The 56,012-nt window shown below is 63.7% G+C and carries 60 protein-coding genes (2 of these 60 cut by a window edge); 36 read left to right on the top strand and 24 right to left on the bottom strand.

Annotated elements, in window-relative coordinates:
- Positions 1–12,295, top strand: the 3' portion of a protein-coding gene (locus AC5WEY_RS10610; RefSeq protein WP_495645887.1) for a non-ribosomal peptide synthetase. Its footprint begins 1,424 nt before the window's first position; only the last 12,295 of its 13,719 coding nucleotides appear in the window; its start codon lies off the left edge, out of view; it ends in the stop codon at positions 12,293–12,295.
- Between the two features lie 87 nt (positions 12,296–12,382).
- On the opposite strand, the gene AC5WEY_RS10615 is transcribed toward AC5WEY_RS10610, so the two are convergent.
- The 8 genes from AC5WEY_RS10615 to AC5WEY_RS10650 form a co-directional block, all read right to left on the bottom strand.
- Positions 12,383–13,294: an esterase/lipase family protein gene (locus AC5WEY_RS10615; RefSeq protein WP_495645888.1), complete on the bottom strand. Its 912-nt coding sequence runs from the start codon at positions 13,292–13,294 to the stop codon at positions 12,383–12,385.
- A 171-nt stretch (positions 13,295–13,465) separates the two neighbouring features.
- Positions 13,466–14,350, bottom strand: a complete 885-nt coding sequence (locus AC5WEY_RS10620; protein WP_495645889.1) for a glycosyltransferase family 2 protein — start codon at positions 14,348–14,350, stop codon at positions 13,466–13,468.
- 72 nt (positions 14,351–14,422) lie between these two features.
- Positions 14,423–15,277, bottom strand: a complete 855-nt coding sequence (locus tag AC5WEY_RS10625) for an ABC transporter permease (RefSeq protein WP_495645890.1) — start codon at positions 15,275–15,277, stop codon at positions 14,423–14,425.
- Between the two features lie 10 nt (positions 15,278–15,287).
- Entirely contained in the window at positions 15,288–16,145 is an 858-nt protein-coding gene (locus AC5WEY_RS10630) for an ABC transporter permease (protein WP_495645891.1), read from the bottom strand.
- On the bottom strand, positions 16,145–17,113 hold the full coding sequence (locus AC5WEY_RS10635; protein WP_057475681.1) for a daunorubicin/doxorubicin resistance ABC transporter ATP-binding protein DrrA: 969 nt from the start codon (positions 17,111–17,113) through the stop codon (positions 16,145–16,147). The genes AC5WEY_RS10630 and AC5WEY_RS10635 overlap by 1 nt, the downstream gene beginning before the upstream one ends.
- 121 nt (positions 17,114–17,234) lie before the next feature.
- Positions 17,235–18,188, bottom strand: coding sequence for an AurF N-oxygenase family protein (locus AC5WEY_RS10640; protein WP_057475680.1), 954 nt, complete (start codon positions 18,186–18,188; stop codon positions 17,235–17,237).
- Positions 18,189–18,220: 32 nt separating this feature from the next.
- Positions 18,221–19,126 carry a prephenate dehydrogenase dimerization domain-containing protein gene (locus tag AC5WEY_RS10645; protein WP_495645892.1) on the bottom strand — a complete coding sequence of 302 codons (906 nt, stop codon included), beginning with the start codon at positions 19,124–19,126 and terminating at the stop codon, positions 18,221–18,223.
- Between the two features lie 12 nt (positions 19,127–19,138).
- Complete coding sequence (locus AC5WEY_RS10650) at positions 19,139–19,633, bottom strand: hotdog fold domain-containing protein (protein WP_495645893.1); 495 nt, start codon at positions 19,631–19,633, stop codon at positions 19,139–19,141.
- Positions 19,634–20,123: 490 nt separating this feature from the next.
- Between AC5WEY_RS10650 and rpsJ the strand changes: the two genes are divergently transcribed.
- The 12 genes from rpsJ to AC5WEY_RS10710 all read left to right on the top strand — a co-directional run bounded on the left by rpsJ (position 20,124) and on the right by AC5WEY_RS10710 (position 26,397).
- Entirely contained in the window at positions 20,124–20,429 is a 306-nt protein-coding gene (rpsJ, locus tag AC5WEY_RS10655; protein WP_003938093.1) for a 30S ribosomal protein S10, read from the top strand.
- A gap of 14 nt (positions 20,430–20,443) precedes the next feature.
- Positions 20,444–21,109: a 50S ribosomal protein L3 gene (rplC, locus tag AC5WEY_RS10660; RefSeq protein WP_027496309.1), complete on the top strand. Its 666-nt coding sequence runs from the start codon at positions 20,444–20,446 to the stop codon at positions 21,107–21,109.
- Positions 21,106–21,783 (top strand): 50S ribosomal protein L4, encoded by a 678-nt coding sequence (gene rplD / locus AC5WEY_RS10665; RefSeq protein ID WP_032404662.1) that lies wholly within the window; start codon positions 21,106–21,108, stop codon positions 21,781–21,783. Before rplC ends, rplD begins: the two co-directional genes overlap by 4 nt.
- Positions 21,780–22,085: a 50S ribosomal protein L23 gene (gene rplW / locus AC5WEY_RS10670; protein ID WP_027496310.1), complete on the top strand. Its 306-nt coding sequence runs from the start codon at positions 21,780–21,782 to the stop codon at positions 22,083–22,085. Before rplD ends, rplW begins: the two co-directional genes overlap by 4 nt.
- Positions 22,086–22,124: 39 nt before the next feature.
- Positions 22,125–22,961 (top strand): 50S ribosomal protein L2, encoded by an 837-nt coding sequence (gene rplB / locus AC5WEY_RS10675; protein WP_008718311.1) that lies wholly within the window; start codon positions 22,125–22,127, stop codon positions 22,959–22,961.
- Positions 22,962–22,974: 13 nt separating this feature from the next.
- The gene (gene rpsS / locus AC5WEY_RS10680; protein WP_008718309.1) at positions 22,975–23,256 is read left to right on the top strand and encodes a 30S ribosomal protein S19; all 282 of its coding nucleotides are present in this window, start codon (positions 22,975–22,977) and stop codon (positions 23,254–23,256) included.
- Positions 23,253–23,675 carry a 50S ribosomal protein L22 gene (rplV, locus tag AC5WEY_RS10685; protein ID WP_027496311.1) on the top strand — a complete coding sequence of 141 codons (423 nt, stop codon included), beginning with the start codon at positions 23,253–23,255 and terminating at the stop codon, positions 23,673–23,675. Before rpsS ends, rplV begins: the two co-directional genes overlap by 4 nt.
- Positions 23,675–24,484, top strand: a complete 810-nt coding sequence (rpsC, locus tag AC5WEY_RS10690; RefSeq protein ID WP_027496312.1) for a 30S ribosomal protein S3 — start codon at positions 23,675–23,677, stop codon at positions 24,482–24,484. Before rplV ends, rpsC begins: the two co-directional genes overlap by 1 nt.
- Positions 24,485–24,487: 3 nt before the next feature.
- The gene (gene rplP / locus AC5WEY_RS10695) at positions 24,488–24,904 is read left to right on the top strand and encodes a 50S ribosomal protein L16 (protein WP_027496313.1); all 417 of its coding nucleotides are present in this window, start codon (positions 24,488–24,490) and stop codon (positions 24,902–24,904) included.
- Entirely contained in the window at positions 24,904–25,149 is a 246-nt protein-coding gene (gene rpmC / locus AC5WEY_RS10700; protein WP_032376634.1) for a 50S ribosomal protein L29, read from the top strand. Before rplP ends, rpmC begins: the two co-directional genes overlap by 1 nt.
- A complete protein-coding gene (gene rpsQ, locus AC5WEY_RS10705; RefSeq protein ID WP_032397542.1) occupies positions 25,146–25,424 on the top strand; it encodes a 30S ribosomal protein S17 in 279 nt (92 codons plus the stop codon). Before rpmC ends, rpsQ begins: the two co-directional genes overlap by 4 nt.
- Positions 25,425–25,509: 85 nt before the next feature.
- Positions 25,510–26,397, top strand: coding sequence for a glycosyltransferase family 2 protein (locus AC5WEY_RS10710; protein ID WP_057475676.1), 888 nt, complete (start codon positions 25,510–25,512; stop codon positions 26,395–26,397).
- Between the two features lie 7 nt (positions 26,398–26,404).
- On the opposite strand, the gene AC5WEY_RS10715 is transcribed toward AC5WEY_RS10710, so the two are convergent.
- From AC5WEY_RS10715 to AC5WEY_RS10730, 4 genes are read right to left on the bottom strand one after another with little or no spacing between them, the layout of a single operon-like run.
- Positions 26,405–27,730, bottom strand: a complete 1,326-nt coding sequence (locus AC5WEY_RS10715) for an AIM24 family protein (protein WP_495645894.1) — start codon at positions 27,728–27,730, stop codon at positions 26,405–26,407.
- Positions 27,731–27,763: 33 nt separating this feature from the next.
- Positions 27,764–30,886, bottom strand: coding sequence for an ATP-binding protein (locus tag AC5WEY_RS10720; protein WP_495645895.1), 3,123 nt, complete (start codon positions 30,884–30,886; stop codon positions 27,764–27,766).
- A 17-nt stretch (positions 30,887–30,903) separates the two neighbouring features.
- Positions 30,904–31,557 (bottom strand): hypothetical protein, encoded by a 654-nt coding sequence (locus AC5WEY_RS10725; protein WP_495645896.1) that lies wholly within the window; start codon positions 31,555–31,557, stop codon positions 30,904–30,906.
- Positions 31,554–32,591: an endonuclease domain-containing protein gene (locus AC5WEY_RS10730; RefSeq protein WP_495645897.1), complete on the bottom strand. Its 1,038-nt coding sequence runs from the start codon at positions 32,589–32,591 to the stop codon at positions 31,554–31,556. Before AC5WEY_RS10730 ends, AC5WEY_RS10725 begins: the two co-directional genes overlap by 4 nt.
- 238 nt (positions 32,592–32,829) lie before the next feature.
- On the opposite strand from AC5WEY_RS10730, the gene rplN reads away from it, so the two are divergent.
- From rplN to AC5WEY_RS10750, 4 genes are read left to right on the top strand one after another with little or no spacing between them, the layout of a single operon-like run.
- Positions 32,830–33,198, top strand: a complete 369-nt coding sequence (gene rplN, locus AC5WEY_RS10735; RefSeq protein ID WP_008718280.1) for a 50S ribosomal protein L14 — start codon at positions 32,830–32,832, stop codon at positions 33,196–33,198.
- Positions 33,199–33,516 carry a 50S ribosomal protein L24 gene (gene rplX, locus AC5WEY_RS10740; protein ID WP_008718278.1) on the top strand — a complete coding sequence of 106 codons (318 nt, stop codon included), beginning with the start codon at positions 33,199–33,201 and terminating at the stop codon, positions 33,514–33,516.
- A 1-nt stretch (position 33,517) separates the two neighbouring features.
- Complete coding sequence (gene rplE, locus AC5WEY_RS10745) at positions 33,518–34,090, top strand: 50S ribosomal protein L5 (RefSeq protein ID WP_008718275.1); 573 nt, start codon at positions 33,518–33,520, stop codon at positions 34,088–34,090.
- A gap of 4 nt (positions 34,091–34,094) precedes the next feature.
- Positions 34,095–34,280 (top strand): type Z 30S ribosomal protein S14, encoded by a 186-nt coding sequence (locus AC5WEY_RS10750; RefSeq protein WP_008718273.1) that lies wholly within the window; start codon positions 34,095–34,097, stop codon positions 34,278–34,280.
- 91 nt (positions 34,281–34,371) lie between these two features.
- Here AC5WEY_RS10750 and AC5WEY_RS10755 read toward each other — a convergent pair whose 3' ends face one another.
- The 10 genes from AC5WEY_RS10755 to AC5WEY_RS10800 form a co-directional block, all read right to left on the bottom strand.
- Positions 34,372–35,070, bottom strand: a complete 699-nt coding sequence (locus AC5WEY_RS10755; protein WP_495645898.1) for a DUF6885 family protein — start codon at positions 35,068–35,070, stop codon at positions 34,372–34,374.
- A gap of 1 nt (position 35,071) precedes the next feature.
- Positions 35,072–36,439 (bottom strand): type I glutamate--ammonia ligase, encoded by a 1,368-nt coding sequence (locus AC5WEY_RS10760; RefSeq protein ID WP_495645899.1) that lies wholly within the window; start codon positions 36,437–36,439, stop codon positions 35,072–35,074.
- A gap of 257 nt (positions 36,440–36,696) precedes the next feature.
- A complete protein-coding gene (locus tag AC5WEY_RS10765) occupies positions 36,697–36,936 on the bottom strand; it encodes a DUF7683 domain-containing protein (protein WP_495645900.1) in 240 nt (79 codons plus the stop codon).
- Between the two features lie 270 nt (positions 36,937–37,206).
- Positions 37,207–37,452, bottom strand: coding sequence for a DUF7683 domain-containing protein (locus AC5WEY_RS10770; RefSeq protein ID WP_495645901.1), 246 nt, complete (start codon positions 37,450–37,452; stop codon positions 37,207–37,209).
- Positions 37,453–37,585: 133 nt separating this feature from the next.
- Positions 37,586–37,897: a DUF7683 domain-containing protein gene (locus tag AC5WEY_RS10775; RefSeq protein ID WP_495645902.1), complete on the bottom strand. Its 312-nt coding sequence runs from the start codon at positions 37,895–37,897 to the stop codon at positions 37,586–37,588.
- 19 nt (positions 37,898–37,916) lie between these two features.
- The gene (locus tag AC5WEY_RS10780; protein WP_495645903.1) at positions 37,917–38,237 is read right to left on the bottom strand and encodes a DUF7683 domain-containing protein; all 321 of its coding nucleotides are present in this window, start codon (positions 38,235–38,237) and stop codon (positions 37,917–37,919) included.
- A gap of 37 nt (positions 38,238–38,274) precedes the next feature.
- Positions 38,275–38,898 (bottom strand): colicin E3/pyocin S6 family cytotoxin, encoded by a 624-nt coding sequence (locus tag AC5WEY_RS10785; RefSeq protein WP_495645904.1) that lies wholly within the window; start codon positions 38,896–38,898, stop codon positions 38,275–38,277.
- Positions 38,899–38,964: 66 nt separating this feature from the next.
- Positions 38,965–39,477: a WXG100 family type VII secretion target gene (locus tag AC5WEY_RS10790; protein ID WP_495645905.1), complete on the bottom strand. Its 513-nt coding sequence runs from the start codon at positions 39,475–39,477 to the stop codon at positions 38,965–38,967.
- Positions 39,477–39,764: a WXG100 family type VII secretion target gene (locus tag AC5WEY_RS10795; protein ID WP_495645906.1), complete on the bottom strand. Its 288-nt coding sequence runs from the start codon at positions 39,762–39,764 to the stop codon at positions 39,477–39,479. The genes AC5WEY_RS10790 and AC5WEY_RS10795 overlap by 1 nt, the downstream gene beginning before the upstream one ends.
- Positions 39,764–40,069: a WXG100 family type VII secretion target gene (locus AC5WEY_RS10800; protein ID WP_156399369.1), complete on the bottom strand. Its 306-nt coding sequence runs from the start codon at positions 40,067–40,069 to the stop codon at positions 39,764–39,766. The genes AC5WEY_RS10795 and AC5WEY_RS10800 overlap by 1 nt, the downstream gene beginning before the upstream one ends.
- Positions 40,070–40,566: 497 nt before the next feature.
- Here AC5WEY_RS10800 and rpsH point away from each other — a divergent pair, with 497 nt between their 5' ends.
- The 9 genes from rpsH (at position 40,567) to map (ending at position 46,252) form a co-directional block, all read left to right on the top strand.
- The gene (gene rpsH, locus AC5WEY_RS10805) at positions 40,567–40,965 is read left to right on the top strand and encodes a 30S ribosomal protein S8 (protein ID WP_008718266.1); all 399 of its coding nucleotides are present in this window, start codon (positions 40,567–40,569) and stop codon (positions 40,963–40,965) included.
- Positions 40,966–40,979: 14 nt separating this feature from the next.
- Complete coding sequence (rplF, locus tag AC5WEY_RS10810; RefSeq protein ID WP_032376650.1) at positions 40,980–41,519, top strand: 50S ribosomal protein L6; 540 nt, start codon at positions 40,980–40,982, stop codon at positions 41,517–41,519.
- Position 41,520: 1 nt separating this feature from the next.
- Positions 41,521–41,937, top strand: coding sequence for a 50S ribosomal protein L18 (gene rplR, locus AC5WEY_RS10815; protein WP_032365631.1), 417 nt, complete (start codon positions 41,521–41,523; stop codon positions 41,935–41,937).
- Between the two features lie 34 nt (positions 41,938–41,971).
- A complete protein-coding gene (rpsE, locus tag AC5WEY_RS10820) occupies positions 41,972–42,646 on the top strand; it encodes a 30S ribosomal protein S5 (protein ID WP_032365630.1) in 675 nt (224 codons plus the stop codon).
- On the top strand, positions 42,646–42,825 hold the full coding sequence (gene rpmD / locus AC5WEY_RS10825) for a 50S ribosomal protein L30 (RefSeq protein WP_008718256.1): 180 nt from the start codon (positions 42,646–42,648) through the stop codon (positions 42,823–42,825). The genes rpsE and rpmD overlap by 1 nt, the downstream gene beginning before the upstream one ends.
- A gap of 2 nt (positions 42,826–42,827) precedes the next feature.
- The gene (rplO, locus tag AC5WEY_RS10830; protein ID WP_027496326.1) at positions 42,828–43,271 is read left to right on the top strand and encodes a 50S ribosomal protein L15; all 444 of its coding nucleotides are present in this window, start codon (positions 42,828–42,830) and stop codon (positions 43,269–43,271) included.
- A gap of 313 nt (positions 43,272–43,584) precedes the next feature.
- Positions 43,585–44,904 (top strand): preprotein translocase subunit SecY, encoded by a 1,320-nt coding sequence (gene secY / locus AC5WEY_RS10835; protein ID WP_057475664.1) that lies wholly within the window; start codon positions 43,585–43,587, stop codon positions 44,902–44,904.
- Positions 44,901–45,455 (top strand): adenylate kinase, encoded by a 555-nt coding sequence (locus tag AC5WEY_RS10840; RefSeq protein ID WP_057475663.1) that lies wholly within the window; start codon positions 44,901–44,903, stop codon positions 45,453–45,455. Before secY ends, AC5WEY_RS10840 begins: the two co-directional genes overlap by 4 nt.
- Complete coding sequence (map, locus tag AC5WEY_RS10845; protein ID WP_495645907.1) at positions 45,455–46,252, top strand: type I methionyl aminopeptidase; 798 nt, start codon at positions 45,455–45,457, stop codon at positions 46,250–46,252. The genes AC5WEY_RS10840 and map overlap by 1 nt, the downstream gene beginning before the upstream one ends.
- A gap of 2 nt (positions 46,253–46,254) precedes the next feature.
- On the opposite strand, the gene AC5WEY_RS10850 is transcribed toward map, so the two are convergent.
- Positions 46,255–47,148, bottom strand: coding sequence for a glycosyltransferase family 2 protein (locus tag AC5WEY_RS10850; protein ID WP_495645908.1), 894 nt, complete (start codon positions 47,146–47,148; stop codon positions 46,255–46,257).
- A 298-nt stretch (positions 47,149–47,446) separates the two neighbouring features.
- Here AC5WEY_RS10850 and infA point away from each other — a divergent pair, with 298 nt between their 5' ends.
- The 9 genes from infA to AC5WEY_RS10895 all read left to right on the top strand — a co-directional run bounded on the left by infA (position 47,447) and on the right by AC5WEY_RS10895 (position 52,781).
- Positions 47,447–47,668 (top strand): translation initiation factor IF-1, encoded by a 222-nt coding sequence (infA, locus tag AC5WEY_RS10855; protein ID WP_005140011.1) that lies wholly within the window; start codon positions 47,447–47,449, stop codon positions 47,666–47,668.
- Between the two features lie 89 nt (positions 47,669–47,757).
- Positions 47,758–47,871, top strand: coding sequence for a 50S ribosomal protein L36 (gene rpmJ, locus AC5WEY_RS10860; protein ID WP_025347279.1), 114 nt, complete (start codon positions 47,758–47,760; stop codon positions 47,869–47,871).
- 204 nt (positions 47,872–48,075) lie between these two features.
- Positions 48,076–48,450, top strand: a complete 375-nt coding sequence (gene rpsM / locus AC5WEY_RS10865; RefSeq protein WP_057475660.1) for a 30S ribosomal protein S13 — start codon at positions 48,076–48,078, stop codon at positions 48,448–48,450.
- A complete protein-coding gene (rpsK, locus tag AC5WEY_RS10870) occupies positions 48,450–48,863 on the top strand; it encodes a 30S ribosomal protein S11 (protein ID WP_027496331.1) in 414 nt (137 codons plus the stop codon). Before rpsM ends, rpsK begins: the two co-directional genes overlap by 1 nt.
- A gap of 21 nt (positions 48,864–48,884) precedes the next feature.
- Entirely contained in the window at positions 48,885–49,490 is a 606-nt protein-coding gene (gene rpsD / locus AC5WEY_RS10875; protein WP_008718223.1) for a 30S ribosomal protein S4, read from the top strand.
- 99 nt (positions 49,491–49,589) lie between these two features.
- Positions 49,590–50,654: a DNA-directed RNA polymerase subunit alpha gene (locus AC5WEY_RS10880; protein WP_032376654.1), complete on the top strand. Its 1,065-nt coding sequence runs from the start codon at positions 49,590–49,592 to the stop codon at positions 50,652–50,654.
- 34 nt (positions 50,655–50,688) lie between these two features.
- A complete protein-coding gene (gene rplQ, locus AC5WEY_RS10885; RefSeq protein ID WP_495645909.1) occupies positions 50,689–51,294 on the top strand; it encodes a 50S ribosomal protein L17 in 606 nt (201 codons plus the stop codon).
- A 2-nt stretch (positions 51,295–51,296) separates the two neighbouring features.
- Positions 51,297–52,193 carry a tRNA pseudouridine(38-40) synthase TruA gene (gene truA / locus AC5WEY_RS10890; RefSeq protein WP_495646529.1) on the top strand — a complete coding sequence of 299 codons (897 nt, stop codon included), beginning with the start codon at positions 51,297–51,299 and terminating at the stop codon, positions 52,191–52,193.
- Between the two features lie 30 nt (positions 52,194–52,223).
- Positions 52,224–52,781: an NADPH-dependent FMN reductase gene (locus AC5WEY_RS10895; RefSeq protein WP_495645910.1), complete on the top strand. Its 558-nt coding sequence runs from the start codon at positions 52,224–52,226 to the stop codon at positions 52,779–52,781.
- Positions 52,782–52,788: 7 nt separating this feature from the next.
- Here AC5WEY_RS10895 and eccE read toward each other — a convergent pair whose 3' ends face one another.
- Positions 52,789–54,414, bottom strand: a complete 1,626-nt coding sequence (gene eccE, locus AC5WEY_RS10900) for a type VII secretion protein EccE (protein ID WP_495645911.1) — start codon at positions 54,412–54,414, stop codon at positions 52,789–52,791.
- A gap of 196 nt (positions 54,415–54,610) precedes the next feature.
- Here eccE and eccB point away from each other — a divergent pair, with 196 nt between their 5' ends.
- A protein-coding gene (gene eccB / locus AC5WEY_RS10905; protein ID WP_495645912.1) for a type VII secretion protein EccB crosses the window boundary here: on the top strand, positions 54,611–56,012 show its 5' portion. It continues 53 nt past the right edge of the window; only the first 1,402 of its 1,455 coding nucleotides appear in the window; it begins with the start codon at positions 54,611–54,613; its stop codon lies beyond the right edge, outside the window.

The following is a 56,012-nucleotide window of genomic DNA, read 5'->3' on the forward strand; positions in this document are numbered from 1 at the left end:
CGCCGTGACCGTCGGCCGCGAGACGCCGTCGAAGTCCACCGCACTCGTCTCGTACGTACTGACGAAGTCGACGTCGGAATTCGATGAGCGCACACTTCTTGCGGTTGCGGCACAACATCTTCCGCGACACATGGTTCCGGCGATGATCATCGCACTCGACTCGATCCCGTTGACGCCCGTCGGCAAACTGGATCGGGCCGCGTTGCCCGCGCCGGTCTTCGCCGCCGCAGAATTCCGTTCCCCGTCGACGCCCCTCGAAATCACCGTCGCGCAGATCTTCGACGAGCTGCTGGGAATGGACCGAGTCGGTGCCGACGACGACTTCTTCGAGCTCGGTGGAAACTCTCTGATCGCAACGCAACTGGCCGCACGTCTCGGCGCTGCGACCGGAACCCGAGTGCCGGCACGCACCGTCTTCGAGTTCTCGACGGTGCAAACCCTCGCCGCCCGAGTGGAGAGTGCCTCGTCCGGCGGTGACAACGCCACGATACGACCGCAGCCGGTGCTGGCGAAAAGGGAGCGGCCCGACCGGATCCCGCTGTCGTTGGCTCAGCGGCGGATGTGGTTCCTCAACCGCTTCGACACCGCGTCGGGAGCGAACAACATCCCGGCCGCGATCGAACTGCGCGGAATGCTCGATGTCCCGGCACTGTCCGCCGCGATCGGAGATGTCGTCGATCGTCACGAATCTCTGCGCACGTACTACCCCGAGGTCGACGGGACCGGCTACCAGATGGTGCGGGACGCAGTCGAGAGCGGAGTCGCGCTCGAGATCGAATCGATCGAGGCCGATGCGGTCGCGCGTCGTGTCCAGGAGCTGGCTTCGGCGGGGTTCGATGTGACCCAGCAGGTCCCGGTCCGGTTGCACCTGTTGCATCTGGGCACCGACCATTACGTCTTCGTGCTCGTGGCTCACCACATCACCGCCGATGGCTCGTCCGTTGCGCCGATGGTGCGAGACATCATGACGGCCTACGCCGCTCGCAGCGCGGGGAATGCACCCGGCTGGGAACCACTGGCAGTGCAGTATGCCGACTACACGCTGTGGCAGCACGAGGTGCTCGGATCCGATGACGATCCCGAGTCCGTTGCGCATCAGCAGATTTCGTTCTGGAAGGACAACCTGGAGGGGTTGCCGGATCAGCTCGACCTGCCGACCGACCGCAGCCGCCCACTCGACCCGTCCGGAGTCGGTCGGGTACTCGGATTCGACATCGACGCGGCGTCGACCGCAGCGATCGGACGTCTGGCCCGCGAGCACGGGGCCACGCCCTTCATGGTCGTACACACCGCCTTCGCGGTGCTGCTCGCCCGCCTGTCCGATTCCACTGACGTCGTCGTCGGATCGCCGATTGCCGGTCGAGGTGAGCAGGCGCTCGACGACGTGATCGGAATGTTCGTCAACACCCTCGTTCTGCGTACCGCAGTCGATGCGTCCCGCACATTCTCGGACCTGCTCGACCAGGTTCGCGAAGCCGATCTACAGGCGTTCGCGCACGCCGAACTCCCGTTCGAGCGTTTGGTGGAGGTGCTCGACCCCATCCGCTCCGGCGACCGGCACCCGCTGTTCCAGGTCGCTCTGTTCTTCCAGAACCAGGCGACAGGCACACTCGAACTGCCGGAGCTGACGGTCTCCCCGTTGGACTTCGGTGAGGTGGTCGCGAAGTTCGACCTGCAACTGGTCCTGGAGGACCGCGCCGCCGGTACCGAGGAGCACGCTCTCGCAGGCACGTTCACCTATGCGGTAGATCTGTTCGACGAAGCGACGGTACGTGCGATCGCCGACCGCTTCGTCCGACTGCTCGCTCGACTCGTCGATGCGCCGACACGTCCGGTGGGCGATGTCGATCTGCTCGACGCCGCCGAGTGGGCACTGTCCACCGAACACGCTGCCGTCGATGCAGTAGCGGTGCCGGACCGGTCGATCCTGGACGCCTACGTACAGCAGGTATCCGCGACTCCCGATTCGCCTGCGGTGACGTTCGAGGACGTCACCCTGACCTACAGGGAGTTCGACTACCGGGTCAACGCGCTTGCGCGGCACCTGATCTCGCACGGTGTCGGCCCCGAGGTGCTCGTCGCCGTGTCCATCAGGCGCTCGATCGATCTGCTGGTGGCGATCTACGCCGTGGTTCGAGCAGGCGGTGCCTACGTGCCGATCGATCCTGATCTCCCGAGCGAACGCCGAGCCCACATCCTCGGCACGGCTGAGCCGTTGTGTCTGCTCACCAGCGCCGCGGACATCGAACCCGACGAGACCCGTCAGCACGAAACCGTGCCGGAGTCGATTGCGATCGACACCCTCGACCCGGCGCTCGACGGTTCTCCTTTGCGCGCCAACGAGTTACGCCCCCTGCACACGGCCAGTCCCGCCTATGTCATCTTCACCTCCGGCTCGACCGGAAACCCCAAGGGCGTCGCGGTGTCCCATCGCGCGGTCGAGAACCAGCTGACGTGGATGACGGCACAGTACGACGTGGCGGACACCGACGTCTACTTCCAGAAGACCGCAACCACCTTCGACGTGTCGGTGTGGGGCTTCTTCCTGCCGCTCCGTACCGGGGGCCGTATCGTTCTCGCGACGCCGGACGGCCATCGCGACCCCGAGTACATCTCGGCGTCGATTGCCCGGCACGGGGTGACACTCACGGACTTCGTACCGTCGATGCTCACCGTGTTCGCTGCGCACGCACGCGCCGCCGAATGCGCCACGCTGCGTGACATCTTCGTCATCGGTGAAGCGTTGCCGCCTGAGACCGTCATCGATCTCGGTCGCGTCAGCTCTGCCCGCGTCCACAATCTCTACGGGCCCACCGAGGCCGCGGTATCGGTGACTCATCATCGTGCAGAGCCGGATTCGCGCGGCTCGGTTCCTATCGGTGTGGCCGAGTGGAACGTCGGCGCGCTGGTACTCGACCGACGACTGCACCCTGTGCCGGCAGGTGTGCAGGGTGAGCTGTATCTGGTCGGTGATCAACTCGCCCGAGGCTACGTTGCCCGCCCGGATCTGACATCGGACCGATTCGTCGCCGACGTGAGCGGTTCCGGCACTCGGATGTATCGCACCGGCGACCTGGTTCGACGTCGACCCGACGGCGTGCTCGACTACATCGGGCGCAGCGATTTCCAGGTGAAGTTCCGCGGCCAGCGCATCGAACTCGGCGACATCGAATCCGTGCTGCTCACCTCTACCGATGTCAACCAGGCCGTCGTGCTGGTGGTGCCGACGGCCACCGGTGATCAGCTCGTGGCCTACGTGGTGCCCACTGTCGGTGCCGCACCGGATCGTGCATCTGTGACCGAGTTCGCCAAGAACTTGTTGCCTGCGTACATGATTCCGAGTGCCGTCGTGGTCCTCGGCGAATTTCCGTTGAACTCGAGCGGCAAGTTGGACCGTCGCGCACTACCGTCCCCATCGATCGATACCCGGCAGTACCGCGCACCGTCGACACCCGTGGAAGAGATCGTCGCGGCATCGTTCGGCGATGTTCTGGGTGTCGACCGCGTCGGACTCGACGACGATTTCTTCGATCTGGGCGGGAACTCCCTCATCGCCACCCGTCTCGTCGCACGAGTGGGCGTCGCCGCCGGATGGCGTGTTCCGGTTCGAGCGCTGTTCGAGGCCTCCACTGTCGCCGCTTTTGCTGCGGCGGTCTCGGCGTTGTCGTCCGAGCGTGCCGTTCCGAAGCTCGAGCCTGTCGAGCGTCCGGCGGAGATCCCGCTGTCGTACGCACAGCAGCGGATGTGGTTCCTCAACCAGTTCGACACCACTTCGGCCGCCGACAATCTGCCGCTGGCGATCTCGCTGACCGGTGACCTGGATGTGGCCGCGCTCCAGGGAGCGGTATCCGACATCGTGCATCGACACGAGTCGTTGCGGACGCTGTATCCCGAAACCGATGGTCGGGCAAGGCAATCGGTGGTGACCGACGGCATCGAGGTGCCCGATCTCACGCCCATTGCCGTCGAGTCGAACGAACTCGTCGCGGTTCTGGCCGACGCCATGAGCATGCCGTTCGACGTGACGATCCAGGTACCGCTGAGAGCATGGCTCTACCGACTCGGCGCGCGCGAGCACGTACTGGCCGTGGTGGTGCACCACATCAGCGGTGACGCATTCTCGATGGGACCGCTCGCGCGGGATCTTGCGGTGGCGTATTCGGCTCGCACGGCGGGAGCCGCCCCGAGCTGGTCGGATCTGGCCGTGCAGTACGCGGACTACACCCTGTGGCAGCGTCGGGTGCTGGGCGAGGAGACCGACCCGGAGTCGGTGCTCTCGAAGCAGTTGAACTTCTGGACTCGGACGCTGGCCGGAATTCCCGACCGAGTGGATCTACCCACGGACCGACCTCGTCCACCGGTGATCAGCAACAGGGGAGCGGCGGCTCGTTTCGAGATCGACGCGTCCCTGCACGCCTCCCTCGGCCGGGTCGCCCGCGAGAGTGGTTCGACGTTGTTCATGGTGGTTCACGCAGCGCTCGCCGTGTTGTTGGCACGATTGGCGGCCACCGACGACGTCGTGATCGGTACGCCGATCGCAGGCCGTGGGGACGCCGCCCTGGACGACCTCGTCGGGATGTTCGTCAACACGCTCGTGCTGCGGACCGACGTGCAGGCGAGCAGCCGGTTCGCGACCGTTCTGAACACCGTGCGGCACGCGGACCTCGAGGCCTTCGCGCATGCCGATGTGCCGTTCGAGCGTCTGGTGGAACAGCTGAACCCCGAACGTTCGCAGTCTCGGCACCCCCTGTTCCAGATTGCGCTCTCGTTCCAGAACCCGGCTACGAGTTCTCTGACGCTGCCCGATCTGACGATCGCCGGTGTCGACATCGAGGACACGAGCGCAAAGTTCGACATGCAGTTCACGCTGTCCGAACAAGCCCGGCCCGACGGCACCGCCGACGGCATGGCAGGCGTGATCACCTACGCCACAGACTTGTTCGATGCCGACACCGTCGACGAGATCTCGGCGCGACTCGTACGGGTGCTGGCCGCCGTTGCGGCCGATCCCGAGACGGTGGTGGGCGATATCGAGTTGTCGGCACCCAGCGAGGTGCAGGATCTGCTGCACGGACCGGTGGGAACCGTCGCCCCACGAACCCTCGCGGATCTGATGGCCGATGCCGTCGCGGCGAACCCGGACGGAACTGCACTGGCGCAGGGCAGCGACCAGGTGACCTACCGCGAGCTCGACGAGACGTCCACCGCTATCGCGGAGATTCTGCGGGGTCGCGGTGTCGGACCGGGCACCACGGTGGCTGTCGCCACCCGCCGCAGCATCTCGTCGGTGACCGCGGTGTGGGCCGTGACGGCCTCCGGCGCAGCCTTCGTGCCTGTCGATCCCGACTACCCGGACGATCGAGTTCGCTTCATGCTCGGTGACTCCGGCGTACGGATCGGGCTCACGACGTCAGATGTCGTCGACTCACTGCCGACCGAGGTGGACTGGATCGTCGTCGACGCACTCGCGCAGTCGAACGCCCCAGTGGTGCAGCCTGATTCGATCCGCCGTGCGCAGACCGACGACGCCGCATACGTCATCTACACTTCCGGCTCCACCGGAAAGCCCAAGGGCGTCGTGGTCACGCATCGCGGGCTGGCCAACTTCGCGGCCGAGCAGAGTGAGCGCTACGGGCTGACCGAGCAATCCCGCGCGCTGCACTTCGCGTCGCCCAGTTTCGACGCGTCGGTTCTCGAACTGCTTCTCGCGGTTGCCTCCGCGGCCACGCTGGTGATCGCGCCACCGCGCACGTACGGCGGCGGCGAGCTCGAGGCGCTGATCACGCGGGAGTCGGTAACTCACACGTTCCTGACTCCGACGGTTCTGGCTTCGATCGATCCCGACAGAGTGACCGGTCTCGAGGTCGTGATCGCCGGCGGTGAGCAGTGCTCGCCGGAGCTGGTGCAGCGCTGGTCCACTCACGTTCGGCTCTTCAACGGCTACGGCCCGACCGAGACCACCATCATGACCAACATCAGCGACGCTCTGAGCCCCGGCGACCTGTTGTCGATCGGCGGGCCCATCCGGGGCATGGCGTCGTACGTCCTGGATTCGCGTCTGCGTCCGGTACCGCTCGGCGTCACCGGCGAGCTCTACCTCGCCGGTGTGCAGCTCTCTCGGGGATACCTTCGGCGGCACGGGCTGACGGCCGAGCGTTTCGTTGCGAATCCGTTCGGCGACGCCGGAGACCGGATGTATCGAACAGGTGACGTCGTACGCTGGCGCAAGAGCAACGGCAGCAACGTGATCGAGTACGTGGGTCGCTCGGACTTCCAGGTCAAGATCCGCGGATTCCGCATCGAGCTCGGTGAGATCGACTCCGTCGTCGCGACCTACCCGGGCGTCGACTTCGTGGCCACCCTCGGGCGGACGCTTGCCTCCGGCGGCACCGCACTCGTGTCCTACGTGCGCTTGCAGCCGGGAGCTCACATCGACGCCGCGGACGTTCGTGAGCACGTCGGGAAATCGCTTCCTGCACACATGGTGCCCTCGGCCGTCGTCGTGGTGGACGAAGTGCCGCTGACCCCGGTGGGCAAACTCGACCGAAACGCATTGCCGGAACCGGTGTTCGAGACCACTGCAGGTCGCGAACCGACCACCGACACCGAACGCGCACTGAGCGAGGTGTTCGCGGAAGTACTCGGTGTCGACACCGTGGGCGTGGACGACTCGTTCTTCGCCCTCGGCGGTGACAGCATCGTGTCCATCCAGCTGGTCTCGCGCGCCCGGGCCCGCGGCCTGAACTTCGGACCTCGGGACGTGTTCGAGCTCAGAACCGTTGCCGCACTGGCCGAGATCGTGGAATCCGGAGCCGCCGAGGTACTCGAGGAACTTCCCGGCGGCGGAGTGGGGACGATTCCGCTGACCCCGGCCGTCGGCTTCATGGTCGAGCGCGCCGGTGGCTTCGATCGGTTCACCCAGAACCTCGCTCTCGAGCTTCCAGCCGGCATCACCGAGAACCAGATCGTCGCCACCCTCACCGCCGTGATCGATCGCCACGACATGTTGCGAGCGGTGCTGCAACGCGACGTGGAGGGTGCGTGGGTGCTGCACACGCGCGAGCAGGGCAGTGTCGATGTCGCAGCGGCCGTCACTCGCACGGCCGTCGATCCGGCCCTCGATGACGATGGTCGTCTGACCCTCGCTGCGTCGGCACTCGAGGGTGCGCTGAGTCGTCTGGACCCGGCGGCCGGACGAGTCGTCGAGTTCGGCTGGCTCGATCCGGCATCACCGTCGGGAGAACGAACCGACGAGACGGGCAGGCTCATCGTCGCTGCTCACCACCTCGTCGTCGACGGCGTGTCCTGGCGCATCATCGTTCCCGATCTGATTTCGGCCTGGCTGCAGGTGTCTGCCGGGTCGGTACCGAAACTCGATGCGGTCGGCACGTCGTTCCGGCGCTGGGCGCACGCACTGGTCGACAACGCTGGGTCCGACCTCCGTCGAGCCGAATTGCCCTACTGGACTTCGGTTCTGGATCGGATCGAGGTGCCCGTCGGTACGCGCCCCTTCGACCCAACGGTGGACTTGGCGTCGACTGTGCGCAAGGTCCACATCGAGGTGGACGAGGCCACGACCGAGGCCCTGACGACGGCGATCCCCACTGCTTTCAACGCCGGTGTCGACGATGTTCTCCTCGCCGCACTCTCGCTCGCGGTGGCCCGCTGGCGTGACGAGCGGGGTACACGGTCTTCGTCGGTTCTGATCAGACTCGAGGGTCATGGGCGCGAAGAGTCGCTGGCCCCAGGGGCAGATCTGTCCCGTACTGTCGGCTGGTTCACCGGCATCTACCCCGTCCGACTCGAACTCGAGACAATCGACGTGGGCGACGCCTTCTCCGGTGGCGTCGCTGCGGGTGCCGTCGTGAAGTCGGTCAAGGAGCAGCTGCGATCGATTCCGGACAAGGGGCTGGGCTACGGATTGCTGCGGTACATGGGCGACCCGGCGTTTGCACCGCCCTCGGCGGCGCACGCGCAGATCAGCTTCAACTACCTGGGCCGCGTGTCGGCGGCCGACATACCCGAGGGTATGGAGAAGGTCGGGTGGATTCCGGCCGGCGATCTCGGTGACCTGACCGGGACGCCCGATGTGGACGCCCCCGCCATGGCTCCGATCGACATCAACGCCGTCGTGGTCGGTGGACGCCTCACTGCAGACTTCGGCTTCCCGACGACCCTGTTGTCGGAGTCGGACGTTCACGCCTTGGCCGAGCACTGGCGAGATGCGCTGACGTCCATCGTCGAGCACGGACGACACGACGGTGCCGGCGGTCTGACCCCGTCGGATCTCCCGCTCGTGCAGCTGACTCAGCGCGACATCGAGCAGGTAGAGGCACAGCTGCCGTCGGTGCGCGACATCTGGCCGCTGTCGCCGCTGCAGAACGGACTGCTGTTCCACGCGTCGATCTCCGAGGCCACGACCGACGTGTACACCACACAGATCCAGCTGCACCTCGGCGGCGACGTCGACTCGGAGAGGCTGCACGTCGCGGCGGATCGGATTCTCGAACGGTATTCCAACCTGCGCACCGCATACCTGCGCGACGAGACCGGCAATGCTGTGCAGGTCGTCGTCGACTCGGTTCGCGTGCCGTGGCGCACCGTCGATCTCACTGTTGCCGAACACGATTCGACGACGGCGGACCAGCTGCTGAGTGCTGAACAAGCGCTCGGATTCGACATGACCGCGCCGCCGTTGATCAGGTTCCTGTTGATCCGCACGGCCGCCGATCGGTGGACGCTCGGCGTAACCAGCCACCACATTCTGCTCGACGGCTGGTCGATGCCCATCTTGATGAAGGATCTGCTGGTCCTGTACGCAACCCGCGGTGAGACGTCCGTTCTGCCGAGGGTGCGTCCGTACCGCAATTTCCTTGCGTGGCTGTCCACGCGTGACCTCGACGACTCGCTGGACGCGTGGCGACGGGCGTTCGCAGGACTGGACGATCCGACGCTGATCTCGCAGCGTGGCTCTGCAGACGCCGACTCCCCTGAGATCGCCGAGAAGAAGTTCGTCCTCAGCGGTGTGGACGCCGCTCGGTTGTCGGACCGCGCGTCGGAACTGGGCGTCACGATGAACACTCTGGTTCAGGTGGCGTGGGGAGTTCTGCTCTCGCGCTTGCTGACTCGCGACGATGTGGTGTTCGGAACCACGGTGTCCGGTCGTCCAGCGGAGCTCGACGGCATCGAATCGATGGTCGGTCTGTTCATCAACACCGTTCCGGTCAGATTCACCCAGGACGCGAACGCGAGCATCGAGGATCTGGTGCACCGCACGCAGAGGGCGCAGGCGGAACTTCTCGATCATCATTACGTGGGTCTGACCGACATTCAGCAGACGGTCGGCTCGGCAGCGGTGTTCGACACCCTGGTGGTGTTCGAGTCGTACCCGATCGACAAGTCCGGGTTGTCCGCGGCGAGCTCGATCGACGGGATGAGCGTCCTCGGTGTCGACACCAAGGATGCAACTCACTATCCGTTGACCATGGTGGTCGTAGCCGACGCCGAGATCACCTTCACCCTGAAGTACCGGGCCGATCTGGTCGACGCGGACGCCGCGGAATCGATGACGACGAGATTTGCTCGCGTACTCGACTCCCTCGCCGACGCATCGAGGGGAGCCGACACAGCCGGTTCCATCGACATTCTCGATGATGCCGAGCGGGCGCAGGTGCTGCAGACCTGGAACGGTGTGACGGAAACCGTTGCAGTCGAGCTCGATTCCGAGGCGTGGGACGAGTCGCTGATCTCCCTGTTCGAGAAGCAGGTATCGGCCGCACCCGACGCTGTCGCCGTGGTCTTCGGTGACGAACGCGTGACCTACCGCGAGCTCGACGTACGTGCCGACACTCTGGTCGGCACGCTCGTCGACGCCGGTGCGGGGCGGGAAACCCTGGTTGCCATAGCGCTTCCCCGCGGTATCGAGCTGATCGTCGGCTTGCTGGCCGTACTGAAGTCCGGTGCCGGCTACCTCCCCGTCGACACGTCACTGCCGCTCGACCGGGCGCGCTTCATGATCGAGGATGCACGTCCGACATGTGTACTGACGGACCGTGACGGCGCGACGTCGTACGCCGAATTCGGCGTGCCCGTCGTCGCGTGGGAGGGTGCGGGTGCGACCGAGCAGCCTTCGGTGACCCGACCCGATGCAACGCGCAGTGGTGCGGATCTCGCGTACGTCATCTACACCTCCGGGTCCACCGGTACTCCCAAAGGTGTTGCGGTGCCGAACGAGAACGTCGTACGGCTGTTCCGCAACACCGATCGGACGTTCGATTTCGGACCCGGTGACGTCTGGACCATGTTCCATTCGTTCGCGTTCGACTTCTCCGTGTGGGAGATATGGGGCCCGTTGTTGCACGGCGGCACTCTCGTGGTGGTGGATCATGCCACGTCCCGTTCGCCTCGAGAGTTCGTCGAGCTCGTGGCGCGCGAGGGCGTGACGATGCTCAGCCAGACGCCGTCGGCGTTCTACCAGTTCGTCGACGCCGAGCGGGGCGCGTCGTCGTCTCCGACGGCGTTGCGACACATCGTGTTCGGCGGCGAGGCCCTCGATCCGAGCAAGCTCACCGGATGGTTCGATACCCACGGGGTCGATGCGCCGCTGCTGAGCAACATGTACGGGATCACCGAGACCACGGTGCACGTGACACATCACCAGGTCCGTGGTGTCGACGAGAACGTCCGACACCCGATCGGGACCGCGATCGACGGCCTCGGAACGTACGTCCTCGATCAGGGTCTGCGTCCAGTGCCGGTCGGAGTGGTGGGCGAGGTCTACGTCTTCGGAGTGCAGCTCGCGCGCGGGTACCTCGGACGTGCAGGACTGACGGTGGGACGATTCGTCGCGAATCCGTTCCAGGGTGTCGGCGCGCGTATGTACCGCACCGGCGATCTGGCGCAGTGGACGCCGCAGGGCACCCTCGACTACGCCGGCCGGGCGGACTCGCAGGTGCAGTTGCGGGGCTTCAGGATCGAGCTCGGCGAGGTCGAAGCGGCTCTTCTGTCCGCACCCGGTGTGGCGCAGGCTGTTGCCATCGTCCGTGAAGACGATCACCTCGGATCCCGTCTGATCGGATACGTCGTGCCCGACGACCAGTCCGTGGATCTCGATCACGTTCGCGGGCACGTGGCGCAGAGCCTGGCCTCGTACATGGTCCCCGAGGCCCTGATGGCCCTCGAGTCGTTGCCGTTGACGGTCAACGGCAAGCTCGATCGTCGCGCACTACCGGACCCGCAGGTGCGCCGGATCGAGTTTCGCGCTCCGGCCACGGATCTCGAAGCGGACGTGGCTGCTTCGGTCGCCGACGTGCTGGGGCTCGACAACGTCGGGCTCGACGACAGATTCTTCGAGCTGGGCGGTAATTCACTGCTCGCTGCGAAGCTCGCGGCTCGAATCCGATCGCGGTGCGGGTCGGCGGTGCCGGTGCAGTGGGTCCTGGCCGAGCCCACCGTCGAGCTGCTCGCGCGTCGGATCGACAAGGAAGCGCGTTCGGAAGCGGGCGGCGCTGCGGCAGATCCGCTGGCGGCGATACTTCCCATTCGAGCGGGCGGCGACCGTCCGGCGTTGTTCTGTATCCACCCGATGATCGGGCTGGCCTGGAACTATGCCGCGTTGGCCGAGACCACCGCTCCGGGCCGCCCCATCTACGGCGTGCAGCTTCCGCAGTTGCGCGGCGCATCGGAATCGCCGCGCACCATGGTGGAGCAGGCCGAGCTGTACGCACGGGAGATGGTTCGTGTGCAGCCGACCGGACCCATCCATCTTGTGGGGTGGTCGTTCGGTGGCGTTCTTGCTCACGCAACAGCTGGTGCACTGCGAGCTGCCGGCCGCGAAGTCGGCGTCGTGGCGATGCTCGACAGTCTCCCCACCGTCGACGAGGCGGTGTTCACCGAGGAGTTCGCGGACAACTTGCGCGCGCTCGGGATCGGTGGGGCGGGGGAGCTCACCGATCTGAGCAGCGAGGCCACTCGCCGGCAGGTCGTCGATCTCGTGCTGGCGGAGCTGGACATCTTCGATGAGCTGCAGGTGTCGAACCTGTACGAGGACGCTCTCGCGAGCGCGACGAAGATCAACGGCTATTCGCCGGTGGCACTCGAGGGTGATCTGCTCTTCTTCTCCGCAGCTCGTGATCACCCTTCTGCCGGTGATGCTGCGCTGCTGTGGTCGCCGTACGTGGGCGGCACTATCGAGAACGTCGACGTCGAGAGCACTCACGCAAACATGACCTCAGCGGAGTCGCTGGTTGTGGTCGGTCGGGCACTCGACGCAGCGATGAATGCAGCCGAGGGGTGAACGTTCGGTCAGGCCGGGGCCAGGATGAGCGGTTCCGGAGTCGACCAGCGCGGCGGACCGTGGGGTCCGAGAGACCGGACCGTCACGTCAGCAGGGTGCGGAGTGAGCCTTCGCGTATTCGGGGTCGAGCGCGGAGAGCACCATGTAGTTCGGGGCCGGATCTGTCACAAGACCGAGATGGCCGGTGGTAGCACCGGGACACACGTCCTGCACCCAGAGGTTGTGAACCGACTCCGTGTCACCGGTACGTAGAAAGGTGAGTTCGGGGGGTGTCGAGATTTGGTCGTCGCGAGTAGCGATGACCGTGTAGTCGACGCCGGGAAGGGCGTCGCCCCCGGCATTGAGGTTGACCAGAACCGGGGACCCCACCAGTTGCTGTGCTCCGGCCATGTTCCACGTCAGCGGAGTGATGGCGTCCCCGGGGAGTCCGAGTGATGTGACCAGCTTCGCCAGCTCCTGAAGGCCACCGAACGTTGTCCCGTGGTTGGTCGCACCCAACGTGACAAGGCTGTGGACCTTGTTACGAGAAGGGTCGGCGGGGTCCGTACCGCCGTCGAACTTCATGTACTGCCGAGCTACGATTCCGCCCTGTGAATGCCCGACGACATCCACCTGCGAGGCACCTGTTGCAGCCAAGACCTCGTCGATGAAGCCGCCGACCTCACGCGCCGACTCCGGGATGTCACCGGAGCCCCATACGACCTTGCCGGGCTCGAACAGAAGGCCGACTGCACCGTAGTTGGGTGCGAACACGCAGTAGCCCTGTTCGATGAGCTGGGGGGCCAGAACGGTCCACGTCGTGGAGTCCATCTTCGTTCCGTGGATCAGCACGACGGGTCGAGGATGCTCGGGGCTGGGAACACAGCCGAAGTCGTTGGTACCCTCCACAGTCGGGATCGCTACAGGGTCGGCAGATGCGACGGAGGTTCCGGAGAGAATCACGGCGGACGTTGCTGCGAGTACGCACAGAGCACGCGCAACTCGGGTGGTAATCGCCATGGCCTCTTTCCGGTTCAGCTCACCGCGTCGGACGACGTCGGAGATAGCATGTGGGTGACATAACCGTAACATTCATAGTGCGAGCAACCTTTTGGACAATTGCAGAACTACTGGTCGACGAGTTGTGCGTTCACGCAAGTGTGATGATGCTCACGCTTGCGGACGGCTGGCTCACCAACCGATCGCTCGATACTCGATTCCGGCGCGTAATTCACCGACTCGGATGTAGAGGGCGCGTAACCAGTGTCCCCGGGACAGCTTGGTGATCGACGTCGGCAGTAAAGGGTTACGCACTATCAACACGCCCCAGCGCAGCAGCACGAGACGAATGCTCAGTGGGGGGCACCCATGGCGACGGTACTCACCGACGAGCTTGGTAGTGCCGTATCCGGCACGGTACGACTGACGCAGTAGCGGTCCGAGGCGGTCGCGTAGACGGTACGAGACCTTGGGCTCGTGATCGAAGCTGAAACTGTGACCGGCCAATTGGGCGCGCCAACTGAATTCGACGTCTTGGCTGGCCGCGAATTCGTTGTTCATGCCGCCCAGAGAGTGATACACCTCGGCTCGGCACGCCATGCTGGCTCCGATCGCGAACGGGCGAAACGAATTTCCACCCTGGTGCTCCGGAGCGAGGCTCGGCGTCCAGGACAATGCACGCTCGCCGTTCAGAGATGACGTCTCGACTGCAGTTCCGACGAGATCGAAGTGCGTCGCCATCCGGGTGAGCGTGCTCAGCCAATCTCGATGCACCACGTCATCGGCGTCACAAAAGGCGAGCAGCTCACCCGTAGCCGCGTCCGCACCGCGGTTGCGGGCATGCGCAGCTCCTTTTGCCTCTGACGCGTCGACGTACACGGTGGAGAACCTGGCGGGGAGAGGGCACGTCTCGAGGTATTGCCGAAGCTCGCCACTACCGGAGTTGTCCGCAAGGACAACCTGGAAGTCGCCCTCGAAATCCTGATCGGCCAGAGCCCTCAGTTGAGCTGCCAGCATCTCGTCGAAGGCACCGACGGGAATGATTACCGATACAGAAGGTATGTCTGAAATGGGCATGACCATTTACGGTACGCACAAACGTGGCTCGATTGAAAGGCTTCGGTGGGAGGTCCATCCCGTCGGCGCCTGTCAGCCCGTCGCAGATGCTTTCTTGTAACCGCGGATCGCCGGGATCAGAAACACAGCTGCCATCCCGAGCGACCACGCAAGGGTTTGCAAGACCGGCGTCAGTACCGGACCGCCCATTGCCAGGTTCCGCATCGCGCCGACCGCGACCGACATCGGCTGAGCGGCGACGACGGGTTGAAGCCACGGCGGGTAGGCCAGCACTGGAACGAAGCCGGCGTTGAAGAACATCAGCAAGGTGGCGAAAATCGAGACGACTTCGACCAGGGGTGCGTCTCCGGCGACCGTTGCCAGGAATGTCACCATTACCGCAAACCCGATACCGAAGACCACCGGAATCAAGATCAACAAAATGCCGGCCGGAATTCCCTGCGTGAATCTGAACCCCAGCGCCACACCGGCACTGGTGATGACGATGGTGGTGACCAGTACCCGAACTCCTTCGGCGATCATCCGGCCCAGCAGGCCGGCGGCGCGGTGCGTGGGTGTCGTCCAGAACCGGGACAACAAGCCCGATTTCCGTTCGCCCTTGAGGCCGACAGCGCTGACGATCGATCCGAACATGGCTCCGACGAGAGCAATCATCGGCACCTGGCCGTAGACCGCCGGAGATCCGGTGGCGGCGGAAATCGAGTTGCCGAGCACCACACGGAACATGACCAGCATCAATGCGGGGTACAGCAACGCCTGAATCATTGTCGACGGGTCGCGCATCCACCGCATCAGAAGTCGCTTGGCTTGAATCAGGCTGTGCGTCCAGAGCGCACGGATCGACCCTTCTCGGAGGGCCATATTGGGCTCGGGAAAGGTCAAGCTCGAAACGCGCGCGGTGTTCACCGACGCTTCTGACATCGTCATCTCGGCCTCGTCACTCTGGCCTGGAGCTCGCCCAGATGGCAAGCGGTACGAAGAACAGGATCAGACCGGTTATCCACGCCAGCGACGGCCACAGCACCTGAAAGCTGACTCCACCTTCGGCCATATCGCGCATCGCGAAGGAGAACTGAGAAATCGGCTGGTTGCGCACGAAGGGTCGGATGAACTCTGGGAAACCACTTTCCGGAACGAAACCGCACGAGGCCATACCGAGAATGAGCTGGGGGAGGGTCAACACCTGGCTGGTCGCCTCCGGGCTCTTCGACAGCGTTCCGATTGCATCGGCACCGATCGACAGCGTGGTGCTGATGAGCATGGCGAGTGCGCAGAACAACAGTGCCTGACCGAATCCTGCAGTGAAGCGAAAACCGATGACGTAACCGAAGCCGAGTGCCGATACGAGAGACACCAACGAGCGGACGACACCGCTCGAGATTCGTGCCACCAGGGGGACACCGCGCACGACCGGCATCGTTTTCAAACGAGAGTTGAGGCCACTCATCGCCTCCGCCGAGGCTCTCTGGGCCGCGGAGATGGCGGTGAAGGCCATGGCCTGCAGCACGATGATAGGCATCAGGAACTGGGCGTAGTTGATGCCCTGCAGGCCCATCACGAACTTCAACGGCAGATAGAAGCCGACGGTGAAGATCAGGGGAGCGATAACCGCAATCAGCAGCTCGCCCTTGGTGAGCATCGTCCACAGAGCACGGCCGGTCAGCGCCTGCCACTGAACGAAGCCGGACGGCCGCGTTCGTGACCTCCGCTTCGGCTGCTGAGTGGTGGAGCCAGCGCCGGTCCGCTCGACGAACCTCGCGTGTGTCTTGGGCACGCCCCGCGTCGTGGCCGTCATCAGCTCGAGCTCGCTTGTGAGTGCCCGGTGAGGGTGAGGAACACGTCGTCCAGCGAGGGGCGTCGCAGGGCGATGTCAGCCAAGACAATTCCCTCCGCGTCGACTCGGCGCAGGATCTCGGACAGCGTCGCTGCGCCGTCGGGTGCCGGTACCGAGATTCGATCGGAGGTAGCGGTGATCTCGGCGTGAACGGCAGCAGGAACCATGTCGCCCAGTGCGCGCGCGGCCGCCCGGAGTTGCCCGGGATCGAGCGGCACCACTTCGCAGTAGCTGCCACCGGTCATGGCCTTGAGCTGATCGGACGTGCCCTCCGCGATGACGGTGCCCCTGTCGATCACGATGATGTTGTCGCTGAGGACGTCCGCTTCTTCGAGGTACTGGGTTGTCAAGAGAACGGTGATGCCCTGTGCCTTGAGTGCCTCGACCAGTGACCACACACCCTGCCGGCTACGAGGGTCGAGTCCGGTGGTCGGCTCGTCCAGGAACACGACCTCCGGCCGTACGACCAATCCGCACGCGATGTCGATGCGGCGACGCATGCCGCCGGAATATCCACGAACGGGCCGCTTACCGGTATCGGAGAGATCGAACTCGTCGAGAAGAGCCTTGGCGCGCGCCTTGGCGGCCTTCTTGTCCAGACCCATCAGGCGGCCGAACAACTCGATGTTCTCGCGGCCCGACAGGGTGTCGTCGAGTGCCGCGTACTGTCCGGTCATCATGATCGAGCGTCGGACCGCAGGGGCGTCGGCCACTACGTCGTGGCCGGCGACGAAGGCTCGGCCGGTGTCGGGTGCGATCAGCGTGGAGAGAACTTTCACAGTTGTGGTCTTGCCGGCACCGTTGGGTCCCAGGATTCCCAGGACGGTCCCGCGCTCGGCAGAAAAGCTGATGCCGCGCAGCGCATGCACATCACCGAAGGACTTGTGAACGTCCTCCACGTGTACGGCTGCGTGTTGAGCTGACGACATCGAATCTCCGAGCTGTCGGGGTGAATGGTGGGACAGGACCCCGGGGAGTCGAGGGCCACTACTTGATACCGGAATTCCCCGAGAATGTTACCTGCGGGTCGACGCCGGGTGACCTCCGCAGTCAGCCCCAATCGATATCGATACTGTCTTCGACGTCGAGCTTCCGGCACAGAGACCTGAGCCCGCTGTAGTCCTGAACCAACGCACGGCGACTCGTGTCCTGCTCGACGTCGGCCAGCATCTCTTCGGCACCGCGGATACCCTCGAGCTCGAGAATGCGTCGCCAGGTAGAGAAATCGCTGCTCGAGAACGCATCCATCCCGTCGACCAGACCGTCGAGGAACTTCTGTCGATCGTTGGCTCCGAGGCGATCGAAGACGATCGCGGCCATGTCGTCCGCGATCGACGCATGGCAGTACTCGTCGCGATTGTGCAGTTTCACGGTCGCCCGATTGATGGGCTGGATGACGTCGTCGTCCTCGATCAGGTCCAAGTAGGACGTGATGGAGATCTCCGCAACTGTCATGAATGCCAACGAGCTGATCGCAGCGGACCACGAGTCGTCGCTGGTTGCCTGCGCACTACGTTGCCGACGCACCGTCGAGCTGAAGGGCAGGGAACGCTCCGACAAAGCCCACCCTCGCCCGCGCCGTGTCGCCGCGCTCGCATTCAGGTGCATCAGTGTGTGGTACTGCTCGTCGACCATCGCCTGGGTCACCGCGACCGCGAGCGTGTCGCCCATTCCGGTCTCGAACACATCCTGCGCCAGCAGGGCAAAACCCGGGTGCACGACGTGCTGCTCTACATCCATCACGTTCTTGTTGAATGCGATCCAACCCCAGGCACGCAGGCGATCCTTCTGCTCCGGGGTCGCACCGGTGAAGGTGTCGTGCTCGCCGAACGGGATGAGGGCGTCCGGGAAATCCTGCTTGGACGTGTCGAAGAGGTCGTCGAGCTCGGGTTCGGGCTTCTTCACCGTTGCGCGCTGCGCCCAGTTCTTCGCCAACCGTGAGACGACGGCGCTCTCCACGACATCGGCGGAGTCGAACTCCGGCAACGACGGCTGTTCCAGCATTGCGTGCCTCGCCTCCGAGCTGTTACCAGTGATCATCGGTTACCACTGCTACCTCGAACGATACCGAACATCTCGGCACACACAGCTCGATAGTGATCGCCGCTTCCCCCCAGCGCGGACTCTGCCTCGGTCAACAGTCGCGCGAACCGGTCCTCGGAACCGGAATCGACCGTCTCGTTCAAAGTCCGTGTTGCGCGTTGCAACGCCGATCTGGCTTCGGCGGCGTGCGTATTGCCTGCTTGTACGTCCCAGTACACCTCGGGCTCGCCGCCCGTGATGCGGGCGAGCACGGCCAGCATCGTTGCGTGTGGGGGAGGTGCGACGGCATCGATGTCCCCGAACGGCAGGTCGAGCTCGGCCAGTGCCAACCCGAACGCCAGCACACTCGCATGCGTCAGAGCCTGCGTCGCCGCGGCGAGGCGATCGTGGCGCGCGGCGTCGAGAAGGACGACTCGGCCACCCCACTGCGCGACCGTGTCGAGAAAGGCGTCTGCGGACGGGCCTGTGCGGTGCACGACGGCGGCGACCGGACGTCCGGACATTCCCAGCGATGGCGCGAACATGGGATTGATCCCCACAGTGGTGCCGAGTCGATCGATCTCGTTCAGGTGGTGGGCGAAGCCGGACTTGACCGACAAGGTTTCCACCAGCAGGGCGTCCGGGCGCAGAGCTGACAGGTCGGCCGCCAACGCCACCGATTCCGGTACCGCCAGAATCACCGTGGCGGCTGTCGCGAGCACCGAAGCGAGCCGTTCGTCCGGATCGATGATGTTTCCGACCATGACAGGAGAGGTGGCGCCGGGCGAGGCTCGAACGTCCACGCTCGTCACTGGGATGCCGTCGCCGCGCAGCAGGTCGACCACGAGGCGGCCGACAGCTCCCGCCCCGCCGACCACCACTACTGAGTTCTCGTGCTCCGACCCCGTCACCGTATCCATCGGTCGAGTATGTCAACGGGATGCAGCGGACACCCAGATCGTGATGTCGGCGTGCACCACCTCGATGCCCGCGGTGTCACGGATCGACACCGGCACGACGATGTCGAGGCCGTCGGTGACCGATCCGAAATCAGGAATCCCGTCGAGTTCGGCGACGGCGCGCAGCGACGTGGTCGCCTTCGTCAGATACTGAACGTTCATCGACTTGGGAATCCAGCGGTGCGAGGTCGGCACCGTCGCCTCGGCGAGCATGCCCATCGCAACCTCGGCGAGGTTGCAGGCGGCGATGGCGTGGAATGTGCCAAGGTGGTTGCGAATTCCGAACCACTTGGGAGCCGTCACCTCGCAGCGACCCGGTTCGAGGGCCACCACCCGCGGCAGCACGGAAGCGAAGTAGGGGACCCGGAGGCACATGCCGACGGAGAACACGGCGGACCCGATAGTGTTGCTGGGGAGCTTCGACCAGGCGCGATAGGTAGCGCCCGTGGTGCTCTCGACTGTGGCCATGTCCCTACCTTACTGCTCGGTAAGGTGGCGGGACGACGATCTATGGACCCCGAGTTGATCTGTCGCCCGGACTGCGGCATACTGGTCGGGTTGCCTGGACACGGGACGCGCTTGCGTGCGGCCTGAACCAGGTGAGTCGGCTGTGAAGCCGGCTGAGCAAGACATGAGACCAGCGCTCCACGTGAGCGCGTCCGGAACACCAGCTCGATCGGTGCGGGTTTCGTTCGATACGGATGGTTGAAGCGAAAGTTTCAGCGCAGACGAATGAGCGGAATCACGACACGCCCGACCGCGTGGACCGGAGAACCATGACAGATGAAGAGCGGCAACGGATGCAGGCCACGCCTGGGTCGTCAACGTTTTTCACTGTCGTGTGTGCACGAAGGCAGTTCGGGTCGGTGGGTTCCACCGGCTCGGGGACTGTGCAGACGAGGTGGAGCAGGCCGAACGGCCCGTTCTACGACCAAGCGGCAAGAAAAGGACACTAAGCGTGGCGGGACAAAAGATCCGCATCAGGCTCAAGGCCTACGACCATGAGGCGATCGACGCGTCAGCGCGCAAGATCGTCGAAACGGTCACCCGTACGGGTGCCCGCGTCGTCGGACCGGTGCCGTTGCCGACAGAGAAGAACGTGTACTGCGTCATCCGTTCGCCGCACAAGTACAAGGACTCGCGCGAACACTTCGAGATGCGTACTCACAAGCGGCTCATTGACATCCTCGACCCGACACCGAAGACGGTCGACGCGCTCATGCGCATCGACCTGCCGGCCAGTGTCGACGTCAACATCCAGTGAGCGCGGAGACAACGATGACTGATAACAAGAATCGGCCTGCGACAGGAATTCTGGGCACCAAGCTCGGAATGACCCAGGTCTTCGACGAGAACAACCGCGTCGTTCCGGTGACCGTGATCAAGGCGGGCCCCAACGTGGTCACCCAGATCCGCACCCAGGAGCGTGACGGCTACAGCGCCGTCCAGGTCGCATTCGGTGCGATCGACCCGCGCAAGGTGAACAAGCCCACCACCGGCCAGTTCGAGAAGGCAGGTGTCACGCCGCGTCGCCACATCGTGGAGATCCGCGTTGCCGACGCCTCGCAGTTCGAGGTCGGCCAGGAGCTCACCGCTGCAGTGTTCGAGGACGGCGCATACGTCGACGTCACCGGCACCAGCAAGGGCAAGGGCTTCGCCGGAACCATGAAGCGTCACGGCTTCAAGGGTCAGGGCGCGAGCCACGGCGCACAGGCCGTGCACCGTCGCCCCGGATCCATCGGTGGCTGCGCAACGCCGGGCCGCGTATTCAAGGGAATGCGTATGTCCGGACGTATGGGTGGCGACCGCGTAACCACGCAGAACCTCTCGGTCCACAAGGTGGACAGCGAAAACGGTCTGCTGCTGATCAAGGGAGCGATCCCGGGCCGTCGCGGCAACGTCGTGATCGTCAAGTCTGCATTGAAGGGTGGTGCACGGGCATGACCAGCCTCGACAAGAAGACCGAAACCAACTTGACGCTGGACGTCAAAGAGGTCGGTGGCAAGACCAACGGAACCGTCGATCTGCCGTCGGCGATCTTCGACGCACCCGCGAACATCGCACTGCTTCACCAGGTCGTCATTGCGCAGCTCGCAGCGGCACGCCAGGGAACGCACTCCACGAAGACTCGTGGCGAGGTTCGCGGCGGTGGCAAGAAGCCGTACCGCCAGAAGGGAACCGGCCGCGCCCGTCAGGGCTCGACCCGCGCTCCCCAGTTCGTCGGTGGTGGCACGGTCCACGGACCGCAGCCGCGCGACTACAGCCAGCGGACTCCCAAGAAGATGAAGGCAGCCGCTCTGCGCGGTGCCCTGTCGGATCGGGCCCGCAGCGAGCGGATCCACGTGATCACCGAATTGGTTGCCGGACAGATTCCATCCACCAAGGGTGCGAAGACGTTCCTCGCCGAGCTCTCGGACCGCAAGAAGGTCCTGCTCGTCGTCGGACGCGAAGACACCGCGGCGTGGAAGAGCGTCCAGAACCTGGACGGCGTGCACCCCATCGCACCCGACCAGCTCAACACGTACGACGTGCTCAACGCCGATGACGTCATCTTCAGCGTGGAAGCGCTGAACACCTTCATCGCTGGGCCTGCAAAGAACGAGGAGGCAAGCAAGTGACCACGATCGCCGATCCCCGCGACATCTTGCTGGCACCGGTCATCTCCGAGAAGTCCTACGGACTGATCGAAGAAGGCACGTACACGTTCCTGGTGCACCCGGACTCGAACAAGACGCAGATCAAGATTGCCGTCGAGAAGATCTTCGACGTCACCGTGACCAGCGTCAACACGATGAACCGTCAGGGCAAGCGAAAGCGGACCCGGTTCGGTTACGGCAAGCGCAAGGACACCAAGCGCGCGCTCGTAACGCTCTCCGCTGACAGCAAGCCCATCGAGATCTTCGGAGGTCCGGTCGCGTAAGCGACTGGGACTCTTCGGATATAGAGGACGAGAAGACTCATGGCAATCCGTAAATACAAGCCGACAACCCCGGGCCGTCGTGGCTCCAGCGTGTCCGATTTCGCTGAGATCACGCGTTCGACCCCCGAAAAGTCGCTGATCCGCCCGCTGCACGGTCGCGGTGGACGTAACGCACACGGTCGTATCACCACCCGGCACAAGGGTGGCGGTCACAAGCGTGCGTACCGTCTCATCGATTTCCGTCGCAACGACAAGGACGGCGTGCCGGCCAAGGTCGCTCACATCGAGTACGACCCCAACCGCACCGCGAACATCGCACTGCTGCACTTTGCAGACGGCGAGAAGCGCTACATCGTCGCACCCAAGGGCATCGCCCAGGGCTCGCCGATCGAGCAGGGTGCCAATGCCGACATCAAGCCCGGCAACAACCTGCCCCTGCGCAACATCCCGACGGGTACGACCATTCACGCGGTCGAGCTCCGTCCGGGTGGTGGCGCGAAGATGGCCCGCTCCGCCGGAGCGAGCATCCAGCTCCTCGGTAAGGAAGGCCCCTACGCCACGCTGCGTATGCCGTCCGGTGAAATCCGACGCGTCGACGTGCGCTGCCGCGCAACCGTCGGCGAGGTCGGTAACGCCGAGCAGTCGAACATCAACTGGGGCAAGGCCGGCCGCATGCGCTGGAAGGGCAAGCGCCCGACCGTTCGTGGTGTCGTGATGAACCCGGTCGACCACCCGCACGGTGGCGGCGAGGGCAAGACCTCCGGTGGACGCCACCCGGTCAGCCCCTGGGGACAGCCGGAAGGCCGTACCCGCAAGAACAAGGCGAGCGACAAGCTCATTGTCCGTCGTCGTCGTACCGGCAAGAACAAGCGCTAGGAGGGAGTTCAGAATGCCACGCAGCCTGAAGAAAGGCCCGTTCGTAGACGATCACCTCCTCGCGAAGGTTGACGTCCAGAACGACAAGGGAACCAAGCAGGTCATCAAGACCTGGTCCCGTCGATCGACAATCCTGCCCGACTTCATCGGTCACACTTTCGCCGTCCACGACGGTCGCAAGCACGTACCGGTGTTCGTGTCCGACTCCATGGTCGGCCACAAGCTCGGAGAGTTCGCACCGACCCGCACGTTCAAGGGTCACATCAAGGACGACCGGAAGGCGAAGAGGCGATGACCAACTTCACCCCCACCGCCAATCCGACTGCCAAGGCCGTAGCGAAGCACGTTCGCGTCACGCCGATGAAGGCACGTCGCGTCGTGGATCTGGTTCGTGGGCGCTCCGTCGAGGACGCGCTCAACATCCTCAAGTTCGCGCCGCAGGCAGCGAGCGAGCCGGTCGCCAAGGTGATCGCGTCCGCAGCCGCCAACGCCGAGAACAACCTGGATCTCGATCCCAGCACGCTGATCGTCGCCACTGCATTCGTCGATGAGGGCACGACCCTCAAGCGATTCCAGCCGCGCGCTCAGGGCCGGGCATTCCGGATCCGTAAGCGCACCAGCCACATCACGGTGATCGTCGAAAGCCTGCCCAAGACCGGCGGAACGTCTCGTAACCGTCGTAAGGGCCAGGCGTCCAAGGAAGGGGCTCAGTAGTGGGTCAGAAAATCAACCCGCACGGCTTCCGCTTGGGTATCACCACTGACTGGAAGTCGCGTTGGTACGCAGACAAGCAGTACTCGGAGTACGTCAAGGAAGACGTCGAGATCCGCAAGCTCCTCGCCACCGGCATGGAGCGCGCGGGTATCGCCAAGGTCGAGATCGAGCGCACTCGTGACCGTGTTCGCGTGGACATCCACACGGCACGTCCGGGCATCGTCATCGGTCGTCGTGGTGCCGAGGCCGACCGCATCCGCGGAGCTCTCGAGAAGCTGACCGGCAAGCAGGTCCAGCTCAACATCCTCGAGGTCAAGAACGCCGAGTCCGAGGCTCAGCTCGTGGCTCAGGGTGTTGCCGAGCAGCTCAGCAACCGCGTCGCATTCCGTCGCGCAATGCGTAAGGCCATCCAGTCGGCCATGCGTCAGCCGAACGTCAAGGGCATTCGTGTTCAGTGCTCCGGTCGTCTCGGTGGCGCAGAAATGTCGCGCTCGGAGTTCTACCGCGAGGGACGCGTTCCCCTGCACACGCTCCGTGCCGACATCGACTACGGGCTGTACGAGGCCAAGACCACCTTCGGCCGCATCGGCGTGAAGGTCTGGATCTACAAGGGCGACATCGTCGGCGGACGGCGTGAACTCGCTGCCGCTGCGGCTCCGGCCGCCGGTGCAGACCGTCCCCGTCGTGAGCGTCCCACTCGTCCGCGTCGCAGCGGTGCCTCGGGCACCACGGCGACCAGCACCGAGGCCGGCCGCGCGGCATCCGCAACCGAGGCTCCGGCCTCGACCGAGCCCACTCAGGAGGGCTGACGCATGTTGATCCCCCGCCGGGTCAAGCACCGCAAGCAGCACCACCCGAAGCGTTCGGGTGCCGCCAAGGGCGGAACTCAGGTGACATTCGGTGACTACGGCATCCAGGCTCTCGAGCCCGCCTACATCACCAACCGTCAGATCGAGTCCGCTCGTATCGCGATCACTCGCCACATCAAGCGTGGCGGCAAGGTCTGGATCAACATCTTCCCGGACCGCCCGCTCACCAAGAAGCCTGCCGAGACCCGCATGGGTTCCGGTAAGGGTTCGCCCGAGTGGTGGATCGCGAACGTCAAGCCGGGCCGGGTGCTCTTCGAGCTGTCGTACCCCGACGAGACCATCGCGCGTGAGGCACTGACTCGCGCCATCCACAAGCTGCCCATCAAGGCACGCATCATCACCAGGGAGGAGCAGTTCTGATGGCTACCGGAACCCCAGCCGCAGAGCTCCGCGAGCTCACCGGTGAAGAGCTGGTCACCAAGCTGCGTGAGTCGAAGGAAGAGCTGTTCAACCTTCGTTTCCAGATGGCTACCGGCCAGTTGGACAACAACCGTCGACTGCGCGTGGTGCGCCACGAGATCGCGCGTATCTACACGGTGCTCCGCGAACGTGAGCTCGGCTTGGCCTCTGGTCCTTCCGAGGACACAGCAGGTGACGCAGCATGAGCGAGGAAAAGACTGTGACTGAAGAGCGCAACAACCGCAAGGTTCGGATCGGCTACGTCGTATCCGACAAGATGGAAAAGACGATCGTGGTCGAGCTCGAGGACAGGGTCAAGCACCCCCTGTACAGCAAGATCATCCGTCGTACCACCAAGGTCAAGGCACATGACGAGAAGGGTGACGCCGGCGTAGGCGATCGCGTTCAGCTCATGGAGACCCGCCCGCTGTCCGCCACGAAGCACTGGCGACTGGTCGAGGTTCTCGAAAAGGCCAAGTAAGCACCGAGTGCTGGAGGAGCCCATTCCCGGGTCAACCGGGGATGGGCTCTTTCGTGTTCTGACCCCGAGGTAGGAAGAGCGTTCGATGGACGAGAACCGACGCGAGGGCGTGACTGTCGTCATCCCCGTCCGCAATGCGGTCGCGACCCTGGGAGCCCAACTGGACGCCCTGGCGGTACAGGTTGGCGTCACCGACTTCGAGGTGATCGTCAGCGACAACGGCTCGACCGATGGGCTGCGGGAGTTTCTCGACGCGCGCCCGAACGACTCCGGTCTGCAAGTCCGGTACGTCGATGCGTCCGGTTCTGTGGGAGTCTCCCATGCTCGCAATATTGGAGCATCAGTTGCCCGAACAGATTTGCTGGCGTTCTGCGACGCCGATGACGTCGTCCGCCCCCGGTGGTTGAGCGAATTGGTCGCCGTCGCCTCGACGACAGATCTGGTGAGTGGCTCGCTGGACACGTCGAAGGTCAATCCTCCTGCGGTCTATCGTCGCCGTCCGATGACGCCCTCCGACGCGGGGTTCCACACCGACTTTCTGCCGTATGCCCCCGGCTGCAATTTCGCGGTGTGGGCCGATGTCTTTTTTGCCGTGGACGGTTTCGACGAAACTTTGACCGATGCGGGCGAAGACCTGGACTTCTCCTGGCGTGTACAACTGGCCGGGTTCCGGCTCGCACACGCATTGGCTGCCACCGTGGACTACCGCCTCAGGCCCACGATGCGCCAGTTCTTCTCACAGGCACGCAGATATGCGGTCGGTGATGTTCAGCTGTACCTGGCCTACCGCGAATACGGGTTCGTCGGTCTGTCCGTCAGCGTGTTTTCGAAGCACGTGTTGCGGCTGTTGGTAACCAATCCTCTTGTGCCGCAATGGTTGTCCCGGGCGCCGCGTGAACGATGGATTGCAGCAGTGGCTGTGGCCGCCGGTCACGTGCAGGGGTCGATCCGGTATCGAACGCTTTTCCTGTGAGCGCGAATCACCTGCCGAGCAGGCCACCGAGCGCCCCGCCGACACCGGCCTGCTCTCCGCTGCCTGCTCCGCCGATCACCCCGCCGGGTGGCTGTTCGGATGGCTGCACGACGACAAATCCCTGACCTGAGAACTCGAGGGTGAATCGCTCACCGGTCGAACGGCCGATCAGTGTTCCGAGTCCGAACGAATCGTTCTTCTTCACCCGTGTCTGCAAGGACGACGACCAGGCAACCGCAGCCTGTGGGTCTGCGAATGTGGGCTGATCGACGTTCAGCACCACCGGCACACCGTCGGTCGTGATGGCGATCCGCCCACGTCCGGTGAATACACAATTGAAGAAGCCCGCGTTGCCACCTGCCGCCGCGCCCTGGACTCGTTTGATGTCGTAATTCAGCGAGGACTCGAAGGCGAGGACGTTGGCACCGTTGATGGTCAATCCATCCGTTCCGTCCAGGTCGATCAGGTGGACGTCCTGCGCAGCGTTGGCGAGGAAGAGATCCCCCTGGCCCGATACCTTCATCAACGGCACGCCCTCTCCGGACAAGGCCTGCTTCAAGGCGCGCCCTATACCCCCGGAGCCCTTTGCCTCGAACTGCAGATTGCCCTGGTAGGCAACCATCGAACCTGCTCGGGCCATGATGTCGCCGTTCATGCCGACCCGGCACATCTTGCTGCCCTGCTTCTGAATACCGGATCCGGGAACCTCGGCGTGTACGGGCTGGAACAGTTCGCTTCTCATGGCCAGAACTCCTTGGTGGGCAGGTGAATCGACGGGCAAGTCGGCGTTGTGGGAGGGGCTTGTCGTCGATGCCTCGGGTAGCGGTTGCTCGTCGTCTTCGATGGTGATCCCGAAGGCGGTGGCCAGTCCGGCCAACCCGTCCGCGTACCCCTGGCCGACAGCGCGGATCTTCCACTGCTCGGCGCGCCGGTAGAACTCGAGGCACACCAGAGCGCGTTCCTCCTCGAGAGCATCGGCTGCGAACCCTACGACCGCTGTACCCGACGCGTCGGAGACCGTCACCGACGTGGGACCTGCTGCGGCAAATGTTGCCGGACCGCTTCCGTCGAGCGAGGCTGCGATGGCGACGGTCTCGACGTCGAGAGGAACCGCCGACGGATCCAACCGGACGAGATGGCCGGATGGCGTCCGTTGATACTCCACACCCGCGCCGGCCGGCTGGTTGTAGAACACCAGATCGGCGTCCGACCGCACTCGACCATCCAACCCGAGCAGCAGGGCCGATACAACTACGGAGGTCGAGGCGGCGAGCGTCACAGTCAGGGGACCGGACGGTGCGGGGCAGTTCTCCCCGCGAGCGAGGTTTTTCATCGGATCCAGTGTGCCAGTGTGGGACGCTTGCTGTCAGGAACGCGCCAGTTCGATGACTTCTTCCTCGGTCGGTGGGCTCTTGGGGTGGTACGACAGGCACAGGGGAGTCGCCGTGCGCCGGAACTCGGCACCTTCCACGGCCGCGTAGAACTGACCGGCGGGCAGCCGCCCGACGTCGGGAACAGAACCGCCCTTGACTCGCGCCATCTCCTTGGCCGCATCGACTTGCGACGGACTGTTCAGCAGACCGTAGAACTGAGTCGACGCATTGCCCGCAATGCGGTTGTGCAGGCCCTTCGGAGCCTGGGTCGCAAAGACCAGGCCGAGTCCGTACTTGCGTGCCTGCGAAGCCAGAGCGAGGGTGCTGTGTGTCGCCGCGGTAGTCCTGTCCGACGGCGCGAAGTTCTGCGCCTCGTCCATGACGAACAGTCCGCCGAGCGGCCGGTCCCCCGCCGGATTCTTCTTTATCCAGGCGAACAAGCCCATCTGCAACTGGTTGACGAAACTCTGCTTCTGCTCGTCGGTGGTCAAACCAGCAAGGTTGATCACCGACACCCTGGCCTTCTTGCCCTCGACAGGCGTCAGCAGAACTGCCGGATCGACCGGTGTCCCTGCCCCGGCGAACATCGGATCGTTCGCGGCGGCGGCTTTGAGATTCTCGGCCAGCCCGGCAGCGATGCGTACGGCGTCGCGCATTTCGCTGCCGTCCTCGGGGAATTCCTCGAGCAAGTCGATGAAGTCGGTGAGATTGCCACCGTGCGGCCGTCGACCGAACAGATCCAGTGCCGACTTCAGCACGGCCCGACCGTGTTTGGCCTTCTGTGACGTACCGAGAACGCCGGCGGCCGGCTCGAGCGAGGCCAGTGCGGACTCGACGGAGGCCTCGAACTCGTCGGCGTCGCCGAGGACGCTGACGAAATCGGGAAGTGGTTGGAAACTGAGCGGGCGACCGGCAGACTTCCGTGGCGTCCAGACCACGACATCGGTGTCGCGCAGATACGCCGTCGCCTTGGCTTCGTCCCCCGGCGGCCAGGTTCGCTCGTCCTCCGGCCATGCGGTGCCGAGCCGAGCCAGGTCGTTGTTGACGTCGAGTACGATCGCCGAAACGCCGTGCAGCGCACACTCTTCCACCAGTCGGCGGATCAGCACCGTCTTGCCGGAGCCGGAGCCCGCGAAGATAGCTGTGTGCTTGCGCAACGCTTCGAGGGGCACAGCGACGTCGGCCCCGGTGCTCAATTCGGCACCCACCACGATGGACGGCCGACGCGACGCGGTCGGTGCCGAAGCCGTGATCGGTGCCTCCGGTTCGATGAGCGCCGTGTCGTCGTCGACGACACTCACGGCAGGCAACACCGCCCCGAACAATTCGACGTCGTGTGCCGGCTTGCGCGCGAGCAGCCAGGAGGTGAGTGCGGGGGAGTTCTCGCTCAACAGGGTCGACAACGCCGCCAAAGCCCGCCGGTCCTCGTCGCCGAGGGGTACAACGACGCCACCGGCACGACGCAGCGCCGCGATGGTCTGCTCGGTCTTCGCGCCGTTGGGCCACGGGTCGTTCCTGATCAGAATCAACCGCCGCTTGGGCATGTCGACTCGAAGTCCTGCCGTGGTCACTGCGCGCTCCACTCGGGCCAGTGCGGCCCGAGCGTTGCCGGACGTCACCGCACGGAAGCACCAATGCTCCTCGTCGTCCGTGTCGGTGTCGACGGTGTGGCGTAGCCGAGCGTGTAGGGCAGGTTTGCCGCTCGGGGGCGGGTCCTGCGCCAGGCTGTCGTCGGACGACTGATGTTCGTGAATCCAGGCGGTCAGACCCGCGGACAGCAGAGCGGGAACGATCGAGTCCTCACTGTCGGGTCGCAGGGGGACGGTCACATCGACCTGTTTGCGAAGTTCTTCGTAGCGATCGTCGAGCAAAGCGAGTTCGTCGACCCGTGCTTTCGGGAGGTCCGGCGCATCTGCCGGCCCGGACTTGTCCGTGAAACTCTCCAATTCCGACGCGACGCCGGTGTCGAGGCAGTGCCGGATGTGGCGGTCGACGGCGATGAGCAGCTGGCGCGGAGTGAAGTCCGGGGCTTGCTCGAACGCGTCGGGGGCCACCGGCCACGTCGGGTGCGGCGGAGTGAAGCCGGCTTCGAGGAAGCAGGCTGCCAGGCGCCGGCCGAGCAGCAGGCGACCGACGTCCGACGATGGAATCGGCTTGAGCGACTGAGTGACTCGGAAACGGTCACGCATGGGAGCGACTCCGCGGGCGGCGATCAGTTCCCACGCACTCGACAGGGCCGACAGCACCGAGGCGGTGCGGGGGAGTGTCTCGCGCAGAGACATCAGCCCGTGCGCCAGCTGTTCGACTACCTTGTCCTCCTGCGCGTCGGCGAACTCCTGATCGGATCCGGTGCGCGACTGGGCGACGAGAGTGTCGATCTGGTCGATCGCGAGAATGGTTGGGCCGGTGATCGCGAGCAGTCGCGAAATGTTCTCGGCGATGCCCTGATGGCCGAGCTCGGCACGGCGAATTCCCCATCCCGAGAACTCCTCGGGATCGACGTCGTCGATGGACTGGAGGTATGCATCGCCCAGGTCCTGAACTGCGGAGTCCGGGGCAATGGACAGCACGAGCGCGCGCAGTGTGTGCTGCGACGTCCGGCGATGGCGGGGGTGCACCTTGTACACCGCGGTGACAAAGGCATCGAGTGTCTCGGCATCGATCATGTTCTCGCCCATGATCTTTGCGCGCTGGTCCTCGGACATGTCGCCGATCTCGCACAGGCGTCGAAGCAGCAAACCGAGCTGACTGTCGGATCCTCGTCCGGACGGGCGCATCAGATCGTCGAGCATCCCCATCAGCGTCGAGCGCCAGAATCCGGCGGCATCGAGGAGCCGGATCAGGAAGAAGTACCCGCCTTTGAGCTGCACTTCCTCACGCACCTGACCCAGTAGGTGCGTCTTGCCCGAGCCTGCAGGCCCGCGTACGACGACACCGAGAGGGCTGGCGTCGTCGGACGCGTCTGCGTCGTCGTACGCATTCATCACTTCGAGGAACACCCGCTCGTGCATCCCCGGCACGTGCACGTTCGACTGCGAACGCCACACGTCGTCGGGTGTCGGTGCCCAGCTCAGCCGCACCGATTCGAGAGCTCGGATCTGCTCGTTGTCCGTCATCGTCGACTCAACGCCCATCATGCTTCGATCGAGAGAAGGTGGTTCTGCTGATTACCGACGACGACGGCGGCAGCACGTTCCTCGTCCGTCAGTGTCTTCTGATTCTCTTCGGGGATCAGCGAGACGTCCGGCGCCCGACGCAGACGGGCGAGAGCGTCGTCGAGATCGGTTCTCGGTATGTCGTGCAACTCGTTTCGCAGTCGCGAGAGTCGAACTGTGCTGCCGGGTTCGCGTGCGAGCCGCGCGTAAGCACCGCGAATACTGGCCTCGAGGTCGACGGTCTCGTCGGACTTCTCGGGTGCCGGTTCGGTCGCAGGCTCGTCACCGCGGGGCGAGAACACGTCCGCCGGACGGCTGTCGGTGCGATCGAGCCATCGACGCAAGCCGGCCAGCACGGTGAACATCGCCTTACCGGCTCCGGTCGATCGAGCCGGGGGTTCCCCGCCGATGAGTTCGCCGCACGTGCGCCACCCCTTGTCGGTCAGGTCGAGCGTCATCGGGCGAACCGAGGTGTTCACCTCGATCAGACCGGCGTTCTTCAACTTGTCGCGAGAAGGCTTCGCCAATTCGGGACCCATCGTTTTGAGTTCGGAATTCTTGACCGGACTCGCTTCGGCCATCAGGACCAGTAGCACTGCTGCTTCGGTCCCGTTCAGTTCTTCGGTACTCATCGAGGATCCCCCTTCGATCGTCTTCTCGATACTGCCTCGCGGATGGTAGCGACAGCGCGGTGCGGGTCGTCCATCACCTGAGCGTTGGTGAACCGCAACACCATGTAACCGTGCGTCTGCAGTTGGTTGTCGCGCACGCGGTCCTCGGCGAAACGCTCGGGTGCTCGGTGTTCGTTGCCGTCGATCTCGACGACAACTCTCTCGGTGCGCCACAGTACGTCGACTGTGAAAGGTCGGCTGAGTTCGCCGAGCCGGATCGAGCGATTGTGCTCCCGCCCGGTGGCCCACTCGTGCACGTCCAGCGCGCGATAGAGGCGTTTTTCCGGATCGCTGGCCGGGTGCGGGTATCCGGCGATCGGTGGATAGCTGAGTGGGCGGAAGCGATCGAGGACGGTGCTGACGCCGGTGGGCACTGCGGGTGCACGAACCGACACCGACGGGAACCGATCCATGCCCGACGCTCCGTCTCCGATAACCCATACCGCCATCCCGGCGTGCGTGCACAGCCATTCGGCCGCAGTGGCGGCGACATCGGCATCGACTCCCGTGGGTACGACCAACACGAGCGCGGCGGAACTGCGCCTTTGCGCAACCGCAAGCAATCGCGCCGAACCTGCTGCCCTGGTTTCGACGGTGAACGCTGCACGACGCGGCAATCGCCTGTCGACGGCGGCGTCGGCGAGAGCTCCGACGTAGGGCCCGAAGTGCACGGTATCGGCGGCCAGCCGCACAGCTGCCGTGCGCGCGGCGCGCCGATCCAACGTGGACGTGCCCGACTGGTGGTCGAATTCCGGAAGCCAGAGTTCAGCCGAGTCCGCCGCCGCGTTCTCCAGTCCGTCGACCACGGCATCCACGAGGTCGACAGTCCGTTTCGCGGACGCAGGCTCGAGTGCGAAGAAGACGATTGCGGGCGCAGCGGTGGGCAGCGGGTTCACCGAATCGGCGAGTTCGCGTTCGGTGGCACCATGTACCCGCACGACTCGATCCAGGGGTAGGCCGGACCACCAACCCGCGGTAACGTCGTTCGACGTCATCGCCCCGCCTCGATGATCCGAAGATGCTCCATCTCCGAAACCGTACCGAGAGTCCTGGGTCTGTTGGCAACGGCTCAAGGGCGGGCGATCACGATTTGGATCCACGGGGGCCGTTCCCCTACACTTGACCGGTTGCCTGTGGCAGCGGTGTGCCTTCGTGCGCCCGCACCCGGCAGCCGACCGCGCGTGTCGGGACGGAAATCCGGCACGTACGTACATCCAGGTCAAGGAGAAGTGAGTGATTCAGCAGGAGTCGCGAGTACGCGTCGCTGATAACACGGGCGCAAAGGAAATCCTTTGCATCCGCGTTCTCGGTGGCTCGTCACGTCGCTACGCCGGAATCGGCGACATCATCGTAGCTACGGTGAAAGACGCCATCCCCGGTGGAAACATCAAAAAGGGTGAGGTCGTCAAGGCCGTCATCGTCCGCACCGTCAAGGAGCGCCGTCGTCCGGATGGCTCGTACATCCGCTTCGACGAGAACGCTGCTGTGCTGATCAAGCCGGACAACGATCCCCGTGGAACCCGTATCTTCGGCCCGGTCGGCCGCGAGCTGCGTGAGAAGAAGTTCATGAAGATCGTCTCGCTCGCCCCGGAGGTGCTGTAAATGAAGGTGCACAAGGGCGACACCGTTCTCGTGATCGCAGGCAAGGACAAGGGAGCCAAGGGCAAGGTCATTCAGGCCTACCCCGCTGATTCCAAGGTCTTGGTCGAAGGCGTGAACCGCATCAAGAAGCACACCGCGGTCTCTGCCAACCAGCGCGGCGCATCCTCGGGTGGCATCGTCACTCAGGAAGCCCCGATCCACGTATCGAACGTCGCAGTTGTCGACTCGGACGGAAACCCCACTCGCGTGGGCTACCGGACCGATGAGGAATCCGGTAAGCGCGTTCGTGTTTCCCGCAAGAACGGGAAGGACATCTGAGATGACTACCACCGAAAACATCGCGGGCGAACAGCCCCGCCTCAAGGCGCGCTACCGCGCCGAGATCAAAGACGCCCTGAACACCGAATTTGCATACGAGAACGTCATGCAGATCCCCGGCATCGTCAAGGTCGTCGTCAACATGGGTGTCGGCGACGCCGCCCGTGACGCCAAGCTGATCAACGGTGCAGTTGCCGACCTCGCTGCCATCACCGGCCAGAAGCCGGAGATCCGTAAGGCCCGCAAGTCCATCGCACAGTTCAAGCTGCGCGAAGGAATGCCCATCGGCGCACGGGTCACCCTCCGTGGCGACCGCATGTGGGAGTTCCTCGACCGTCTGGTCTCCATTGCCCTTCCCCGAATCAGGGACTTCCGCGGCCTCTCGGGCACGCAGTTCGACGGCAACGGAAACTACACGTTCGGCCTCAACGAGCAGTCGATGTTCCACGAGATCGACGTGGACAAGATCGATCGTCCGCGCGGTATGGACATCACCGTAGTAACCACCGCAACCAACAACGAAGAAGGCCGCGCGCTGCTCAAGCACCTCGGCTTCCCGTTCAAGGAGAACTGAGTCCATGGCGAAGAAGGCATTGGTCAACAAGGCCAACAAGAAGCCGAAGTTCGCGGTGCGTGCATACACTCGCTGCAACCGCTGCGGCCGTCCCCATTCCGTGTTCCGCAAGTTCGGCCTTTGCCGTATCTGCGTGCGCGAGATGGCACACGCCGGAGAGCTTCCCGGAGTTCGCAAGAGCTCCTGGTGATCTGAGGCCTTCAGGCTTCACCACACCACGCTGATGGGCGTGGGTTCCGAAAGGAACCTACGCCCATTTTGCGTTGCTCAGGTCCTGACGGTCACGCCGACCACACGTCGTGTCGTAGTCCCAGAGAGCGGACCAGACTGGCCGACGTGTGGCGATCCTGGCCGTCGACGATCAGCAGCAGGCCACGCTCGGACATCGCCGATGCGAAAGCGGCGGTGGGGACGGTTCGACATCCGGGCGGCATATCCGGGTCTCCGAGTTCCCGATAGGTGTCGGCAATCGCCACTACGTCCTCGACTGGATCGAATCCCCAGACGGTAACGAAATGTCCTACATTCCAATCGAATTCGGTCAGTTTCCCGGTATGCACATTCGCCACCAGGCCGAATCGGAACGGCCTATCGCCGAGGCGGTCAAGAAGGGCGCGCAGTCCGTCGGTAGCGGGTCCCATGACCGGAACCACGGCGACGCGATGATCGGTTGCAGTCTCGATGCCTTCTGCGAGACCTGCTGCCGTTGTCCCGGCTGCGTCGATCGATGCGGCCATCGGCAGTGCATCCCACCCAAGGGTGAGTCGAGGGGTTCCGGGAGGGCGGCCCGAGTCGATCTTGCCCGGCCAGATCGCAGACCTCGATGCGACCGCGAGTGCCGTCACGTCCGGTGCGTCGTAGCCCATGACGGCCGTCAGTGCCACCGAAGCCGAGAACGGCCCGCAGAGTTGATCCGGTTGCGGCAGAACATGATCGAGAGTCGAAACGATGGCGCTTGCCCCGGCAAACCGTCGCAGCATCTCAGTAGATCCAGCGCAGCGATTCGAGCAGTTCGTCCTCGGTATGGCTCTCCGCCCACGCGGCGTCGGCGTCCCGGCAGGCAACGAATGCGCCCAGAAGTTCCACGCCCAACACGTCTCGGACCAGAGCTGACGACAGTAGATTCTCGCGCTGCTGCGCGTGGGTCGTTGCGAGAGGCGAGATCCCCGCGGCCTCGCGACGGGCGTCGTCCCAACCTCCCACGTCCTCCTGGACCGGTGACGGCAACTGCGCCGAATCCGCCACTCCCGACAGGCCGGCCGCGATCGTGACGGCCAGCGCCAGATAGGGATTGGCGGACGCGTCGCATGCCTTCAACTCGACGTTCGTGTGTTCCGGGCCGAGAAGGGGAGTGGCCGGTACGAGTCGCACTGCAGCCTCACGGTTTTCGACGCCCCAGAACCCGAAGGCACCTGCCCAGTAGCCCGGTCGACGACGCAGCAGCGACCCCGAACTCGGTGCCGTGATGGCAGTGAGTCCCGAGAGTTCTCGGACGAGGCCCGCGATGTACGCCCGCCCGGTGTCGGACAGTCCGTACTCTCCGTCGCCGGTCAAGGCGTTGTGTCCGTCGCGAACCAGTGACGTGTGCAGGTGCCACCCGTTACCTGCACTGCTCGACGAGGGCAGGGGAGCGAAGCTTGCCCGCAGGCCCTGGGTTTTGGCCGCTGAGTGGATGGTCTGCCGCGCGAGGACTTGCGCGTCGGCTGCAGCAAGTGGATCGAGTGGACTCAATGCGATCTCCAGCTGGGAGCCGCCGTACTCGGCATGAATCTGACCGATGTCGAGGCCGTTCGCAGACAGCGCCTGGAGCAATAGAACGACGAATTCGTCGACATCGCGCAGTGCGTTTGCCGAGTAGGCAGGTCCGCGATGAGCGGACAGTCCGTCCGATTCACGGGTCAGGGCGAACTCGATCTCGAATCCGGCCCGTACCTCGAAACCCGCATCGGCGGCCAGTTGCACCTGCCGCTCGAGCACAGCGCGCTGATCGTAGGGCCACGGTGTGCCGTCCGCCGAGACCTGTCGTCCGTGCGCCCAGGCCAACCCTGGTTGGCCAGCAAGTGGGACCACGCTTGACACGTTGTCGATCACCGGAATCAACCGAACATCGCCCGACGGCGTCGACAGTCCTTCGTGGGCGAATGTGATCCCGTCGTGCGAATCGAACACCGCAAAGACTGCGGTAACTCCTACTCCACGACGTGCGGCGGCGGTCAGTTCTGCGGTGGGTACGGTGCGCGATCGGACAATGCCGTTGTTGTCGACCCAGCCGATGGTCACCCCCGCGATGTTGCGGTCGCGGAGAGTGTGGGTGAGGTGGTCGATGTCGACTGCCTTCGAGTCCGTCATGGTGCGACGTTAGCGAAGAAGTGGGAGTTCGGGTGTCCAACTGGGTCTGCGGATTACGAAATGGCTGGGCTACGCGTGTGGCGCGCCGAACTGCTCGGTTGCCCGCGCTTCATCGTCTCTGCGGTGGAGTCCAGAGCGGCGTCGACGCGGCGCGAGTCTCACGGACGACATTGGAACAGGGATGGAACGTGCCCGAGTCTTTTGTCTGAACCTCCAGGCCGTGTCAGGCCGCGTCGTGGCGCGCCTTCTCCTTGGATTCAGTTTGCGAAGAGGCCTACGAAATAGCTGCAGCTGAAGTCGATCGAAAGCTCGCCATCAATATATTTCGCAAATTTTGCTAAATCCGCGGGCGCAACCTCATGCATTGCCGCTTCAATTGATCCGTTCTCTTCATCTAGTCCAATCAACTCTTTCATAGTCGTGCTGGTTGCACCCCGAAGCGGGTAGCTCTTAACAAGAAGCTCAGATTTTTTCTCGTATGCGTCCAGGTACCACATTTGTCATCTCCGTGGTTTGCGGCCGGGCACCGGCGCGTTTGTCATATCGCCGGTGACTGGGTCGAACTCGTCGAGGCGGTGCCCGTTTCTCGTGTGAATTCGGACCCCCATGTCGGTATGTGCATACGAATAGATAGCATGTGTTGCCTGTCCAATGTGGCCGATTGTCCGGTGGACGTTCATCGCTGAGGTGCGGACACTGAGATTGAGATCCGACCAGAGCGATAACGACACCGAGGTCTACGCTCCATGACGTGTTGTTGGTGATCGTCAATCTGAAGAATAGCCAACTTCGTACTCGCAGTTCTCGTCCAGAGTGAAGACTTCGTCCAGGAAAGCTGCAAACTCTGACACCTTGGACAGAGGAACGTCGTGTTGACGAATCCCAATGGGAAGTTCGTGCTCGCCGTCTGTTATGCCAAGAATCCTCCCGACTACGTCGGCTGACATGTCGTGAAGGACATATTCGCCCACAAGGAGATGTGTAGTTTTATCGAATTTCTCTAGGTGCCACATCGTAGTTTTCAGAACTTAGTGCGAACAGGCGCGTTCAGTGTGACCGGCAATCGCTCGATCAGACGAATAGTTTCTGGTATCACGTGTTCCACTCTCAAGTAGTTCGCCTCCCACGTATCGCATTGCCCATTCCTCAGTCGGTGAACAGGCCGATGAAGTACTCATTATCGGAGCTGACTCTGAAATCGCCCTCGATGTACTTGGCGAACTTCGGCACGTCGGCCAATGCGACTGGGTACGGTCCCATTTCTAGTGGAAGTTCACTTTCATCGACGTCAATCAGTTCTCTGATTTCGTCTCCGGTGATAGCAGTCAGGAGATAGCTGTCCGCGATCAAATCGGTTTGGTTATCGTATGATTCCAAATACCACATGCCGTCTCTTGGTTCCTGATGTGATCGATCTTGTAGGGTTTCGTCTTCCCTCGACCGCAAACGCTCGGCCATGGACGCGGAGTGTGAAGCCTCATTTCGGTTCGGCGCGGAACGAGACTTCGTACGAGTGTCCTTCTTTGGCTTGGAACGGGATTTGTATGAACTGAGCAAAGGCCGGCACCTTCTCCGCCGGTACGTCGTTCTGGCCGACTGCAACGGGTAGGTCGAAGTCGCTGTCGTCGATCTGTAGCGTGTGTTTGACGAATTCGACCGTCATATCGTGCAAGAGGTATATCTCTGTTGCCAATTCGGTTTCGTCATCGAATTCTTGCAGGTACCACATGGCGTTCTCCTTTCGAGTGCATATTCTACTGTTATGGTTGATTTCGGAGCGGTTGTGACCCAGCGTCATGTCAGGTTCGAGCAATCCAGATGTCGGAGCCGATTAGTCATCGACCTGGCCTTCTGGTTGGATCTGGGGGTTTCGTCTGAACGCCGGTATTGGGGTCGTATTCCCCCAAATGTTTACCGCTCTTGCTGTACTTTTCGACCGCGCCGTGCTGATAATCCCACTCGTAGATGTTTCCTTTCTCGTCGACCCAACGCGTCCGCCGGTTCATTCTTTTTGCTAATTTCGCGTTAGGTATCCCTGGAAGATCCCTTGTTGGCGGAGGATTGTAATGCCAACTACCTCCACCAGTATTCGCGTTGAATGTCGTCGGACTTGCTTGTAGGAGCGGTTGCACGTCCGATGCGATTCCAATGGCCGCCGCCCCGGTTGCCACGGTGACACCGACGGCAATTGCCGACGCCGCTTCCACTCCGGTGAGGACGGCGATGACACTTCCGGCGATGACGCTGCCCGTCGCGCCAGTAACCGCGACCGTTCCCACGCCGAGGGTGAAGAAGCCGGCAACTGCACCGGCGATCGTGCCGGCCACGATGGCCGTTCCGACGATATCGATGACGCTCTGGTGAGCATCCTGAATTGTGGTGGCCCATTCGCCGCATTGGCTCGCGAGGGTGTCGAATTGGTCGGCGACGTTGTGCGCAGCGATGTAGACGCCGTCCATCTGGGCGAGGACCTGCGGCAATTCGTCGGAGGAAAGTTCCTCGATGCCGGTACATGCGGAGTTCGTTTAATCGCTCGCTCGGCGTAGCTCCTCGGCGGCGGTGCGCCAGGCGCTTCCGAGACCCCGCAACTTGTCCGGATCGCCGTTGGGCCACATATGGCCCTGCAGCCATCGCGTGATCAGGCCCCACCCCATCGGAGCGTCGGTGTCGCCGCCGTAGGAACCGTTGAAGCGCGGTGTATCTGTATGAGGAAGTTGTGGGGGAGTGGGTAGCGGTGGGGGCGGCGGAACGGTGTTCGCATTCTCCGCGTTGGCGTGGTTGATGCCGGTTGCCGCCAGCAGATCATGAAGTTTGCCGAACGCATTCGTGATGTCGGTTGCTGCGGAAACTGCGTCGAATGCTGCGGAATCGTAACTGTCGGCCCAAGACTTTCCGGCGTTGTCGGTGCCTGCGCAGCCCCAGTTGCGGTCGAGTTCCGCGGCGAGGTCCGCTATCGCGCCGCTCGATATGGTCTTGGCGCTGCCGTACCGGGAAGCCGCATCGGCAAGGATGTCCGGGTCGACGCTGATCGGGGCCATCAGGGCCACATTCGCTTGTTGTGGTCCACGGCTGCGCGGTAGCGATCATGGGCGCCTCGTGCCAGCGTGCCGAGTTGGGCGAGCGCGGTTCGCATATCGTTCAGTTCCTTTCGGAGTAGCTCGTGCTTCGAGCGGTGCGCCTCGGCCGCTTCGCCCTCCCATTCGATGCCGAGATCCTTGACCTCGCGCTCGACATCGGCGATAGCGGATTCGATCGTGGCTCCAACTACATGCGCGCGATCGACAAGAGCGAGAATCCGCTCGACGTCGGCGACATAGCGTGCCATCACCGGTCCAACCGCAGGCCGGAATCCATCTCGTGCGCGTCGATCTTCTTGTCCGCTGCGGCGTAGTCGATTGCAACGCGATCGAGCAGCGCAGCGTCCTCGCTCAGCGCGCCACACATCTTCCGAGCCGAATCGACCCATTCCGCCCACAGAACTGCGTGGGAATCGGCCGCGTTGCCCGTCCAGGAGGACTCCATCAACTCGTCGGCGTCACGGCGGATGAGGTCGATGTCGTCCCACAGCGCATCGGCGAGACCGGACATTCGGGCTGCGGCTCGACGTGTGCGGTCCGGATCGGCTCTCACAGCGTCTTCCGGGACGGACCCGGCCACGGCCGGACGCCGACCGTTTCGAAAAGACCTTTCGAATGCATCGAACCCCCCGGAGCGATGGAATGATGTCGGAAGGCTACTGCACCGAACCGACGAACTCGTCCGTGCCTGCGCGGGGTGCTCCTCGAGCACTACCACGATCGATTTTGAGAATGGCACCCGGTTCCCTACACTAGAGCGGTTGCCCGGGCTTCGTCGTGCCTGCACGCGAGTCCTTGCAATACAACAAACGCAACCTCGAGCACTCCGTACGTCAGCATTGAACATGCGGAAGCTCGTAACACCTGGCAGTGCAGCGATGCACTGCTTGGAGCGCAACCCCTGACCGGCAACAGTCGGTCAGGACATGTTCACTTCGCTGTAGGCCCACGATGTGACGAGCCAGGCCCGGCGGGTTCCCCGGAACCCACAGGCACCAGCCCGCGCGTGCTGCATGGGAACCGCTGCGAGAAAGGTGCACAGGTCACACCATGACGATGACCGATCCAATTGCAGACTTCTTGACTCGTCTGCGCAACGCCAATTCGGCGTACCACGACGAGGTGAAGCTTCCCCACTCGAAGCTCAAGGCGAACATCGCCGAGATCCTCAAGCGCGAGGGCTACATCTCCGATTACCGCACGGAAGACGCCGAGGTGGGCAAGACCCTCATCGTCGATCTGAAGTACGGCCCGAGCCGTGAGCGCAGCCTCGCCGGCGTGCGACGCGTCTCCAAGCCCGGTCTCCGGGTGTACGCAAAATCCACCAATCTGCCCAAGGTTCTCGGCGGCCTGGGCGTGGCGATCATCTCCACGTCCACCGGTCTGCTCACGGAGCGTCAGGCTGCCAAGCAGGGTGTGGGCGGAGAAGTCCTCGCCTACGTCTGGTAGGGGAGGCCACCACCATGTCACGTATTGGAAAATTGCCGGTCCCAGTCCCCGCTGGCGTCGATATCACCATCGACGGCCAGGACGTTGCGGTCAAGGGCCCCAAGGGTGCCCTGAGCCTGACAGTCGCCGAGCCCATCAAGATCGCCCGCGCGGACGACGGCACCATCGCCGTCACTCGGCCGGACGACGAGCGTAAGAGCCGCTCGCTGCATGGTCTCTCGCGCACACTCGTTGCGAACCTCATCACCGGTGTCACCAACGGTTACACCACCAAGATGGAGATTCACGGCGTCGGTTACCGCGTCGTACTCAAGGGCAAGGACCTCGAGTTCGCACTCGGTTACAGCCATCCCGTGCTGATCGAAGCACCCGAGGGCATCACGTTCACGGTCGAGTCGCCCACGCGATTCACCGTTGTCGGCATCGACAAGCAGAAGGTCGGTCAGATCTCTGCCAACATTCGTCGTCTGCGGCGTCCGGACCCGTACAAGGGCAAGGGCATCCGCTACGAGGGTGAAGTGATCCGCCGCAAGGTCGGAAAGACGGGTAAGTGATATGAGCCAGCAAACAGCAGACAAGGCGAACGTCGTCAAGCGCACACCGCGCGGCACCGACGTTTCGACGAAGCGTCGCCTGTCGAAGGCACGTCGTCACTTCCGCCTTCGCAAGAAGATCTCCGGAACGCCCGAGCGTCCGCGCTTGGTCGTCAACCGGTCCTCGCGCCACATCCACGTGCAGTTGATCGACGACCTCGCCGGCCACACACTGGCCAGCGCGTCGAGCATCGAAGCCGATGTGCGCGCACTCGAGGGCGACAAGAAGGCCGTCAGCGCGAAGGTCGGCGAGCTCATCGCCAGCCGTGCGAAGGCAGCCGGCGTCGAGGCAGTCGTGTTCGACCGCGGCGGCAACAACTACAGCGGCCGCATCGCGGCACTCGCAGACGCTGCCCGCGAAGGCGGGTTGACGTTCTGATGATGACAATGACTGACAACGGAAGGACAGCCTGATGCCGGGACGTCAACGGCGTGACGGCGGAAGCGGCCCCGCCGGACAGAACAGTGGCCCCAACGCAGGTGGCGACAACAACCAGCGCGGCGACAACCGCGGTGGTGGCGGTCGTGACCGTCGTGACAACGGCCGTGGCGGCAACGCTGCGGACAAGTCGAACTTCATCGAGAAGGTCGTCACGATCAACCGCGTCTCCAAGGTGGTCAAGGGTGGTCGACGCTTCAGCTTCACCGCCCTCGTCATCGTCGGTGACGGCAACGGACTGGTCGGCGTCGGCTACGGCAAGGCCAAGGAAGTTCCCGCGGCCATCCAGAAGGGTGTCGAGGAGGCTCGTAAGAGCTTCTTCCGCGTCCCGATGATCGCCGGCACCATCACGCACCCCATCCAGGGCGAAGCCGCTGCCGGCGTCGTCATGTTGCGGCCGGCCAGCGCCGGTACCGGCGTCATCGCCGGTGGCGCTGTGCGCGCAGTGCTGGAGTGCGCCGGTGTCCACGACGTGCTGTCGAAGTCGCTCGGTAGCGACAACGCCATCAACGTCGTGCACGCGACCGTCGCAGCCCTCAAGGGTCTGCAGCGTCCCGAGGAAGTTGCGGCTCGCCGCGGCCTGACCCTCGAAGAGGTTGCACCCGCCGGAATGCTGCGCGCACGCGCACAGGCAGGAGCGGTGAAGTAATGGCTCAGCTGAAGGTCACTCAGATCAAGAGCACCATCGGCCAGAAGGCGAACCAGCGTGACAGCCTGCGTACTCTCGGGCTCAAGGGCATCCGCCAGACGGTCGTCCGCGAGGACAACCCGCAGAACCGCGGACTGGTCAACACGGTGCGCCACCTCGTAACTGTTGAGGAGGTCTAACCATGACCATCAAACTGCACCACCTGCGCCCCGCAGCCGGATCCAAGTCGACGAAGATTCGCGTCGGCCGTGGTGAAGGTGGCAAGCGCGGCAAGACCGCAGGTCGCGGTACCAAGGGAACCGGCGCACGTAAGAACGTGCCGGCACGCTTCGAGGGTGGCCAGATGCCCCTCCACATGCGGCTCCCGAAGCTCAAGGGCTTCACCAACCGCAACCGTGTCGTGTTCCAGGTCGTGAACCTGCGCGACATCGAGCGTCTGTTCCCCGAGGGTGGCCAGATCGGTATCCCCGAGCTGATCGCCAAGGGAGCTGTTCGCAAGAACGAGCTCGTCAAGGTTCTCGGAGACGGAAACCTCACCGTGAAGGTCGATATCTCGGCCAACAAGTTCACGGGCTCTGCCAAGGAAAAGATCGCCGCTGCCGGCGGTTCTGCAACCGAGGTATGAGCATTGCTTCGATGTGCTGAGTAGCAGCGCTTCGAGCATCAGTTCGTGACGATGGCCGCAGCCACAGCTCTTGCAGCTGAGCTGCGGCCATCGTTGCCTACACAGAATGTCGTGTCCATCGACCGATCGGCCGGGTCCAACACTGACCGTCGGGCGGTTCGATGCGCACTGTTAGAGTTCTAGAGTTCAGAGAAGTTCGTATCGATGCGGTCGACGTACGTCGTTCGCAGTCCATGCTCGTGAGGCTCACGGGAGCGCAAGTTGCTCCCGGTGAAGCACTTGCAGCGTCAACGCAGTCGTGCCAGGAGGATCTTTGCTTTCCGCCTTCGTGTCGGCCCTCAGGACTCCTGACCTGAGACGGAAGATCCTCTTCACGCTCGGTCTGGTGGCCCTGTATCGCTTCGGTGCAACGCTGCCGTCGCCGGGTGTCGACTACGCCAATGTCCGAGCATGCATCGACCAGGTCTCCGGTGGAGACTCGGCGGGCATCTACTCATTGATCAACCTGTTCTCCGGTGGAGCGCTCCTTCAGCTCTCGGTGTTCGCGATCGGCATCATGCCGTACATCACCGCCAGCATCATCGTGCAGCTGCTCACCGTCGTCATCCCCAAGTTCGAGGAACTCCGCAAGGAGGGACAGTCGGGCCAGGCGAAGATGACGCAGTACACGCGTTACCTGTCGATCGCGCTGGCCATCCTGCAGGCGACCGGGCTGGTGGCCCTCGCTTCGCGCGGCCAGCTGCTCCAGGGATGCCAGCAGGACATCATCGCCGACCAGTCCATTTTCGGGCTCGTCATCATCGTGCTCGTCATGACTGCAGGTGCAGCCGTCGTGATGTGGTTCGGCGAGGTCATCACCGAGCGCGGTGTCGGCAACGGTATGTCGCTGCTGATCTTCGCCGGAATTGCCTCGCGCATCCCCTCCGAGGGCAACTCGATCCTCGAGAGCCGCGGTGGACTGGTGTTCGGGTTCGTCTGCTTCGCAGCGTTCCTCATCATCGCCGGCGTGATTTTCGTCGAGCAGGGTCAGCGTCGTATTCCGGTCCAGTACGCCAAGCGCATGGTCGGTCGAAAGATGTACGGCGGCTCGTCGACCTATCTTCCGCTCAAGGTCAACCAGGCCGGCGTCATCCCGGTGATTTTCGCGTCTTCGTTGCTCTACCTACCCAATCTGATCGCGCAGCTCACATCTGCGAGCACCGCAACGGATCCCAGCTGGTGGCAGCGCATCATCAACGAGTACCTGGTGAACCCTGCCAACCCCGTCTACATCGCGATCTTCTTCGGGCTCATCGTCTTCTTCACGTACTTCTACGTGGCGATCACGTTCAATCCGGAAGAGCGCGCCGACGAAATGAAGAAGTTCGGCGGATTCATTCCTGGCATTCGTCCCGGCAAGCCGACCGCCGATTATCTGAACTACGTCCTCAGTCGCATCACGTTGCCCGGATCCATATACCTGGGCACCATTGCCGTGCTTCCGAATCTCTTCCTCGACATCGGTTCGGGCGGAGGCCAGAACCTCCCGTTCGGTGGAACTGCCGTACTGATCATGGTCAGCGTCGGCCTGGACACCGTGAAGCAGATCGAAAGCCAGCTGATGCAGCGTAACTACGAAGGGTTCCTCAAGTGAGACTTGTTCTGCTCGGTCCCCCCGGTGCCGGCAAAGGCACTCAAGCCGTTCTCCTCTCCGAGAAGCTGGGCGTGCCGCACATCTCGACCGGAGATCTGTTCCGCGCGAACATCGGCGAGAAGACACCGCTCGGCCTCGAAGCCAAGAAGTACCTCGACGCCGGCGATCTGGTTCCGAGTGAGTTGACTGTCGACATGGTCCGTAGTCGTCTCGCCGAGCCCGATGCCGTCAACGGCTTTCTGCTCGACGGATTCCCACGCTCTGTCGGTCAGGCCGAGGCTCTTGTGGAGATCCTGTCGGATCTGAACGCGAAGCTCGACGCCGTACTGTCGTTCGTCGTCGACGAGGACATCGTCGTCGAGCGGATGCTTGCGCGCGGTCGCGAGGACGACAAAGAAGACGTCATCCGCAATCGACTCAAAGTGTACCGAGACGAGACCGCACCGCTGCTGGACTACTACGCCGACGAGCTCGTCACGGTCGATGCAATCGGCGAGGTGGACGAGGTCAACGCACGTGCGCTGAAGTCCATCGAGGACCACGGCAAGTAATGGCGTTCGGCCGTAAACGCAAAGTCGTCCCGTTTCGTAGCGCTGGTGAGCTCGACGCAATGGCGGCCGCCGGTGCGGTCGTCGGTGCGGCGCTGGTTGCCGTCAGAAATGCGGCGGTTCCCGGCGTCTCCACACTCGAGCTGGATCGAGTGGCCGAAGCAGTGATTCGAGACGCCGGGGCAGTACCGTCGTTTCTGGGGTACCACGGCTTCACCGGCAGCATCTGCTCATCGGTGAACGATCGTGTGGTGCACGGCATTCCGTCCGCAGACGAAGTCTTGGCTGCAGGCGATCTGGTGTCGATCGATTGTGGTGCAGTGCTCGACGGGTGGCACGGAGACTCGGCGTGGACGTTCGGTGTCGGAGACATCATCGAGGCCGATGCAATGCTGAGTGAGGCGACGAGACTGTCGATGGAAGCCGGTATCGCAGCAATGCTTCCCGGGAACCGACTGACCGATGTCTCGCATGCCATCGAGTGCGGAACACACGCGGCGGAGAAAGCGCACGGCCGCAAGTACGGCATTGTGGACGGCTACGGCGGTCACGGAATCGGCCGCGAGATGCACATGGATCCGTTCCTGGCGAACGAGGGTGCTCCGGGCAAGGGCCCCGAGCTGGTCGTGGGATCGACGCTCGCGATCGAGCCGATGCTGACTCTCGGGACCTACGACACCGACATTCTGGAAGATGGATGGACCGTCGTCACGACCGACGGATCGCGCTCGGCGCACTGGGAACACACGGTCGCAGTGACCGAGGACGGCCCGCGAATCCTGACGGTTCGGCCCAGTTAGAGCTACCAGGCCAACGATCCGTAACGACGGCCCCCTCGGATGAGTCCGAGGTGGGCAGCCGTCAAACGTAGCCAGAGGCGCGTCGGCATCCGGGTAAGTGTGGTCGGCAGCAGCGGGTTTCGCAGTGCAAGCGCGAGTAGCGCGACGATGGTTGTACGGACTCGGAACGGCGGGCATCCGCTGGCACGGTACATTCCACGGACATGGGCCGACCCGTAGCCGAGTGCCCCCGCTTGTGCCCAATTGTCTCGGTAGCCCGTGCGCAAACGGTATTCGACCAGCGGCTCGGCTATGAAGTGCAGGCGGGCGCCCGATTGCTGCGCGCGCCAGGAGAATTCCATGTCCTCGCTGGCATGTACGAATTCGAGCATCCCTCCGAGATCTCGGTAGGTCGACGCGCGGCACGCCATGCTCGCACCGATGACGAACGGTCGGAATGGTGACTTGCCCTGATTCGAAGGTGGGGCGAACGGAACGGCGGCTCGCGTGGATTCCGAGTTCAGTGCCGCGGTGCTCAGACCGGTTCCCACGAGGTCGTAGCAGTCGAGCTCGGTAGTGAGGCGTCGCAGCCACGTCGGGTGCACGACGTCGTCGGCGTCGCAGAAAGCCAGAAGTGGGCCGTCTGCTGCCTCCGCCCCACGGTTGCGCGCGAACGATGCGCCTGCGGTACCGGACGCATCGACGTACTTCAGGTTCAGTCGGGTTCGTAGGTCGTGGTTCTTCACGGACTCACGCACGCCGTCGGTCGAGCCGTTGTCGCTGACGATGACTTCGAATGGGTCGTCGTAGTCCTGATGCGCGAGCGCGCTCAATTGCTCGTCGAGTAGGTCCTTGGCGTTGTGTACGGGAATGATCACGGAGACGGACGGGCCGCCTCCGGACGGGTTGGAACTCAAGATGGCACCTTGCGGGCTCGGACGCTGCACGATGATGGGCGGACGACACGTTAGCTTCTTCGATCGCACGCGGCCAGCCGAGGTGCTTCGTGCCCGCTTCGCGCGCATTTGGCCAGATGTGTGTTTGCCGGTAACATGGATCGACGGTGCGCCCTGCGTACCGGATGTTCGTGTGCCCGCATGGGCCGCGAGTGGTTCCGGCGACACGCAGGCTCGAGCGATCGGGTCGGTCAGTGCGCATCACGGTAACGGAAACAGATGCAATCAACCAGGTGTGAGAGCCAGGATCGCGGAGGATATGGCCAAGAAAGACGGTGCTATCGAGGTAGAGGGCCGAGTCGTCGAACCGCTGCCCAATGCGATGTTTCGCATTGAGCTCGAAAACGGCCACAAGGTGCTCGCTCACATCAGCGGAAAGATGCGTCAGCACTACATTCGCATCCTTCCCGAGGATCGCGTCGTGGTAGAGCTTTCGCCCTACGACCTCACGCGTGGACGCATCGTTTACCGCTACAAGTAAGAGCTTCCCCGGCCACGTCCGGTCGGGGGGAACCATGCTCGGAACCGCTGCCTGCAGTGGGTTCGAGCTACACACAGGAGATCAACGACGTGAAGGTTCAGCCGAGCGTCAAGAAGATCTGCGAAAAATGCAAGGTGATTCGTCGTAACGGGCGCGTCATGGTGATCTGCGACAACCTGCGTCACAAGCAGCGTCAGGGATAACCACCGAGCTTTTCGTACATCGGCTTGGCAACAGCTAGAAGATGACCTCCCAGCACCAACCGCGACACACGCGTTGCGGCACACCCCCGGCACGGAGGCCGGGGCCCCACTGAGTTAGTTGAAAGACGCTTCACGCCCCAGCGGTGAGAAGGACACAGGGGACGGACTGGGAGCAGACCTCCGGACAAGAAAAGGAAATGCCACATGGCACGTCTCGCAGGTGTGGATCTGCCGCGCGAAAAGCGCATGGAGATCGCACTGACTTACATCTACGGCGTCGGCCGTACCCGCTCCAAGGAAATTCTCGCAGCAACCGGCGTCAGCGCCGACCTGCGCAGCAAGGATCTCGGCGACGACGATCTGCGCAAGCTCAGCGATTACATCAACGAGTCCCTCAAGGTCGAGGGCGACCTGCGCCGCGAGGTTCAGGCCGACATCCGACGCAAGATCGAAATCGGCTGCTACCAGGGTCTTCGCCACCGTCGTGGTCTGCCCGTCCGTGGACAGCGCACCAAGACCAATGCGCGTACCCGTAAGGGACCCAAGCGCACCATTGCCGGCAAGAAGAAGGCGAAGTAATGCCCCCCAAAGCACGCGGTACCGGTCCGAAGAAGGCGCAGAAGACGCGTCGCAGGGACAAGAAGAACGTCCCGCACGGATCTGCGCACATCAAGAGCACGTTCAACAACACGATCGTGTCGATCACCGACCCCGCCGGAAACGTCATCTCATGGGCTTCCTCGGGACACGTGGGCTTCAAGGGCTCGCGCAAGTCGACTCCGTTCGCCGCACAGCTCGCAGCCGAGAACGCTGCGCGCAAGGCACAGGAGCACGGCGTCAAGAAGGTCGACGTGTTCGTCAAGGGTCCCGGCTCCGGCCGTGAGACCGCTATCCGCTCGCTTCAGGCCGCTGGCCTCGAAGTCGGCACCATCTCCGATGTCACCCCTCAGCCGCACAACGGCTGCCGTCCGCCCAAGCGGCGTCGGGTCTAGCGGGAAGGAAAGGTTTAGAAAATGGCACGTTATACCGGTCCTATCACCCGCAAGTCGCGTCGTCTGCGCGTCGACCTCGTCGGAGGCGACCAGGCGTTCGAGCGTCGCCCGTACCCGCCCGGCCAGCACGGCCGCGCGCGGATCAAGGAGAGCGAGTACCTCCTGCAGCTGCAGGAGAAGCAGAAGGCTCGCTTCACCTACGGCGTCATGGAGAAGCAGTTCCGTCTGTACTACAAGGAAGCCAACAGGGCCGCCGGCAAGACCGGTGAGAACCTGCTGACCATCCTCGAGACCCGTCTCGACAACGTCGTCTACCGTGCGGGCCTCGCACGCACGCGTCGTCAGGCACGCCAGCTGGTCACCCACGGCCACTTCCTCGTGAACAACAAGCGAGTGGACATCCCCAGCTACCGCGTCTCGCAGTACGACATCATCGATGTCCGCGAGAAGTCCGCACAGACACTGCCGATCCAGATCGCCCGTGAGAGCTACGGCGACCGTCCCGTCGCACCGTGGCTGCAGGTCGTTCCCAACCGTCTTCGCATCCTTGTTCACCGGGTGCCGGAGCGCGCACAGATCGACGTGCCGCTCCAGGAGCAGCTCATCGTCGAGTACTACTCGAAGTAAGGCGCAGCACGCATGTGAGTCTCCTCGCGAGGCTCACATGCGTCTTCGCCTCCACACGTGGGCGTCAAATAGCGGACGCCCGTACAGGAGGAACACACAATGCTCATTTCACAGCGCCCGACGCTGACCGAAGAGGTCATCGCCGACAACCGCTCGAAATTCGTCATCGAGCCGCTCGAGCCCGGCTTCGGTTACACACTCGGCAACTCGCTCCGCCGCACCCTGCTCTCGTCGATCCCCGGCGCTGCTGTCACCAGCATCCGTATCGACGGCGTTCTCCACGAATTCACCACGGTTCCCGGTGTGAAGGAAGATGTCACCGACATCATCCTGAACCTCAAGGGCCTCGTCGTGAGCTCCGAAGAAGACGAACCGGTCACCATGTATGTCCGCAAGCAGGGCCCCGGCGCTGTCACCGCAGGCGACATCGTTCCCCCGGCCGGCGTGACGGTGAACAACCCTGATCTGCACATTGCGACCCTGAACGACAAGGGCAAGTTGGAGATCGAGCTCGTCGTCGAGCGCGGTCGCGGCTACGTCCCCGCCGTTCAGAACAAGGCATCGGGTGCCGAGATCGGCCGTATTCCGGTCGACTCGATCTACTCGCCCGTGCTCAAGGTCACCTACAAGGTGGAGGCCACCCGCGTCGAACAGCGCACCGACTTCGATCGGCTCGTTCTCGACGTGGAGACCAAGAATTCCATCACCGCGCGGGACGCGCTCGCTTCGGCGGGCAAGACCCTGGTTGAGCTCTTCGGCCTCGCCCGTGAGCTGAACGTCGAAGCAGAAGGCATCGAGATCGGACCCTCGCCCGCCGAGGCCGATCACATCGCTTCGTTCGGACTCCCCATCGAGGATCTGGACCTCACCGTCCGCTCCTACAACTGCCTCAAGCGCGAGGGTGTTCACACCGTCGGTGAGCTGGTTGGTCGTACCGAGTCCGATCTGCTCGACATCCGTAACTTCGGGCAGAAGTCCATCGACGAGGTGAAGGTCAAGCTGCATTCGCTCGGCCTCTCCCTCAAGGACAGCCCCGCGTCGTTCGATCCGACCACCGTGCCTGGCTACGACGCCACCACGGGTACGTGGAGTGACACCGACGCCGGCTCCTTCAGCGACACCGAAGGTGCCGAGCAGGACTACGCCGAGACAGAACAGCTGTAATCAGCTCGCTGGAGCTCTTACTAGGAGATTCATCATGCCCAAGCCCACCAAGGGCCGCCGTCTCGGCGGGTCGGCGTCGCACCAGAAGGCCATCCTGGCCAACCTGGCGACGTCACTCTTCGAGCACGGCCGCATCACCACCACCGAGTCGAAGGCCAAGCGCCTTCGTCCCCACGCCGAGAAGCTCGTCACCCACGCCAAAAAGGGTGATCTGGCGCATCGTCGTGAGGTTCTCAAGACGATCAACAACAAAGATGTCGTGCACAAGCTCTTCGCCGAGATCGGGCCTTTCTTCGCCGATCGCGACGGTGGCTACACACGCATCATCAAGACCGTCCCCCGCAAGGGCGACAACTCGCCGATGGCCATCATCGAGCTCGTCAACGAGCAGACGGTGTCCAACGAAGCCGATCGCGCTCGCCGCGTGAAGGCTTCGCAGGCTGCTCCCGCCGCAACCGAGGCTCCGGCCGAGGACGCGACCGACGAGAACGTCGTCGAGGCTGTCGAAGCCGACGCCACGGACTCCGAGGTAGCGAACGCGGACGCAGTCATCGACGGCATCGAGGACAACGACGCTCACGCGTCGAACGCCCCCGAGGCCGAGGCTGCATCAACTGAAACACCGGGAAAGAAGGACTAGTCCTGTCTTCCGCGCACGATCGAAGCGGGCCCGCCATTCCCCCAGGGGAAGGCGGGCCCGCTTTGTCGGTATCCACCAGATTTCGGCTCGACATCTCCTACGACGGCACGAACTTCTCCGGATGGGCGCGTCAACCGGGTATTCGTACGGTCTGCGGTGTGCTCGAACAAGCTTTCTCGACCGTGCTTCGCCAACCGATCGAGCTGACCGTCGCCGGACGAACCGACGCAGGAGTCCACGCGAGCGGTCAAGTTGCACACTTCGATGCCGTCGACGTTCCGGATGACCACACCCGGTTGGTCCGGCGCATGGCCCGGTTTCTGCCCACCGATGTCCGGGTGCGAGACATCAGTACCGTCCCCCTCGATTTCGATGCGCGTTTCTCGGCGTATCGCCGACACTACGAGTACCGATTCAGTACCGCTCTGTACGGGGTCGACCCTCTCGACGTGGCCGGCGTCGTGTCCTGGCCGCGGCCCGTGGACTTGGACGCCGTACGCGAGGCGTCGCAGGCGCTGATCGGACTGCACGACTTCGCAGCGTTCTGCAAGCGGCGAGACGGTGCGACCACGGTGCGAGAACTGCAGCGGTTCGACTGGGAACGCGATGGTGACCGCCTCACCGCGTACGTCAGCGCCGACGCATTCTGCTGGTCGATGGTGCGCAGCCTCGTCGGAGCAATGCAGGCGGTGGGGGAAGGACGTCGAACACCGGATTGGGCGCGGTCTCTGTTGACCCGGCGTGATCGCTCCAGTGAGGTGACAGTGGCTCCGGCACACGGACTCTCGCTGGTCCGCGTCGATTATCCGCCGTCCGACGAGCTCGCCGCGCGAAACGCCGCCACCCGAGAGATGAGAACTGCGGTCTCGGCCGAGGAATGCTGCGGGGGAGAGGGCTGACGAACCGTCGCCGGGGCTACTGTCGGAACGATGCAGCCGATACAACTAGCTATCGTCGTCGGTAGTGTTCGCGCCGAGCGCATAGGGCCCACGGTCGCGGCCTGGGTCCGCAGCGTTGCCGCCGAACGCGCGACCATCGAGGTTGTCGACGTGGACCTGGCCGGCTTCGAGTTGCCCAGCAGCCTGGTCCCGAACGAGGACACGGAGCGTTTCACCGCAACGATCGGGGCATGCGACGCCTTCGTGTTCGTCACGCCCGAGTACAACCACGGCGTTCCCGGCTCGTTGAAGACGGCGCTCGACACAGTGAAGTACGAGTGGCGTGCCAAGCCTGTCGGATTCGTGTCGTACGGAGGCCTCGGCGGCGGCATCAGAGCTACCGAGCAACTTCGGCAGATCACTGCCGAACTGCACATGGTGTCCGTCCGAGATGCCGTCTCGCTGCACCGGGTACGTAAGCGGTTCGACGACAAGGGTGGTGTCGACGATGCCGCCGCCGTCGACGCCCTGGGTCGACTGCTCGATCAAGTCGAGTGGTGGGCCGGCGCAGTGGCCGGCGCACGGGAGCGAAGCGACTATCCCGGCTGAGTACCCGTCAGGCGCGCACGGCTGAGCGCAGACTTCGTGGCCGCCCTATGAACGCCATTTCCTGGGGGATCGTCACCAGCGTCAGCTCGACGTCGAGTGGCCCCGAGCTCACCCGGATTCGGTCGCCGGAGGCGTGCGGTTGAACTATCGACACGTTCCACGTCGGCTGTGGTCGCCCGTGCGCCGATTCGATGCTGCCGTGGTGCGGTACATGCTCGGTCAACGACATCACAGTCACTCCTGATAGTGGTTGCTGATCAGTCGGTTCGGATCCATCGCCGAAGTCGTTCAGAATCACGTCGTAATTCGTCCGAGATCGGACTGTGTGGCCGTCGACAGACAGGCGGTCGGGGGCACCTACCGCGTCGACGAGCGAACGCCAGGCATGCGGCCGGTCGCTCCGCACGAGCACCCTTGCTCCCGTCGCGATTGCCCGAAACAGCAGTTGCTGAGCGAGGTAGAGTTCACCGGCGATCCTGACCCGGGCCAGACCTGGCCCGAACAATCGCACTGCGATACCGTGACCGGCTGCATCGGAACCCAGGAGTTGTCCGCAACCGCTCACCGGAAGGTCGAGATCGTCGAGCCTCGATACCTCGAGAGTTCCACTGGGGGACAGGGACTTCAGTCCGGGAACGGCCAGAGGTAGTTGAGCGAAGATGCCGTCTCGTTGACTTCCGCTCATCGAGGTCAATCCGCGGACAGAAGGTTTCGCGACCCGGGAGCGGGCGGCGAATCGGCACGATCCACGGATGCGAAGCTTTCCGCTGTCGCGGGTCGGCTGCAGATGGAAGGTCATCGTCGTCCCCAATGATGGAGTCGACCACAGGGTGGCAATGTCCTCGGCACTGATTGCGCTGCAATCCATTCCGAAACCGACGCTGGACACACCCGGCAAGGGTGCCGTCGACCAAGTCTGTGTCAGATCGTCGGTACTCACCCCCCGACAGAGGTGCACCACCGCCGATCGAAGTTGTGCACTCGTGAGCAGACGCGAGGACAGTCCATCGGCCTGGAGAGCACGCACGACGCGCGTGGTCGCCACGACGGCGGTGCGCGCTGCCCCGGCGCGGCTTCCGCCTCTCACCTCGATAGCCCGAGCATTGGCCCGCACATCGAGAGTGACTGCCACCCATACAGTTCGTATCGCCACAGCCGGCAGGGGACCGATGAGTTCCTCGTACACCTCCGTGGCAGCAGAACCGGGTGAGCTGCGAAACCCGAGTGCGGTGATGTCGATCGACGAGACGGTGATGTCATGTTGCCGAAGACACGACGCCAGGGTCTCGATGGGGAGGGTGTACTGCGTGTCCGCGCTCGCCCTGCCCAGAACCGTCGTCGTGTGTTCGGGCGGGAGGATCTCGATGATGCAGGTGACCGTGTTGCGCTGCCAGTGGACACCGACGGCCCGCCCCGTCGTGTCGTGATGATCGGTGTTCACGCCTACCGCGGGAAAGCGATTCGCGAGGAACCGCCAGAGGACCCGGAACCAGTCGACGATCGGTCTGCGACGAATGGTCACGAACGGAACGAGTGCCACTGCCGCAGCGGCGACCAGTGCCCACACAGGCCGCACCTGTGCCGCGAGTAGCGCAAGACCCGTTGCCGCAGCTGCGATCTCGGCCGTGATCACGCGTCGGAGCGTAGGCGCGGCGAGAGGTATTGCGGTTCGCCCGATCGAACCCGTACGTGCCATCTCGAACCCTCCCCCCGAAGGTTGCGTACACATCGGTTGCCGCCGATGCGGTCGCCGAGGTGTGCGGACGAACTGTACTGTGTCGCGTGACCCGAATGGGGATCGGGTCACGATCGAATCCTGGGGAGGAACTGTGGCGTCGACGCCCACGACGAAGTGGCAGGTTGGCGGCTACCGCTTTCTCGTTCGCCGGATGGAACACGCGCTGATCCGGCGTGATGCCCGAATGCTGCACGATCCGATGAAGTCGCAGTCTCGTGCACTGCTGGTGGGCGTGGTGATCGCCTGTATCGGTTTGGCGGGATGCGCCGCGCTGGCTCTGTTTCGGCCGCAGGACAAGATCGGCGATGCGTCAATCGTGGTCGGGAAGGACTCGGCCGCAATGTTCGTGAAAGTGGACGACGTCTTCCATCCGGTACTGAATCTCGCGTCGGCCAGGCTGGTGGTCGGCAAGCCCGACGACCCGTTGATGGTCAAGGAATCCGAGCTCGCGTCCAGGCCCCGCGGCGCGCTGGTGGGGATACCTGGCGCTCCGTCGGCGCTGCCGCACGATGCAGACGGGCGCGCCGAAGCATGGACTGTGTGCGACACACTCGATCCGATCGCAGGGGTCACGTCGACCACGGTCGCGGCGGGTGATCTCCGGTACGGCGACGGCGCAGCGCCACTTGCCGATAACGAGGCATTCCTGTGGACCTCGAACGGAACGGCTTACCTCGTGCACGACGGAACGAAGTCCCCGGTCGATCTGGCCGACCGGGCAGTGATCCGTGCGCTCGGGCTCGAGGATGCCACACCGTCACCGGTCAGTGCCGGTCTGCTCAATTCCGTGCCGCAGTCGCCGGCAGTCGCGGCTCCGTTCATTCCCCGCGCGGGAGAAGTTCCGCAGTTTCCGTTCGGCGGTCGAGCGATCGGTTCGGTGGTCAAGGTCGCCGGTCGTGACCTCCAGTACTACGTCGTTCTCGAGGACGGTATTCAAGCGATCAGCGAAACGGCTGCACTGCTCATCAAGTTCACGGACTCGCAAGGGAGTCCCGACATCGCAGCAGTCAACCCCGACATCCTCCGAGATGCGCCGAAAACGTCTGTGGGGCTGTCGGTTTCGACGTTTCCGCCCAGTACCCCCGTGATCGTCGATCCCGGTGAGCGACCTGTCAACTGCCTCACCTGGGAACCGCTCGAGGTGGCCGACGGCGGGCCGAGTGCTCGGCTCGTGGAGTCCGCCGGTCGAGGTCTACCGCTCGAATCCGGCGCGCAACCGGTGATGCTTGCCCAAGCCGATGGTGGAGGCGACGCCGTGGATCAGGTATACCTGGCACCCGGCAGCGGCGGGTTCGTCCGCAGCACAGGAATCTCCACCTCCAGTACCCGTCAGGACAGCGTCTTCTTCGTGGCCGACACCGGTGTTCGCTACGGGGTCGAGGGAAGCGAAGCCGCGTCGGCGCTGGGGTTCGGGCCACCCGCACCCGCGCCCTGGCCGATCCTGCAGTTGCTCGGCAGCGGTCCCACGCTGGGTCGCGGTCAGGCCCTGACGA

Source organism: Rhodococcoides sp. S146-33 (assembly GCF_059489205.1).

Bases quoted from the DNA above. Each gene is read 5' to 3' on its own strand.
- AC5WEY_RS10615 (WP_495645888.1), bottom strand. From the start codon at position 13,294: ATGGCGATTACCACCCGAGTTGCGCGTGCTCTGTGCGTACTCGCAGCA.
- AC5WEY_RS10620 (WP_495645889.1), bottom strand. From the start codon at position 14,350: ATGCCCATTTCAGACATACCTTCTGTATCGGTAATCATTCCCGTCGGT.
- AC5WEY_RS10625 (WP_495645890.1), bottom strand. From the start codon at position 15,277: ATGACGATGTCAGAAGCGTCGGTGAACACCGCGCGCGTTTCGAGCTTG.
- AC5WEY_RS10630 (WP_495645891.1), bottom strand. From the start codon at position 16,145: ATGACGGCCACGACGCGGGGCGTGCCCAAGACACACGCGAGGTTCGTC.
- AC5WEY_RS10635 (WP_057475681.1), bottom strand. From the start codon at position 17,113: ATGTCGTCAGCTCAACACGCAGCCGTACACGTGGAGGACGTTCACAAG.
- AC5WEY_RS10640 (WP_057475680.1), bottom strand. From the start codon at position 18,188: ATGCTGGAACAGCCGTCGTTGCCGGAGTTCGACTCCGCCGATGTCGTG.
- AC5WEY_RS10645 (WP_495645892.1), bottom strand. From the start codon at position 19,126: ATGGATACGGTGACGGGGTCGGAGCACGAGAACTCAGTAGTGGTGGTC.
- AC5WEY_RS10650 (WP_495645893.1), bottom strand. From the start codon at position 19,633: ATGGCCACAGTCGAGAGCACCACGGGCGCTACCTATCGCGCCTGGTCG.
- rplC (WP_027496309.1), top strand. From the start codon at position 20,444: ATGACTGATAACAAGAATCGGCCTGCGACAGGAATTCTGGGCACCAAG.
- rplD (WP_032404662.1), top strand. From the start codon at position 21,106: ATGACCAGCCTCGACAAGAAGACCGAAACCAACTTGACGCTGGACGTC.
- rplB (WP_008718311.1), top strand. From the start codon at position 22,125: ATGGCAATCCGTAAATACAAGCCGACAACCCCGGGCCGTCGTGGCTCC.
- rpsS (WP_008718309.1), top strand. From the start codon at position 22,975: ATGCCACGCAGCCTGAAGAAAGGCCCGTTCGTAGACGATCACCTCCTC.
- rplV (WP_027496311.1), top strand. From the start codon at position 23,253: ATGACCAACTTCACCCCCACCGCCAATCCGACTGCCAAGGCCGTAGCG.
- rplP (WP_027496313.1), top strand. From the start codon at position 24,488: ATGTTGATCCCCCGCCGGGTCAAGCACCGCAAGCAGCACCACCCGAAG.
- rpmC (WP_032376634.1), top strand. From the start codon at position 24,904: ATGGCTACCGGAACCCCAGCCGCAGAGCTCCGCGAGCTCACCGGTGAA.
- rpsQ (WP_032397542.1), top strand. From the start codon at position 25,146: ATGAGCGAGGAAAAGACTGTGACTGAAGAGCGCAACAACCGCAAGGTT.
- AC5WEY_RS10710 (WP_057475676.1), top strand. From the start codon at position 25,510: ATGGACGAGAACCGACGCGAGGGCGTGACTGTCGTCATCCCCGTCCGC.
- AC5WEY_RS10715 (WP_495645894.1), bottom strand. From the start codon at position 27,730: ATGAAAAACCTCGCTCGCGGGGAGAACTGCCCCGCACCGTCCGGTCCC.
- AC5WEY_RS10720 (WP_495645895.1), bottom strand. From the start codon at position 30,886: ATGACGGACAACGAGCAGATCCGAGCTCTCGAATCGGTGCGGCTGAGC.
- AC5WEY_RS10725 (WP_495645896.1), bottom strand. From the start codon at position 31,557: ATGAGTACCGAAGAACTGAACGGGACCGAAGCAGCAGTGCTACTGGTC.
- AC5WEY_RS10730 (WP_495645897.1), bottom strand. From the start codon at position 32,591: ATGACGTCGAACGACGTTACCGCGGGTTGGTGGTCCGGCCTACCCCTG.
- rplX (WP_008718278.1), top strand. From the start codon at position 33,199: ATGAAGGTGCACAAGGGCGACACCGTTCTCGTGATCGCAGGCAAGGAC.
- rplE (WP_008718275.1), top strand. From the start codon at position 33,518: ATGACTACCACCGAAAACATCGCGGGCGAACAGCCCCGCCTCAAGGCG.
- AC5WEY_RS10750 (WP_008718273.1), top strand. From the start codon at position 34,095: ATGGCGAAGAAGGCATTGGTCAACAAGGCCAACAAGAAGCCGAAGTTC.
- AC5WEY_RS10755 (WP_495645898.1), bottom strand. From the start codon at position 35,070: ATGCTGCGACGGTTTGCCGGGGCAAGCGCCATCGTTTCGACTCTCGAT.
- AC5WEY_RS10760 (WP_495645899.1), bottom strand. From the start codon at position 36,439: ATGACGGACTCGAAGGCAGTCGACATCGACCACCTCACCCACACTCTC.
- AC5WEY_RS10765 (WP_495645900.1), bottom strand. From the start codon at position 36,936: ATGTGGTACCTGGACGCATACGAGAAAAAATCTGAGCTTCTTGTTAAG.
- AC5WEY_RS10770 (WP_495645901.1), bottom strand. From the start codon at position 37,452: ATGTGGCACCTAGAGAAATTCGATAAAACTACACATCTCCTTGTGGGC.
- AC5WEY_RS10775 (WP_495645902.1), bottom strand. From the start codon at position 37,897: ATGGCCGAGCGTTTGCGGTCGAGGGAAGACGAAACCCTACAAGATCGA.
- AC5WEY_RS10780 (WP_495645903.1), bottom strand. From the start codon at position 38,237: ATGACGCTGGGTCACAACCGCTCCGAAATCAACCATAACAGTAGAATA.
- AC5WEY_RS10785 (WP_495645904.1), bottom strand. From the start codon at position 38,898: ATGGACGGCGTCTACATCGCTGCGCACAACGTCGCCGACCAATTCGAC.
- AC5WEY_RS10790 (WP_495645905.1), bottom strand. From the start codon at position 39,477: ATGGCCCCGATCAGCGTCGACCCGGACATCCTTGCCGATGCGGCTTCC.
- AC5WEY_RS10795 (WP_495645906.1), bottom strand. From the start codon at position 39,764: ATGGCACGCTATGTCGCCGACGTCGAGCGGATTCTCGCTCTTGTCGAT.
- rpsH (WP_008718266.1), top strand. From the start codon at position 40,567: ATGACGATGACCGATCCAATTGCAGACTTCTTGACTCGTCTGCGCAAC.
- rplF (WP_032376650.1), top strand. From the start codon at position 40,980: ATGTCACGTATTGGAAAATTGCCGGTCCCAGTCCCCGCTGGCGTCGAT.
- rplR (WP_032365631.1), top strand. From the start codon at position 41,521: ATGAGCCAGCAAACAGCAGACAAGGCGAACGTCGTCAAGCGCACACCG.
- rpsE (WP_032365630.1), top strand. From the start codon at position 41,972: ATGCCGGGACGTCAACGGCGTGACGGCGGAAGCGGCCCCGCCGGACAG.
- rpmD (WP_008718256.1), top strand. From the start codon at position 42,646: ATGGCTCAGCTGAAGGTCACTCAGATCAAGAGCACCATCGGCCAGAAG.
- rplO (WP_027496326.1), top strand. From the start codon at position 42,828: ATGACCATCAAACTGCACCACCTGCGCCCCGCAGCCGGATCCAAGTCG.
- map (WP_495645907.1), top strand. From the start codon at position 45,455: ATGGCGTTCGGCCGTAAACGCAAAGTCGTCCCGTTTCGTAGCGCTGGT.
- infA (WP_005140011.1), top strand. From the start codon at position 47,447: ATGGCCAAGAAAGACGGTGCTATCGAGGTAGAGGGCCGAGTCGTCGAA.
- rpsM (WP_057475660.1), top strand. From the start codon at position 48,076: ATGGCACGTCTCGCAGGTGTGGATCTGCCGCGCGAAAAGCGCATGGAG.
- rpsK (WP_027496331.1), top strand. From the start codon at position 48,450: ATGCCCCCCAAAGCACGCGGTACCGGTCCGAAGAAGGCGCAGAAGACG.
- rpsD (WP_008718223.1), top strand. From the start codon at position 48,885: ATGGCACGTTATACCGGTCCTATCACCCGCAAGTCGCGTCGTCTGCGC.
- AC5WEY_RS10880 (WP_032376654.1), top strand. From the start codon at position 49,590: ATGCTCATTTCACAGCGCCCGACGCTGACCGAAGAGGTCATCGCCGAC.
- rplQ (WP_495645909.1), top strand. From the start codon at position 50,689: ATGCCCAAGCCCACCAAGGGCCGCCGTCTCGGCGGGTCGGCGTCGCAC.
- AC5WEY_RS10895 (WP_495645910.1), top strand. From the start codon at position 52,224: ATGCAGCCGATACAACTAGCTATCGTCGTCGGTAGTGTTCGCGCCGAG.